45 protein-coding genes (2 of these 45 only partly in view) are annotated in these 57,671 nt (G+C 55.9%); 18 read left to right on the forward strand and 27 right to left on the reverse strand.

Annotated elements, in window-relative coordinates; translation table 11 throughout:
- Both apbE and OGX75_RS08170 read right to left on the reverse strand, forming a co-directional pair.
- A protein-coding gene (apbE, locus tag OGX75_RS08165) for an FAD:protein FMN transferase ApbE (RefSeq protein WP_071260256.1) crosses the window boundary here: on the reverse strand, positions 1-651 show its 5' portion. It extends 405 nt beyond the left edge of the window; the window shows 651 of its 1,056 coding nt (coding positions 1-651); the start codon lies at positions 649-651; the stop codon falls past the left edge of the window.
- A 113-nt stretch (positions 652-764) separates the two neighbouring features.
- Positions 765-1,892 (reverse strand): porin OmpC, encoded by a 1,128-nt coding sequence (locus OGX75_RS08170; RefSeq protein WP_012131537.1) that lies wholly within the window; start codon positions 1,890-1,892, stop codon positions 765-767.
- A gap of 740 nt (positions 1,893-2,632) precedes the next feature.
- On the opposite strand from OGX75_RS08170, the gene rcsD reads away from it, so the two are divergent.
- Positions 2,633-5,302: a phosphotransferase RcsD gene (gene rcsD / locus OGX75_RS08175; protein WP_286451197.1), complete on the forward strand. Its 2,670-nt coding sequence runs from the start codon at positions 2,633-2,635 to the stop codon at positions 5,300-5,302.
- A gap of 16 nt (positions 5,303-5,318) precedes the next feature.
- Complete coding sequence (rcsB, locus tag OGX75_RS08180) at positions 5,319-5,969, forward strand: response regulator transcription factor RcsB (protein ID WP_001061917.1); 651 nt, start codon at positions 5,319-5,321, stop codon at positions 5,967-5,969.
- Positions 5,970-6,062: 93 nt separating this feature from the next.
- Here the strand turns inward: rcsB and rcsC are convergent, their stop codons facing one another.
- The gene (gene rcsC, locus OGX75_RS08185; protein WP_200073644.1) at positions 6,063-8,909 is read right to left on the reverse strand and encodes a two-component system sensor histidine kinase RcsC; all 2,847 of its coding nucleotides are present in this window, start codon (positions 8,907-8,909) and stop codon (positions 6,063-6,065) included.
- Positions 8,910-9,077: 168 nt separating this feature from the next.
- Between rcsC and atoS the strand changes: the two genes are divergently transcribed.
- From atoS to OGX75_RS08215, 6 genes are all read left to right on the forward strand, one after another.
- On the forward strand, positions 9,078-10,904 hold the full coding sequence (gene atoS, locus OGX75_RS08190; protein ID WP_114848241.1) for a two-component system sensor histidine kinase AtoS: 1,827 nt from the start codon (positions 9,078-9,080) through the stop codon (positions 10,902-10,904).
- Entirely contained in the window at positions 10,901-12,286 is a 1,386-nt protein-coding gene (atoC, locus tag OGX75_RS08195) for an acetoacetate metabolism transcriptional regulator AtoC (protein WP_101744037.1), read from the forward strand. The genes atoS and atoC overlap by 4 nt, the downstream gene beginning before the upstream one ends.
- Positions 12,287-12,483: 197 nt before the next feature.
- A complete protein-coding gene (atoD, locus tag OGX75_RS08200) occupies positions 12,484-13,146 on the forward strand; it encodes an acetate CoA-transferase subunit alpha (RefSeq protein ID WP_104868419.1) in 663 nt (220 codons plus the stop codon).
- Positions 13,146-13,796 carry a 3-oxoacid CoA-transferase subunit B gene (locus tag OGX75_RS08205; RefSeq protein WP_286451196.1) on the forward strand — a complete coding sequence of 217 codons (651 nt, stop codon included), beginning with the start codon at positions 13,146-13,148 and terminating at the stop codon, positions 13,794-13,796. Before atoD ends, OGX75_RS08205 begins: the two co-directional genes overlap by 1 nt.
- Entirely contained in the window at positions 13,793-15,115 is a 1,323-nt protein-coding gene (locus tag OGX75_RS08210; RefSeq protein WP_058667735.1) for a TIGR00366 family protein, read from the forward strand. The genes OGX75_RS08205 and OGX75_RS08210 overlap by 4 nt, the downstream gene beginning before the upstream one ends.
- A 30-nt stretch (positions 15,116-15,145) precedes the next feature.
- A complete protein-coding gene (locus OGX75_RS08215) occupies positions 15,146-16,330 on the forward strand; it encodes an acetyl-CoA C-acetyltransferase (RefSeq protein ID WP_286451195.1) in 1,185 nt (394 codons plus the stop codon).
- Between the two features lie 108 nt (positions 16,331-16,438).
- On the opposite strand, the gene gyrA is transcribed toward OGX75_RS08215, so the two are convergent.
- Positions 16,439-19,075, reverse strand: coding sequence for a DNA topoisomerase (ATP-hydrolyzing) subunit A (gene gyrA / locus OGX75_RS08220; protein WP_047462381.1), 2,637 nt, complete (start codon positions 19,073-19,075; stop codon positions 16,439-16,441).
- Positions 19,076-19,234: 159 nt separating this feature from the next.
- On the opposite strand from gyrA, the gene ubiG reads away from it, so the two are divergent.
- The 4 genes from ubiG to yfaE all read left to right on the forward strand — a co-directional run bounded on the left by ubiG (position 19,235) and on the right by yfaE (position 24,176).
- A complete protein-coding gene (ubiG, locus tag OGX75_RS08225) occupies positions 19,235-19,963 on the forward strand; it encodes a bifunctional 2-polyprenyl-6-hydroxyphenol methylase/3-demethylubiquinol 3-O-methyltransferase UbiG (protein WP_012131523.1) in 729 nt (242 codons plus the stop codon).
- A 440-nt stretch (positions 19,964-20,403) separates the two neighbouring features.
- Positions 20,404-22,689: a class 1a ribonucleoside-diphosphate reductase subunit alpha gene (nrdA, locus tag OGX75_RS08230; RefSeq protein WP_012131522.1), complete on the forward strand. Its 2,286-nt coding sequence runs from the start codon at positions 20,404-20,406 to the stop codon at positions 22,687-22,689.
- A gap of 102 nt (positions 22,690-22,791) precedes the next feature.
- Entirely contained in the window at positions 22,792-23,922 is a 1,131-nt protein-coding gene (nrdB, locus tag OGX75_RS08235; protein ID WP_012131521.1) for a class Ia ribonucleoside-diphosphate reductase subunit beta, read from the forward strand.
- Complete coding sequence (gene yfaE / locus OGX75_RS08240) at positions 23,922-24,176, forward strand: class I ribonucleotide reductase maintenance protein YfaE (protein WP_012131520.1); 255 nt, start codon at positions 23,922-23,924, stop codon at positions 24,174-24,176. Before nrdB ends, yfaE begins: the two co-directional genes overlap by 1 nt.
- 72 nt (positions 24,177-24,248) lie before the next feature.
- Here yfaE and glpQ read toward each other — a convergent pair whose 3' ends face one another.
- Positions 24,249-25,319: a glycerophosphodiester phosphodiesterase gene (gene glpQ, locus OGX75_RS08245; protein ID WP_012131519.1), complete on the reverse strand. Its 1,071-nt coding sequence runs from the start codon at positions 25,317-25,319 to the stop codon at positions 24,249-24,251.
- Between the two features lie 4 nt (positions 25,320-25,323).
- Complete coding sequence (gene glpT / locus OGX75_RS08250) at positions 25,324-26,682, reverse strand: glycerol-3-phosphate transporter (RefSeq protein ID WP_047462375.1); 1,359 nt, start codon at positions 26,680-26,682, stop codon at positions 25,324-25,326.
- 273 nt (positions 26,683-26,955) lie between these two features.
- On the opposite strand from glpT, the gene glpA reads away from it, so the two are divergent.
- Genes glpA through glpC form a run of 3 tightly spaced genes read left to right on the forward strand, consistent with a single transcriptional unit; the run spans position 26,956 to position 31,020 of the window.
- Positions 26,956-28,584, forward strand: coding sequence for an anaerobic glycerol-3-phosphate dehydrogenase subunit A (gene glpA / locus OGX75_RS08255; protein ID WP_286451194.1), 1,629 nt, complete (start codon positions 26,956-26,958; stop codon positions 28,582-28,584).
- The gene (gene glpB / locus OGX75_RS08260; protein ID WP_130028623.1) at positions 28,574-29,833 is read left to right on the forward strand and encodes a glycerol-3-phosphate dehydrogenase subunit GlpB; all 1,260 of its coding nucleotides are present in this window, start codon (positions 28,574-28,576) and stop codon (positions 29,831-29,833) included. The genes glpA and glpB overlap by 11 nt, the downstream gene beginning before the upstream one ends.
- Positions 29,830-31,020 (forward strand): anaerobic glycerol-3-phosphate dehydrogenase subunit GlpC, encoded by a 1,191-nt coding sequence (gene glpC / locus OGX75_RS08265; protein ID WP_047462370.1) that lies wholly within the window; start codon positions 29,830-29,832, stop codon positions 31,018-31,020. Before glpB ends, glpC begins: the two co-directional genes overlap by 4 nt.
- Before the next feature lie 63 nt (positions 31,021-31,083).
- Here glpC and OGX75_RS08270 read toward each other — a convergent pair whose 3' ends face one another.
- Positions 31,084-32,280: a nicotinamide mononucleotide deamidase-related protein YfaY gene (locus OGX75_RS08270; protein WP_012131514.1), complete on the reverse strand. Its 1,197-nt coding sequence runs from the start codon at positions 32,278-32,280 to the stop codon at positions 31,084-31,086.
- Positions 32,281-32,416: 136 nt separating this feature from the next.
- Positions 32,417-32,959 (reverse strand): YfaZ family protein, encoded by a 543-nt coding sequence (locus OGX75_RS08275; RefSeq protein WP_012131513.1) that lies wholly within the window; start codon positions 32,957-32,959, stop codon positions 32,417-32,419.
- A 272-nt stretch (positions 32,960-33,231) separates the two neighbouring features.
- On the opposite strand from OGX75_RS08275, the gene OGX75_RS08280 reads away from it, so the two are divergent.
- Positions 33,232-34,680 carry a catalase gene (locus tag OGX75_RS08280; protein WP_047462365.1) on the forward strand — a complete coding sequence of 483 codons (1,449 nt, stop codon included), beginning with the start codon at positions 33,232-33,234 and terminating at the stop codon, positions 34,678-34,680.
- 38 nt (positions 34,681-34,718) lie between these two features.
- On the opposite strand, the gene menE is transcribed toward OGX75_RS08280, so the two are convergent.
- The 8 genes from menE to OGX75_RS08320 form a co-directional block, all read right to left on the reverse strand.
- Positions 34,719-36,134, reverse strand: coding sequence for an o-succinylbenzoate--CoA ligase (gene menE, locus OGX75_RS08285; protein WP_286451193.1), 1,416 nt, complete (start codon positions 36,132-36,134; stop codon positions 34,719-34,721).
- Positions 36,131-37,093 (reverse strand): o-succinylbenzoate synthase, encoded by a 963-nt coding sequence (menC, locus tag OGX75_RS08290; RefSeq protein WP_012131510.1) that lies wholly within the window; start codon positions 37,091-37,093, stop codon positions 36,131-36,133. The genes menE and menC overlap by 4 nt, the downstream gene beginning before the upstream one ends.
- On the reverse strand, positions 37,093-37,950 hold the full coding sequence (menB, locus tag OGX75_RS08295) for a 1,4-dihydroxy-2-naphthoyl-CoA synthase (RefSeq protein WP_012131509.1): 858 nt from the start codon (positions 37,948-37,950) through the stop codon (positions 37,093-37,095). The genes menC and menB overlap by 1 nt, the downstream gene beginning before the upstream one ends.
- Before the next feature lie 14 nt (positions 37,951-37,964).
- A complete protein-coding gene (gene menH / locus OGX75_RS08300; protein WP_286451192.1) occupies positions 37,965-38,723 on the reverse strand; it encodes a 2-succinyl-6-hydroxy-2,4-cyclohexadiene-1-carboxylate synthase in 759 nt (252 codons plus the stop codon).
- A complete protein-coding gene (gene menD, locus OGX75_RS08305) occupies positions 38,720-40,390 on the reverse strand; it encodes a 2-succinyl-5-enolpyruvyl-6-hydroxy-3-cyclohexene-1-carboxylic-acid synthase (protein WP_286451191.1) in 1,671 nt (556 codons plus the stop codon). Before menD ends, menH begins: the two co-directional genes overlap by 4 nt.
- Before the next feature lie 128 nt (positions 40,391-40,518).
- A complete protein-coding gene (gene menF, locus OGX75_RS08310) occupies positions 40,519-41,817 on the reverse strand; it encodes an isochorismate synthase MenF (protein ID WP_286451190.1) in 1,299 nt (432 codons plus the stop codon).
- A 95-nt stretch (positions 41,818-41,912) separates the two neighbouring features.
- Positions 41,913-42,218, reverse strand: a complete 306-nt coding sequence (gene elaB, locus OGX75_RS08315; protein ID WP_012131505.1) for a stress response protein ElaB — start codon at positions 42,216-42,218, stop codon at positions 41,913-41,915.
- 53 nt (positions 42,219-42,271) lie between these two features.
- Entirely contained in the window at positions 42,272-42,733 is a 462-nt protein-coding gene (locus OGX75_RS08320) for a GNAT family N-acetyltransferase (protein WP_047462350.1), read from the reverse strand.
- A gap of 65 nt (positions 42,734-42,798) precedes the next feature.
- Here OGX75_RS08320 and rbn point away from each other — a divergent pair, with 65 nt between their 5' ends.
- Positions 42,799-43,716, forward strand: a complete 918-nt coding sequence (gene rbn / locus OGX75_RS08325) for a ribonuclease BN (protein ID WP_286451189.1) — start codon at positions 42,799-42,801, stop codon at positions 43,714-43,716.
- Positions 43,717-43,780: 64 nt separating this feature from the next.
- Positions 43,781-44,785 (forward strand): chemotaxis protein, encoded by a 1,005-nt coding sequence (locus tag OGX75_RS08330; protein WP_012131502.1) that lies wholly within the window; start codon positions 43,781-43,783, stop codon positions 44,783-44,785.
- 62 nt (positions 44,786-44,847) lie between these two features.
- On the opposite strand, the gene nuoN is transcribed toward OGX75_RS08330, so the two are convergent.
- From nuoN to nuoC, 11 genes are all read right to left on the reverse strand, one after another.
- Entirely contained in the window at positions 44,848-46,305 is a 1,458-nt protein-coding gene (nuoN, locus tag OGX75_RS08335) for an NADH-quinone oxidoreductase subunit NuoN (RefSeq protein ID WP_286451188.1), read from the reverse strand.
- 6 nt (positions 46,306-46,311) lie between these two features.
- A complete protein-coding gene (gene nuoM, locus OGX75_RS08340) occupies positions 46,312-47,841 on the reverse strand; it encodes an NADH-quinone oxidoreductase subunit M (protein ID WP_012131500.1) in 1,530 nt (509 codons plus the stop codon).
- A 183-nt stretch (positions 47,842-48,024) separates the two neighbouring features.
- The gene (gene nuoL / locus OGX75_RS08345) at positions 48,025-49,866 is read right to left on the reverse strand and encodes an NADH-quinone oxidoreductase subunit L (protein WP_012131499.1); all 1,842 of its coding nucleotides are present in this window, start codon (positions 49,864-49,866) and stop codon (positions 48,025-48,027) included.
- On the reverse strand, positions 49,863-50,165 hold the full coding sequence (gene nuoK / locus OGX75_RS08350) for an NADH-quinone oxidoreductase subunit NuoK (protein WP_000612644.1): 303 nt from the start codon (positions 50,163-50,165) through the stop codon (positions 49,863-49,865). The genes nuoL and nuoK overlap by 4 nt, the downstream gene beginning before the upstream one ends.
- Positions 50,162-50,716: an NADH-quinone oxidoreductase subunit J gene (gene nuoJ, locus OGX75_RS08355; RefSeq protein WP_012131498.1), complete on the reverse strand. Its 555-nt coding sequence runs from the start codon at positions 50,714-50,716 to the stop codon at positions 50,162-50,164. The genes nuoK and nuoJ overlap by 4 nt, the downstream gene beginning before the upstream one ends.
- Before the next feature lie 11 nt (positions 50,717-50,727).
- Complete coding sequence (nuoI, locus tag OGX75_RS08360; RefSeq protein ID WP_012131497.1) at positions 50,728-51,270, reverse strand: NADH-quinone oxidoreductase subunit NuoI; 543 nt, start codon at positions 51,268-51,270, stop codon at positions 50,728-50,730.
- A gap of 14 nt (positions 51,271-51,284) precedes the next feature.
- Positions 51,285-52,262: an NADH-quinone oxidoreductase subunit NuoH gene (nuoH, locus tag OGX75_RS08365; protein WP_012131496.1), complete on the reverse strand. Its 978-nt coding sequence runs from the start codon at positions 52,260-52,262 to the stop codon at positions 51,285-51,287.
- On the reverse strand, positions 52,259-54,985 hold the full coding sequence (nuoG, locus tag OGX75_RS08370) for an NADH-quinone oxidoreductase subunit NuoG (protein ID WP_047463972.1): 2,727 nt from the start codon (positions 54,983-54,985) through the stop codon (positions 52,259-52,261). The genes nuoH and nuoG overlap by 4 nt, the downstream gene beginning before the upstream one ends.
- 81 nt (positions 54,986-55,066) lie before the next feature.
- Positions 55,067-56,404 (reverse strand): NADH-quinone oxidoreductase subunit NuoF, encoded by a 1,338-nt coding sequence (nuoF, locus tag OGX75_RS08375; protein ID WP_012131494.1) that lies wholly within the window; start codon positions 56,402-56,404, stop codon positions 55,067-55,069.
- On the reverse strand, positions 56,401-56,901 hold the full coding sequence (nuoE, locus tag OGX75_RS08380) for an NADH-quinone oxidoreductase subunit NuoE (RefSeq protein ID WP_012131493.1): 501 nt from the start codon (positions 56,899-56,901) through the stop codon (positions 56,401-56,403). Before nuoE ends, nuoF begins: the two co-directional genes overlap by 4 nt.
- A gap of 2 nt (positions 56,902-56,903) precedes the next feature.
- Positions 56,904-57,671: the final stretch of an NADH-quinone oxidoreductase subunit C/D gene (nuoC, locus tag OGX75_RS08385; RefSeq protein WP_012131492.1), read on the reverse strand. 1,035 nt of this gene lie beyond the right edge of the window; only the last 768 of its 1,803 coding nucleotides appear in the window; its start codon lies beyond the right edge, outside the window — the gene reads right to left on this strand; the stop codon is at positions 56,904-56,906.

Raw genomic sequence — 57,671 nt, forward strand, 5'->3', positions numbered from 1 at the left:
ACTGTTCAGGGCGCCGCCGACGGAGACCAGATAGCGGGCAATGCCTTCCTGTTCCATCAAGCGCGCCAGATGATCGGCCGCATACCCTTCCCCCACGGTTGAGAGATCGACGAACAGATCCGGCAGATCTTTTTGCAGATATTGCTGTCGCGCCTGATTGATGACCCGCAGATGTTGCAGCCCGGTCTTTGCTTTTGCGCTGTCAATCTGCGGCTGTGTGGGAACATGTAGCGGCTGTTGCTCCGGGCCGAACCCCCACAGATTCACCAGCGGCCCCACGGTGATATCCATCGCGCCGTCGGTTTTCGCGCCAATGCGCAGCGCCGAGGTAATGATATCGGCCATTGCTTCGCTAACCGGCCAGGGAGAAAGACTTTGCGAATGGTTGAAGCGCATCAGCGCCGAGTCATTTTTGTACGTGGACAACAGCTGATCATCGGCATCAAGCTGCGTCTGAATTCTGTTACGTAATTCCTCAGCACGGCTGGCGTCCACATCCACCACGCTGACTCGCCAGAAGGTGCCCATCGTTTTCCCTTCCAGTACGGTTGCAGCAGGTGACGCTGTATCAGCCGGTTTTGGGGCATCATCGCACCCCACAAAAAAGATCGTCGTGGCCAGCAGCGCTGCCCGACAAAAGGTCATTTCCATACGTGATTATCCTCATGCGAACGCGCGCAAGAGTACACCAAAAATCGCTATTTACGCCGTAAAAAACGCATTAAAAAAGGGCCCGCAGGCCCTTTAGTTGACATTGTCCGCAATCAGAACTGGTAAACCAGGCCCAGAGCAACGATGTCGTCAGTGCTGATACCCGCGTTACGGGTAAAGGTGTTGTCATCCAGCAGGTTGATTTTGTAATCAACGTAGGTAGACATGTTTTTGTTGAAGTAGTAGGTCGCGCCAACATCAACGTATTTCAGGATATCCTGATCGCCGTAGTTGGTGGTGCCGTTGGAGATGTCCTTACCTTTAGATTGCAGGTAAGCCACGGACGGACGCAGACCGAAGTCGAACTGGTACTGTGCAACCACTTCGAAGTTTTGTGCTTTATCAGCGAAGCCATAAGAGTCGCTACGGCTGTTCTGGGAAGAACCAAAGCGGGTTGCGTTGTAAGTCTGAGAGTACTGCGCTGCCAGGTAAACGTTGTTAGCGTCGTATTTCAGACCACCGGTATAAACGGTCGCACGATCGCCGCTGCCGTATACGCCAGCCGAATTCTGGTCGGCAGTACGTTTGGAAGAGGTGATTGCACCACCAACGCTGAAGCCTTCGCCGATATCATAGGTCAGAGATCCGCCGAAGCCGTCGCCGTTCTGTTTCAGCAGGCTACGACCATCCGCAACGTCGTTTTCACCGCTGGCGCTGCCGTTTTTACCCTGATACTGCAACGCAAAATTCAGACCTTCAACCAGACCGAAGAAGTCAGTATTACGGTAGGTTGCCAGGCCGTTAGCACGCTGCTGCATGAAGTTATCCGCGCCGTAGGTGTCGCCGCCGAATTCCGGCAGAACGTCGGTCCAGGCCGTTACATCGTAGATTACGCCGTAGTTACGACCGTAGTCGAAGGAACCTGCATCGCCAAATTTCACACCAGCAAACGCCACACGGGTCCAGGAGTTGTTAGTGGTTTCAGCGTCGTTGCCCTGAATCTGATATTCCCACTGACCGTAGCCGGTGATCTGATCGTTAACCTGGGTTTCGCCTTTGAAGCCGAGACGCATATAGGTCTGATCGCCGTCGTTGCCATCGTCATCAGAGAAATAGTGCAGACCGTCGACTTTACCGAACAGGTCCAATTTGTTGCCGTCTTTGTTATAAACTTCAGCCGCATTTGCTGCGCCTGCTACCAGCAGAGCCGGTACCAGGAGGGACAGTACTTTAACTTTCATGTTATTAACCCTCTGTTATATGCCTTTATTTGCTTTTTTATTGCCACTGCATACTGATTAACCCTCTTAACCAGTCGGCAATTTCATTCTCCGCAAAAATGCAGAATAATCCAACACGGATATGATACTAAAATCTTTAAAATGTTTCATTTATCGCCATAGGTGTTTCAAATTATTAATGGCATGGAACTTTTTTAAAAGCAAAAAATGGGACAAATAAGCACGAATCATCAAAACATATTTATTTTTCATTATAATTCAATGCATTATATTCATGAAAATCATAGCACTGAATGATAAAACAAAATCTTCACTCGCAACTAAAATAGTCAGCGCTATCATCATTAACTTTATTTATTACCGTCATTCATTTCTGAATGTCTGTTTACCCCTATTTCAACCGGATGCCTCGCATTCGGTTTTTTTTTACCCTTCTTTACACAACTTTTATCTTCTTGTGCTACCGAATTTAAATAATCACAACGGTTTACTACCCCCCTCGTGATAATCACCAGTCATGCCAACAAATAATTTCTTGTTATTTAGTGCTAAATTTTATTTCATTGTGTTTATATTTATACATCTGATCCAACGCTGTACACGTTTTGCTTAGGGAAACGCCTTCGCGGCGCGGGAGGAAAAATGCAGCGTGTCTGATGAGCGAGAGTATGGAAATTCACACAGTACCCTTTATACTGCCCTTTCCTCTTTAGCGTTGTTTTAACAGGTCATAAACACGAATGAGTCAGTCTGATACAACGGTTTCTACCCGATTCTCCCTTCTGCCGGGAAGCATTACCCGTTTCTTCTTATTACTGATCATTGTGTTACTTGTAACGATGGGCGTGATGGTGCAAAGCGCGGTCAACGCCTGGCTGAAAGACAAGAGCTATCAGATTGTCGATATCACCCATGCTATTCATAAGCGCGTAGACACCTGGCGCTACGTGACCTGGCAAATCTATGACAACATTGCCGCGACGGCTAACCCATCCACGAGCGAGGGTTTGCAGGAAACGCGTCTGAAACAAGACGTCTACTACCTTGAAAAACCGCGCCGTAAGACCGAAGCGCTTATTTTTGGCTCGCATGACAGTTCAACGCTGGAAATGACCCAGCGGATTTCCACCTATCTCGATACGCTGTGGGGCGCGGAGAACGTGCCCTGGTCGATGTATTATCTGAACGGGCAGGACAACAGCCTGATTCTCATCTCCACCCTGCCGCTCAAGGATCTCTCCTCCGGCTTTAAAGAGTCTGCGATTGGCAATATTGTCGATTCCCGTCGGGCGGAGATGCTGCAACAGGCGAATGCGCTGGATGAACGCGAAAGCTTCTCTTCGTTACGTCGTCTGGCGTGGCAAAACGGCCATTACTTTACGCTGCGCACCACTTTTAATCAGCCGGGGCATCTGGCAACGGTTGTGGCGTTCGATTTGCCGATCAACGACCTGATCCCGCCGGGAATGCCGCTGGACAGCTTCCGCCTGGAACCCGACTCCTCAACCACGACGGTACGTAATACGGAGAAAGAGTCTCCAGACAGCGTCAGCATCAGCTTCAACAGCGCCAAAATTGAGATTTCTTCCGCGCTGAACTCAACCGATATGCGGCTGGTCTGGCAGGTTCCTTTCGGCACGCTATTGCTTGATACGCTGCAAAATATCCTGCTGCCGTTACTGTTGAATATCGGCCTGCTTGCGCTGGCGCTGTTTGGCTACACCACCTTCCGCCACCAGCCTGGCCGTTCAACGGAAGTGGCGACAAGCAATACCGCAAATAATGAACTGCGTATTCTGCGCGCGATTAATGAAGAGATCGTCTCCCTGCTGCCGCTGGGGCTGCTGGTGCATGACCAGGAGGCCAATCGCACCGTCATCAGCAATAAAATCGCCGACCATTTGCTGCCGCATTTAAATCTGCAAAACATCACCAGCATGGCGGAGCAGCATCAGGGCATCATTCAGGCGACGATCAATAACGAGCTGTATGAAATTCGCCTGTTCCGCAGCCAGGTCGCCCCTCGCACGCAGATCTTTATTATTCGCGATCAGGACCGGGAAGTGCTGGTGAACAAGAAGCTCAGGCAGGCGCAGCGTCTGTATGAGAAAAACCAGCAGGGCCGCGCCGCGTTTATGCAAAATATTGGCAATGCCCTGAAAGAACCCGTGCGGATACTGGCGATCAACGCCGCTGCCGCAGACACGCCGGAAAGCCAGAAGCTGGCGAACCAGGCGGATGTTCTGGTGCGTATGATAGATGAAATTCAGTTGGCGAATATTCTGGAGAATGATACCTGGAAAAGTGAGCCGACGCTGTTCTCCATTCAGGATCTGATTGACGAAGTGGTGCCGGACGTTCTGCCTGCGATTAAGCGCAAGGGTCTGCAACTGCTGATCAAAAACCACCTTAGCGCCAACGATGAACGCCGTGGCGACCGTGACGCCCTGCGCCGCATTCTGCTGTTGCTGATCCAGTACGCGGTCACGACCACGCAGATTGGAAAAATTACGCTGGAAGTCGATCAGGATGAGTCTGCTGAAGAACGCCTGACCTTCCGCATTCTGGATACCGGTGAAGGCGTGACGCTCAATGAGATCGACAATCTCCATTTCCCGTATATCAATGAAACGCAAAGCGACCGCTACGGGAAAGCGAATCCGTTAACCTTCCGGTTGTGCGATCAACTGGCGCGTAAGCTCGGCGGGCATCTGAATATTAAAGCACGCGATGCGCTGGGGACGCGCTATACCGTACATGTTAAAATGACCCCGCATGACCAGCATGTAAATGATGAAGAGCGCTTGCTGGATGACGTTTGCGTAATGGTTGACGTCACCTCTAATGACGTGCGCAATATTGTGTTGCGTCAGCTGGAAAACTGGGGAGCCACCTGCATCACGCCGGATGATCGGCAAATAAGTCAAGAATATGATCTCTTTTTAACTGATAATCCGTCTAATCTTACTGCCTCCGGCTTGCTTTTAAGCGATGATGAGTCAGGCGTGCGGAAAATGGGTCCTGGCCAACTGCGCGTCAACTTTAATATGAGCAACGCTATGCAGGAAGCTGTACTACAACTGATAGAAGAGCAACTGGCGCAGGAAGAGATTCCAGAGTCGCCCCTCGGCGGAGATGAAAACGCCGAACTTCATGCCAGCGGTTATTACGCACTCTTTGTAGACACAGTACCGGATGATGTTAAGAGGTTGTATACTGAGGCAGCGACCAGTGACTTCGCTGCGCTGGCGCAGACAGCCCACCGCCTGAAAGGCGTGTTTGCTATGCTTAATCTGGTACCCGGCAAGCAGTTATGTGAAACGCTGGAACATCTTATTCGTGAGAAAGATGCTCCAGGTATAGAAAAATACATCAGCGACATTGACAGCTACGTCAAGAGCTTGCTGTAGCAAGGTAGCCCAATACATGAACAATATGAACGTAATTATTGCCGATGACCATCCGATTGTACTGTTCGGTATTCGCAAATCACTTGAACAAATCGAGTGGGTGAATGTTGTCGGCGAGTTTGAAGATTCCACAGCACTGATCAACAACCTGCCTAAATTAGATGCGCATGTGTTGATTACTGACCTCTCCATGCCGGGAGATAAATACGGTGACGGGATTACCCTCATCAAATACATTAAACGTCATTTCCCGAGCCTGTCGATCATCGTTCTGACGATGAACAACAACCCGGCAATTCTGAGCGCGGTGCTGGATCTCGACATTGAGGGGATTGTGCTGAAACAAGGTGCGCCGACTGACTTGCCTAAAGCGCTGGCCGCGCTGCAAAAGGGCAAGAAGTTTACCCCGGAAAGCGTCTCCCGCCTGCTGGAAAAAATCAGCGCGGGCGGTTATGGCGACAAACGTCTGTCCCCGAAAGAGAGTGAAGTCCTGCGTCTGTTCGCAGAAGGTTTCCTGGTAACGGAAATCGCCAAGAAACTGAACCGCAGCATTAAGACCATCAGTAGCCAGAAAAAATCGGCGATGATGAAGCTGGGCGTCGAAAACGATATCGCGCTGCTGAATTACCTCTCTTCCGTCACGCTGAGCCCGGCGGACAAAGACTGATCAAACGTCAGGTGCCTGATGGCGTTGCGCTTATCAGGCCGACGTTGATGACCGCAGTAGGCCGGAGAAGGCGAAACCGCCATCCGGCCTTTTTTATGCCCGCGTCTTTCTCACCCGCTCCGCATACACCGCCAGCGTCTGCTTAAGCACATCTAACGTCACCGGCTTGGACAGGCAGCTATCCATACCGGACTCCAGACAACGCTGTTTCTCTTCCGCCAGCGCGTTAGCCGTGACGCCAACCACCGGCAACGTCAACCCTAGCTGGCGAATGCGCTGCGTCAGGCGGTAGCCGTCCATATTCGGCATGTTGACGTCGCTCAGCACGATATCAATATGGTTTTTACTCAGCACGTTCAACGCATCGACGCCGTCATTCGCGGTCTTGCATTGATACCCCAGCGATCCCAACTGATCGGCCAGCAAACGACGGTTGATCGGATGATCGTCCACCACGAGGATCATCATGTCGTCATTCGTCGCGTCGGTTTTATCCGGCGCAGGCAGCGCCGTTGCAAGCGCGTCGTTATCAAGCTCAATACTGTAAATCCGCGCCAGCAGCGCAGGCAATTCATGCGGCGACGCCACGCTGTGTACCCACTCGCCCGGCGCTCTTTCCTGCGGAATACCAATATGGCGGCGGCTGAAAACAACCGCCGCACGCCCCTGCCATGCCAGCTCCAGCACATCATCCGTAATCAGAATATCCTCCGGCGCCGGTTTTTGCCCTTCGTAACGAAGCACATCGACACCGCTTCGCGCCAGGCTGGACTCAATAAAATGACACAGCGACGCGTTGCGTACCGCCAGCCAGCAACGCGTTTGAGCCAGCCCTTCGACGCCTTTTTTCTGCGGGTACTGCGCGCCATAAAGTGGAATGCGTAACGTAAACTGGCTGCCCATCCCGGGTTCTGAATCGACGGAGATATCCCCATCCATCATGCTGATCAGTTTTTCACAAATCGCCAGCCCCAGGCCGGTTCCCTGGAAATTACGCTGCACGCCGGTTCCCACCTGGAAGAAAGGATCGAACAAACGCACAACCTCTTTCGCCGGAATCCCCACGCCGGTATCGCGTACCTGAATACTGAGATAATCGCCATCACACTGCACATGCAGCACAATACAACCGGTATCGGTAAATTTGATGGCGTTACTCAGCAGGTTAGAAATCACCTGTTGCAGACGCATCGGGTCGCCGTTCAGCGCAACCGGTACATCCGGTTCAATAAAGCAGTACAGGCCAAGCTGTTTTCTCACCACCAGCGGTAAATAGTTTGCCGTAATGTGGTTCATCACCTCACGCGGCGAGAACTCACGCGGTTCAATCTTCAACTGCTCGGATTCGATTTTTGAGAAGTCGAGAATATCGCTGATGATTTTCAGCAGCAGGCTGGAGGAGTTGTTCATCGCCGTAACCAGCCTGTCGACCCCCTTCGGCAGCGCTTTGGTTTGCAGCAGATCGAGGTTACCGATAATCCCGTACAGCGGCGTGCGCAGCTCGTGGCTCACGGTCGCAAGGAACATTGATTTGGACTGGCTCGCCTGCTCCGCCGCCTGCGCCATCTCCTGCAACGACTCTTCCATTTTGACGCGCGCGCTCACATCCACCAGCACGCAAATCGCCACGTTTTCATTACGATAGCGCGAATGGACAAAGCTGATTTGCAGATTGGTATTGTTGCTGGTCAACACATCGACGAAGTTAACCTGCTGACCACAGATAATTTGCGTCAGCCTTTGCCGGTCCTCATGGGTGAGCATATTGAGGTAGGTATGCGCCAGTTCATTACTGAGAATATTGACCCCGTCAATGGTACGCAGGATGCAAATCCCCACCGGCGCGGAAGCGACGATTTTCCGGTTAAACTGCTCATGCTCTTCCAGCCGCTGAGCATCGCTTTCCGCCGGAATAAAGATACGCCGTTCATACATGCGCGCCAGCGTGAACAAGGCGGCGCCCACCAGCACATTCAGCAGAATAGCATTCAGAATCAGCATTCGAATATGCTCCAGCACCAGATCGACCGGTACGGAGTAGACAATGCTGAGCGACGATGGCGGCAGGCTTTTCTTCAGAACCAGATCACGGAACCCTGGCGTGTAGCCAAACCAGGAGCGCTCCTGCATCCAGCGGGGTTCCGGCCTGATGTTGCTTTCCGGCCCGGTTAGCGAAATCAGCGGATGACCATTTTCATCGAGGATCGTCACCCCCATAGGCAAACTTCCCGGCGTGAAAAAGTTCTCCATCCGAATGGACTGCTCGACGCCCAGCAGCGCCTGCAAGCGGTTGGCCAGATAAACCGGCGTCAGGGCATAAAAATAGCCGATGCCGGGGCGCGGCCCCTGGCTAATCCAGAAAAGGTTATTCCCGCTCTCTTCCTGCGGGGCATTGCGGTACTTAACAATGCGCTCATGCAGCGTTTTCAGCGCATTATCACGTTCGACCGGCATATCGCGCAGGCCGAAATTCGCCATACAGAGATTGTCGCTGCCAATCAGGAAAACACGATTCAGATCGTAGGCCGCAGAAAAATTGTCGCGCCAGTAGCGCATAAACCAGGCCAGCGACTCCAGCGACCCGCGCCAGGCATTCCCCATCGCCGCACAGTCGGAGTCGGCAAACAGCGGCTCAAAATTGGGCACCACGGTTTTATCGTCGCGCGCCCGGCTGGACATCACGCCGTTTTCCGCCGTTAAGCGATTCTCGGCAATGTATTTGAGTTCTTTCATTACGTCAGACGTGCGCTGAATATAGCGCTGCGCCTGGTCGGAACTGAGATTGAATTCCTGACGGATTTCAGACTCTCTCTGATGCAGCGCATTGACGATGTAAAACACCGAAGCAAAAGCGATCAGCAGCCAGATCAGTAACGCCAACGCTCTGAACAGGTAGCGCGAAACTTTCAGGGTTGTACGAAAGGAAGCAAGGTATTTCAAAGGGGCGAAGCTCCGCCTCAGGCGATAAATAGAGTGTGGTTAAGGTAGCGGTAAATGCCCGGCGTCGCAATGCCCTCTCTTTGCGGGAATATGATATACCGCTGAGAAACCTGCGCCTCAACCCCCGATAATCGGCGTTTGCCTGATAAAGACCACACGGATGTCAGCATGCGCTACCTGAGACGGCTTTACCCGCGACGCTTACGCAATCAAATGATACTGATGGCTATCCTGATGGTCATCGTGCCGACGCTCTCTATTGGTTATATCGTAGAAACCGAAGGCCGATCAGCGGTCTTATCTGAAAAAGAGAAAAAATTATCGGCTGTCGTGCATCTGCTCGATGAAGCGCTGGGCGACAGCTTCAACCAGCATGAAAATCTGCCGCGCGATGAGCGTATCCGCGCGCTGAATGCGCAGTTATCACCGGTCACTGAGCGTATCACCCGCGCGTTTCCGGGAATTGGCGCGGGCTATTACAATAAGGCGCTGGACGCCATTATCACCTACGCCCCTTCGGCACTGTATCAGAACAACGTCGGGGTCACTATCGCTCCCGACCATCCTGGCCGGGAGGTCATGAGTACCAACGCCCCGGTGGTATTTTCAGGCCGGCAGGTGCGCGGCGATATCCTCAACTCAATGATTCCGATAGCGCGGCATGGCGAGGTCATTGGTTATATCTGGGCGAATGAGTTGACCGAAGATATTCGCCGACAGGCCTGGAAAATGGATGTTCGTATTATTGCCGTTCTGGCGGCGGGGCTTATCAGCAGCCTGTTACTGATCATTCTCTTCTCACGCCGCCTGAGCGCCAATATCGATATCATCACTGAAGGCTTGCCTACTCTTGCGCAGAAAACGCCGGCCCAGTTACCCGATCTCCCCGGTGAACTGGGGCAAATCAGCCGCAGCGTCAACGCTCTGGCGCAGACACTGCGGGAAACCAAGACGCTGAACGATCTGATTATTGAGAACGCCGCCGATGGGGTTATCGCGATCGACAGACAAGGTAATGTCACCACGATGAATCCTGCCGCAGAGACCATTACGGGTTATACGCTGCATGAACTGGCCGGACGCCCCTACTCAACGCTGTTCGCCGATCCTCATTTCTCCAGCCCTGTGCTTGACACTCTGGAGAACGGCACCGAACATCTGGCCCAGGAAGTCAGCTTCCCCGCGCGTGACCGGACAATTGAACTCAGCGTCACCACCAGTCGTATTCATAACGCTGACGGTGAGTTGATTGGCGCGCTGGTGATGTTTTCCGATTTAACCGCCCGTAAAGAGGCGCAGCGCCGTCTGGCGCAAACGGAGAGACTCGCCACGCTGGGTGAACTGATGGCAGGCGTGGCGCATGAAGTGCGCAACCCGCTCACCGCCATCCGGGGTTATGTGCAGATTATTCGCCAGCAAATCAATCTGCCTGTCCATCAGGAGTACCTGTCCGTCGTACTGAAAGAAATTGATTCTATTAATAAAGTCATCCAGCAACTGCTGGACTTCTCCCGACCGCGACAAAGTCAGTGGCAGCAGGTATCCATTAATACGCTGATCGAGGAGGCGTTGATCCTGGTGCAGACTTCCGGGGTGCAGGCGCGAATCAACTTCAATACGGAATTCAACGCCGCATTGCCCACGATCGTCGCCGATCGCGAACTGCTCAAACAGGTGCTCCTGAACATGCTTATCAACGCGGTGCAGGCGATAGGCGCGCGCGGCGAAATTCGTATCCGAACCTGGCGCTACACGACCACGCATCTGGCGATCGCCATTGAAGATAATGGCTGCGGTATTGACGTCGCTTTGCAGAAAAAAATCTTTGATCCGTTCTTCACCACCAAAGCGTCAGGAACCGGCCTCGGGCTGGCGTTAAGTCAGCGCATCATCAATGCGCATCAGGGCGACATATACGTTACCAGTATGCCCGGATGCGGCGCGACCTTTACCCTTATTTTACCGATTAACCCGCAGGAAACCTCGTCAGAATGAAAACTCGCTACCGTATTCTCATCGTTGATGACGAAGATAATGTTCGCCGTATGCTCGCCACCGCGTTTTCGCTGCAAGGGCATGAAACCCAGTGCGCCAGTAACGGTCAGACAGCGCTGCAACATTTTGCCGACACGCCGCCCGACGTGGTGCTGATGGACATCCGCATGCCAGAGATGAACGGCATTGAAGCGCTGAAAGTGATGCGCGCACAGCATCCACGGGTCCCCATTATTCTGATGACAGCCTACGCTGAAGTGGAAACCGCCGTAGAAGCACTGCGCAGCGGCGCATTTGATTATGTGATTAAACCGTTCGACCTCGATGAACTGAACTTATTGATTCAGCGGGCCTTGCAGCTCCAGGCCATGAAACAGGAGATCCGCAGCCTGCATCAGGCGCTGAGCACCAGCTGGCAATGGGGACATATCCTGACCAACAGTCCGGGGATGATGGATATCTGCAAAGATACCGCGAAAATCGCGCTTTCCCAGGCCAACGTGCTCATTAGCGGCGAAAGCGGCACAGGAAAAGAGTTGATCGCCCGCGCCATTCACTATAACTCACGCCGGGCAAACGGCCCCTTCATCAAGATTAACTGTGCGGCGCTGCCGGAATCACTGCTGGAAAGCGAACTGTTCGGCCACGAAAAAGGGGCGTTTACCGGCGCACAAACGCGACGTCAGGGGCTGTTTGAGCGCGCTCATCAGGGAACGCTGCTGCTGGACGAAATAGGCGAAATGCCACTGGTGTTACAGGCTAAGCTGCTGCGAATCCTCCAGGAGAGGGAGTTTGAACGCATTGGCGGGCATCAAACCATTCAGGTTGATATCCGCATTGTCGCCGCCACCAACCGGAATTTGCAGGAAATGGTGAAAGAAGGCACCTTCCGTGAAGATCTGTTTTATCGGCTAAATGTGATTCATCTGACACTTCCTCCTTTGCGTGAGCGGCGGGAAGATATCCCCCTGTTGGCCAACCACTTTTTGCAGAAATTCAGCTCAGAAAACCAGCGGGATATTATTGAAATCGACCCTTCCGCTATGTCACTTCTCACCGCCTGGCCGTGGCCTGGTAATATTCGCGAATTATCCAATGTGATTGAGCGCGCGGTGGTGATGAACACCGGGGCGGTGATTTTTGCCGAAGACCTCCCTACCCAGTTCCGCCAGTCGGTGAGTCACGCCAGCGGAATAAAGCCAGCCCAACCCGGTGAACGGAACCTGAAAGAAGAGATTAAACGTGAAGAACGCCGAATCATTATGGAGGTTCTGGAGCAGCAGGAGGGGAACCGCACGCGCACCGCGTTAATGCTGGGCATCAGCCGACGCGCGTTGATGTACAAATTGCAGGAGTACGGCATCGATCCGGCAGGCCTCTGATACCAGAAGTTGCTATGCAGAATTTTGCACAGTGCGCAAAATTCTGCATAGCGCCTCACGCCCTCTCGTCCCCTCACAGTAAAAATTAATTTTTATATTCATCAGGTTAACCCTTCTCTTTTCGGTTTATTAATCCTGGCATCCCGCTTGCTATTCCCTTTGCGTACCCAAAATGGAGTATGCAAAAGGGAAACATAATGAAAACAAAACTGATTACCTTACAGAACGCCTCAGGCTTCTTTCGTGACGGCATGACCATCATGGTCGGCGGTTTTATGGGGGTAGGCACCCCGCCCCGCCTTGTTGAAGCCTTACTTGAATCCGGTGTCAGGGACCTGACGTTGATCGCCAACGATACCGCATTTGTCGATACCGGCATCGGCCCGCTCATCGTGAATGGCCGGGTGCGCAAGGTCATCGCCTCCCATATCGGCACCAACCCGGAAACGGGTCGGCGGATGATTGCCAAAGAGATGGAGGTTCAGCTGGTTCCGCAAGGCACCCTGATTGAACAAATCCGCTGCGGCGGCGCCGGGCTGGGCGGTTTTCTGACCCCGACTGGCGTCGGCACCGTGGTTGAAGAGGGAAAGCAAACGCTTCAGCTCGATGGCAAAACCTGGCTGCTGGAGCGTCCACTGCGTGCAGATCTGGCGCTTATTCGCGCCCACTGCGCCGACCCGCTCGGCAACCTGACCTACCAGCTCAGTGCCCGTAATTTTAACCCCCTCATTGCTCTCGCCGCAGACATCACCCTGGTTGAGCCTGACGAACTGGTTGAAACAGGCGATCTACTGCCTGACCAGATTGTCACCCCTGGCGCCGTTATCGACCACATCGTTATTCCACAGGAGAGCAAATAATGGATGCTAAACAACGTATTGCGCGCCGCGTGGCGCAAGAGCTGCATGATGGCGACGTGGTTAACCTGGGAATTGGTTTGCCGACGATGGTCGCAAACTACCTGCAGGATGACATTCACATCACCCTGCAATCTGAGAACGGCTTTCTGGGACTGGGGCCGGTCACGACGGCCCACCCGGATCTGGTGAACGCTGGCGGTCAACCCTGCGGCATTTTGCCCGGCGCGGCAATGTTCGACAGCGCCATGTCGTTCGCATTGATTCGCGGGGGCCATGTTGACGCCTGCGTACTCGGCGGGCTACAGGTGGATGAGCAGGCAAACCTCGCCAACTGGGTGGTTCCCGGCAAAATGGTCCCCGGCATGGGGGGCGCAATGGATCTGGTCACCGGCGCGCGCAAAGTGATCATTGCAATGGAACATTGCGCGAAAGACGGCTCGGCGAAAATTCTGCGCCAGTGCACCATGCCGCTCACCGCCCAGCACGCGGTGCATATGCTGGTTACCGAACTGGCTGTATTTCGCTTTATCGACGGCAAGATGTGGCTGACAGAAATCGCCGAAGGGTGTGATTTGGAAACCCTGCGGGCAAAAACTGAAGCGCACTTTGAGGTTGCGGCCGATCTGGTCATTCAGAGAGGTGACGCATGATTGGGCGTATTTCACGCTTTATGACGCGGGTCGTCAGCCGCTGGCTTCCTGATCCGCTGATCTTCGCAATGCTGTTAACCCTGCTGACGTTCGGGATCGCTCTCTGGCTGACGCCGCAAACGCCGGTCAGTATGGTGAGGTTCTGGGGTGACGGCTTCTGGAACCTGCTGGCTTTCGGTATGCAAATGGCGCTGATTATCGTGACGGGCCACGCCCTGGCCAGTTCCGGTCCGGTTAAAAGCCTGCTGCGTACCGCCGCTTCAGCCGCTAAGACGCCCGCCCAGGGCGTCATGCTGGTGACCTTCTTTGGCTCGGTCGCCTGCGTGATCAACTGGGGCTTTGGTCTGGTGGTCGGCGCAATGTTTGCCCGTGAAGTGGCCCGTCGCGTGCCGGGTTCCGATTATCCGCTGCTTATCGCCTGCGCCTATATCGGTTTTCTCACCTGGGGCGGCGGCTTCTCTGGCTCTATGCCCCTGCTGGCCGCAACGCCAGGCAACCCGGTAGAACACATCGCGGGGTTGATTCCGGTTAGCGACACCCTGTTCACCGGGTTCAATATTTTCATCACGCTCGGCCTCATCGTGGTGATGCCGTTTATTACCCGAATGATGACGCCAAAACCCTCCGACGTGGTCAGCATCGATCCGAAGCTGCTGCTGGAAGAAGCCGATTTTCAGAAGAAATTGCCGGCTGACGCGCCACCGTCGGAAAAACTGGAAGAGAGCCGCATTCTCGCGCTGATCATTGGCGCATTAGGGATTGCCTATCTGGGGCTCTACTTCGCCGAGAAGGGATTCAACATCACCATCAATACCGTCAATCTGATGTTTATGATCGCCGGTCTGCTGCTGCACAAAACGCCAATGGCCTACATGCGCGCCATCAGCGCCGCAGCGCGCAGTACCGCCGGTATTCTGGTGCAGTTCCCCTTCTACGCCGGGATCCAACTGATGATGGAACACTCCGGCCTCGGTGGCCTTATCACTGAATTCTTCATCAACGTCGCCAACAAAGACACCTTCCCGGTAATGACCTTTTTCAGCTCTGCGCTGATTAACTTTGCCGTGCCATCAGGCGGCGGCCACTGGGTTATCCAGGGACCATTCGTCATGCCTGCGGCTCAGGCGCTGGGGGCAGACCTCGGCAAGTCAGTCATGGCAATCGCCTACGGTGAGCAGTGGATGAATATGGCGCAGCCATTCTGGGCGCTGCCCGCCCTGGCAATCGCCGGACTCGGGGTACGCGACATTATGGGCTACTGCATCACCGCCCTGCTCTTCTCCGGGATCATTTTTGTCATCGGTTTGACCTTTTTCTGACGGCAACCACGCACTTTTAAGGAACAGAAGATGAAAAACTGTGTCATCGTCAGCGCGGCGCGTACCGCAATCGGCAGTTTTAACGGCGCACTGGCAACCACCAGCGCCATCGACCTTGGCGCCACCGTAATTAAGGCGGCGCTTGAACGCGCGCAGCTCGACCCGCAACGGGTGGATGAAGTGATTATGGGCAATGTGCTACAGGCTGGTCTTGGGCAAAACCCGGCGCGTCAGGCACTGCTCAAAAGCGGCCTCGCAGAGACGGTCTGCGGCTTTACCGTTAACAAAGTATGCGGCTCCGGCCTCAAAAGCGTGGCGCTTGCCGCGCAGGCGATTCAGGCCGGACAGGCACAGGCGATTATCGCAGGCGGTATGGAAAATATGAGCCAGGCGCCGTATCTGCTGGATGCCAAAGCCCGCTGGGGCTATCGCCTTGGCGACGGACAGCTCTCCGATGTGATCCTGCGCGACGGTCTGATCTGCGCCACTCACGGCTACCATATGGGGATCACGGCAGAAAACGTCGCCCGGGAATACGGCATCAGCCGGGAGATGCAGGATGAGCTGGCGCTGCTCTCACAGCGCAAAGCCGTTGCCGCTATTGATTCCGGCGCATTCCAGGCCGAAATTGTGCCGGTTAGCGTCACATCCCGTAAGAAAACCGTGGTGTTTGAGCGCGACGAGTTTCCGAAAGCCGATTCAACGGCGGAAGGTCTTGCTGCATTACGCCCGGCCTTCGACAAGGCGGGTACGGTAACGGCAGGAAACGCCTCTGGGATCAATGACGGCGCGGCAGCGCTGGTAGTGATGGAAGAATCCGCAGCGCTGGCGGCGGGCCTGACCCCACTGGCTCGTATCAAAGCCTACGCCAGCGGCGGCGTCGCCCCGGCGTTAATGGGAATGGGGCCGGTTCCCGCCACGCAGAAGGCGCTGCAACTGAGCGGTTTAACACTTTCGGATATCGATCTGATCGAAGCCAACGAGGCGTTTGCCGCACAGTTCCTTGCCGTGGGTAAGACGCTCGGTTTTGATCCGCAGAAGGTGAACGTCAACGGTGGGGCTATCGCCCTGGGACATCCCATCGGCGCCAGCGGCGCGCGTATTCTGGTGACGCTGCTGCACGCCCTCTCTGCGCACGATAAAACGCTCGGGCTGGCCACGCTCTGCATCGGCGGCGGTCAGGGTATTGCGATGATAGTGGAAAGGATGAATTAAGGACTTGCGCCTTTGCCGGGTGGCGGCCTGATAAGGCGTTTACGCCGCCATCCGGCAAAAAAAAGGAGGCGCAATGGCCTCCTTTCACACACAATTCACAACGCCGAATTACTCGTCAGCGTCATCCGCTGCGTCGTCATCGATTTCCGCTTCCGGGGCGATATCCTCGTCCCCTTCCGCTACGCTGCCGTCGATGGAGTCGAGTTCCTCGTCATCCACCGGCTCAGCAACACGTTGCAGACCCACCACGTTTTCATCTTCCGCCGTGCGGATGAGGATTACGCCCTGGGTGTTACGGCCAACGACGCTGATTTCCGATACGCGGGTACGAACCAGCGTACCGGCATCGGTGATCATCATGATCTGGTCGGCATCATCCACCTGTACCGCGCCAACAACGGAACCGTTGCGCTCGGTGACTTTAATGGAGATAACGCCCTGCGTGCCACGAGACTTGGTTGGGTATTCGCCTTCCGCCGTACGTTTACCGTAACCATTCTGCGTCACGGTCAGGATAGCGCCTTCACCACGCGGAATAATCAGGGAAACGACGCTGTCTTCGCCCGCCAGTTTGATGCCACGTACGCCGGTCGCGGTACGACCCATCGCACGAACGGCATCTTCTTTGAAGCGCACCACTTTACCGGCAGCGGAGAACAGCATGACTTCGTCGGAACCGGAGGTCAGATCCACGCCGATCAGCTCGTCGCCTTCGTTCAGGTTCACCGCGATGATACCGGCGGAACGCGGACGGCTGAACTCGGTCAGCGCCGTTTTCTTCACCGTACCGCTGGCGGTTGCCATAAAGACGTTAACGCCCTCTTCGTACTCGCGTACCGGCAGAATGGCGGTGATACGTTCATCGGCTTCCAGCGGCAGCAGGTTGACGATCGGACGGCCACGCGCGCCACGGCTCGCTTCCGGCAGCTGATAGACCTTCATCCAGTACAGACGGCCACGGCTGGAGAAGCAGAGAATCGTGTCGTGGGTGTTAGCCACCAGCAGACGGTCGATAAAGTCTTCTTCTTTTATACGCGCGGCAGATTTACCTTTCCCGCCACGACGTTGCGCTTCGTAATCGGTCAGCGGCTGATATTTGACGTAACCCTGGTGAGACAGCGTTACAACCACATCTTCCTGGCTGATCAGATCTTCGATATTAATATCGGCGCTGTTAGCGGTGATTTCAGTGCGACGCTCATCGCCAAACTGATCGCGGATCAGTTCCATCTCTTCGCGAATCACTTCCATCAGACGATCGGCGCTGCCCAGAATGTGCAGCAGTTCTGCGATCTGTTCCAGCAGCTCTTTGTACTCGTCGAGCAGTTTTTCATGCTCAAGGCCGGTCAGTTTCTGCAAGCGCAGATCCAGAATCGCCTGTGCCTGTTGTTCAGTCAGGTAATACTGACCATCACGCACGCCAAATTCCGGCTCCAGCCACTCAGGACGGGCAGCATCATCACCGGCGCGTTCCAGCATAGACGCCACGTTGCCCAGATCCCATGAACGGGAGATTAACGCCGCTTTTGCCTCTGCCGGCGTTGGCGCACGGCGGATCATCTCGATGATCGGATCGATGTTCGCCAGCGCAATCGCCAGCGCTTCAAGGATATGCGCGCGATCGCGGGCTTTACGCAGTTCGAAAATAGTACGGCGTGTCACCACTTCGCGACGGTGACGCACGAACGCGGAAATGATCTCTTTCAGGTTCATGATCTTCGGCTGGCCGTGGTGCAGCGCAACCATGTTGATACCGAAAGAAACCTGCAACTGGGTCTGGGAATAAAGGTTGTTAAGCACCACTTCCCCGACGGCATCGCGTTTCACTTCAATCACGATGCGCATCCCGTCTTTATCAGACTCGTCGCGCAGCGCGCTGATGCCTTCAACGCGTTTGTCTTTCACCAGTTCAGCGATTTTCTCGATCAGGCGCGCTTTGTTCACCTGGTACGGAATTTCATGAACGATGATGGTTTCGCGGCCGGTTTTCGCGTCAGCTTCCACTTCCGCGCGAGCGCGAATGTACACTTTTCCGCGACCGGTACGATAGGCTTCTTCAATACCGCGACGACCGTTGATGATCGCGGCGGTCGGGAAGTCCGGGCCAGGAATGTGTTCCATCAGCCCTTCAATGCTGATGTCTTCATCATCGATATATGCCAGGCAACCGTTGATCACTTCCTTCAGGTTGTGCGGCGGGATGTTGGTGGCCATACCTACCGCGATACCGGACGAGCCGTTTACCAGCAGGTTAGGAATTTTGGTCGGCATGACGTCAGGAATTTTTTCCGTGCCGTCATAGTTGTCAACGAAATCCACCGTCTCTTTTTCGAGATCGGCCATCAGTTCATGGGCAATCTTCGCCAGACGGATTTCCGTATAACGCATTGCCGCGGCAGAGTCGCCGTCGATAGAACCAAAGTTGCCCTGACCATCCACCAGCATGTAACGCAGCGAGAAAGGCTGCGCCATACGGACGATAGTGTCGTACACCGCGGAATCACCATGAGGATGGTATTTACCGATTACGTCACCAACAACACGGGCAGATTTTTTATAGGCTTTATTCCAGTCATTGCCCAATACGTTCATGGCGTATAGTACGCGACGGTGTACCGGCTTCAGGCCATCTCGGACATCCGGCAGCGCACGGCCAACAATGACCGACATCGCATAATCCAGATAAGAACTCTTCAGCTCTTCCTCAATGTTGACCGGTGTAATTTCTCTCGCAAGGTCGCTCATCTAACCGCTATCCCTCTACTGTATCCCGGATTCAAAGGTCGCAAATTATAACACAATCGCAATGAGACAGGTAAATGGAATGGTCTTCTACGGAGGCTTTATTCATCCCGTCGTGCTGATATACTCAGGCGACTTGCCAAATAAGGAGTAAAAGCGCCAATGAATGCCGAAAAACCCCCGGTGACGCATAACGTTGATCACGAAGAAATCGCCAAATTTGAAGCTGTCGCGTCACGCTGGTGGGATCTTGAGGGTGAATTTAAGCCTCTGCACCGCATTAACCCGCTACGCCTGGGCTACATTGCCGAGCGTTCCGGCGGTCTGTTCGGCAAAAAGGTGCTCGACGTTGGCTGCGGCGGCGGCATTCTGGCTGAGAGCATGGCGCGTGAAGGTGCGACGGTAACGGGCCTGGATATGGGCTTTGAGCCTTTGCAGGTCGCGAAACTGCACGCGCTGGAAAGCGGTATTCAGGTTGATTATGTGCAGGAGACGGTTGAAGAGCACGCGGCGAAACATGCGCACCAGTACGACGTCGTGACCTGTATGGAGATGCTGGAGCACGTACCGGACCCGCAATCGGTCGTCAGGGCCTGTGCGCAATTAGTTAAACCGGGCGGTGAAGTCTTTTTCTCGACTCTTAATCGCAACGGCAAGTCGTGGCTGATGGCGGTGGTAGGAGCGGAGTATATTTTACGCATGGTGCCGAAAGGCACGCACGATGTGAAAAAATTTATTAAGCCTGCGGAGTTGCTGAACTGGGTCGATCAGACCGTGTTGAAAGAGCGTCACATGACCGGGCTGCACTACAATCCGATTACCAACACCTTCAAGCTCGGGCCGGGCGTTGATGTTAACTATATGGTTCACACTACCGCACAAGTTGACTAACTGCGTCTGTAGGCCGGATAAGGCGTTTATGCCGCCATCCGGCAATTTTGCCCGGGGCGCTGCGCTTGCCGGGCCTACGCATCGCCTACCAATCCTGAGTAGGATCGTCAGGGCAATTTTTGCGCCAGATCATAGGAACTTTTCCTGCCTTAGATGAAGAAATCAGCACTCGATCAAATTTTCATTTTTTTTTATGAATTATTGACATGCCCTCCAGGCCTTATAAGACGCGCACTTAGCGATTATCACCCTTTTGCAACCTCAATTTAACCTCAAAATCAACTCTTGTACTGAAAAGAATCCCTACTAGAATACTCACCATATAGCGTTTCATTTATCAGTTACCCCCTATATATAGTATTTATCCACAGACTTAGTCACAACGTGGCATTGTGGATAAACGGGGGATATTTTTTCTTTCACGGACAGGTAAAACCCACATGAATCAGAGTCTGCTGGTGACAAAGCGTGATGGTCGTACTGAACGCATCAATCTCGACAAAATCCATCGAGTTCTGGATTGGGCGGCAGAAGGACTGAATAACGTATCCATCTCCCAGGTTGAACTGCGTTCTCATATCCAGTTCTACGACGGCATCAAGACGTCCGATATCCATGAGACCATCATTAAGGCCGCTGCCGACCTGATCTCCCGCGATGCGCCGGATTATCAGTACCTGGCCGCGCGCCTGGCGATTTTCCACCTGCGTAAAAAGGCTTACGGCGAGTTCGAACCGCCAGCGCTTTACGATCATGTGGTGAAAATGGTTGAGCTGGGTAAATACGACAATCATCTGCTGGAAGACTACACGGAAGAAGAGTTCAAGCAGATGGATTCGTTCATCGTACACGACCGTGATATGACCTTCTCCTACGCTGCCGTTAAGCAACTGGAAGGTAAATACCTGGTACAGAACCGTGTAACCGGCGAGATTTATGAAAGCGCGCAGTTCCTTTATATTCTGGTTGCCGCTTGCCTGTTCTCTAACTATCCGCGTGAAACCCGTCTCGACTACGTGAAACGTTTCTACGATGCGGTTTCTACATTCAAAATTTCTCTGCCGACGCCAATCATGTCCGGCGTGCGCACCCCGACTCGTCAGTTCAGCTCCTGCGTGCTGATCGAGTGCGGCGACAGCCTGGACTCCATTAACGCCACCTCCAGCGCGATCGTGAAATATGTTTCTCAGCGTGCCGGTATCGGCATCAACGCCGGTCGTATTCGCGCGCTGGGTAGCCCGATTCGCGGCGGCGAAGCGTTCCACACCGGCTGTATTCCGTTCTACAAACACTTCCAGACGGCGGTGAAATCCTGCTCTCAGGGCGGCGTGCGCGGCGGTGCGGCGACGCTGTTCTACCCGATGTGGCATCTGGAAGTGGAAAGCCTGCTGGTACTGAAGAACAACCGCGGCGTGGAAGGCAACCGCGTGCGTCACATGGACTACGGCGTACAGATCAACAAGCTGATGTACACCCGCCTGCTGAAAGGTGAAGACATCACCCTGTTCAGCCCGTCCGACGTTCCGGGTCTGTACGACGCTTTCTTCGCCGATCAGGACGAGTTCGAGCGTCTGTACACCAAATACGAAAAAGACGACAGCATTCGTAAGCAGCGCGTGAAAGCCGTGGATCTGTTCTCGCTGATGATGCAGGAACGCGCATCAACTGGCCGTATCTACATTCAGAACGTGGATCACTGCAACACCCACAGCCCGTTTGATGCGCAGGTTGCGCCGGTACGCCAGTCCAACCTGTGCCTGGAAATCGCCCTGCCGACCAAACCGCTGATGGACGTTAACGACGAAAACGGTGAAATCGCACTGTGTACGCTTTCCGCCTTCAACCTGGGCGCAATTAACAGCCTGGATGAGCTGGAAGAGCTGGCGGTGCTGGCGGTACGCGCGCTGGATGCGCTGCTGGATTACCAGGATTACCCTATTCCGGCGGCTAAACGCGGCGCAATGGGCCGCCGTACGCTGGGTATCGGCGTGATTAACTACGCTTACTATCTGGCGAAACACGGCGTGCGTTACTCTGACGGCAGCGCGAACAACCTGACGCACAAAACGTTTGAAGCCATTCAGTACTATCTGCTGAAGGCCTCTAACGAGCTGGCGAAAGAGCAAGGCGCATGCCCGTGGTTTAATGAAACCACTTACGCTCAGGGAATTCTGCCGATCGACACCTACAAAAAAGATCTGGATGCGATCGCCAACGAAGCGCTGCACTACAACTGGGAAGCGCTTCGTGAGTCCATCAAAACGCACGGTCTGCGTAACTCCACGCTTTCCGCCCTGATGCCGTCTGAGACCTCTTCGCAGATCTCCAACGCCACTAACGGTATTGAACCGCCGCGCGGCCATGTCAGCATCAAAGCGTCGAAAGATGGCGTACTGCGCCAGGTGGTGCCGGATTACGAAGGGCTGAAAGACCGCTATGAGCTGCTGTGGGAAATGCCGAGCAACGACGGCTACCTGCAACTGGTCGGTATCATGCAGAAATTCATCGACCAGGCGATTTCAGCCAACACCAACTACGATCCGACGCGCTTCCCGTCTGGTAAAGTACCGATGCAGCAATTGCTGAAAGATCTGCTCACCGCCTATAAATTTGGCGTGAAAACCCTGTACTATCACAACACCCGTGACGGTGCGGAAGATGCGCAGGACGATCTGGTGCCGTCTATTCAGGACGATGGCTGCGAAAGCGGCGCATGTAAGATCTAAGTTATTTTTGCCGGGTAGCGCTACGCTTACCCGGCCTACGGTTTTGTAGGCCCGGCAAACGAAGTACCGCCGGGCGATACAATCTCAACAGGACTCACTTCAATGGCATACACCACTTTTTCACAGACGAAAAACGACCAACTCAAAGAGCCGATGTTCTTTGGCCAGCCGGTCAACGTGGCACGCTACGACCAGCAAAAATATGACATCTTCGAAAAACTGATCGAAAAACAACTCTCCTTCTTCTGGCGCCCGGAAGAAGTTGACGTTTCACGCGATCGTATCGATTTCCAGTCATTGCCGGAACACGAAAAACATATTTTCATCAGCAACCTGAAGTACCAGACGCTACTGGACTCCATTCAGGGGCGTAGCCCGAACGTGGCATTACTGCCGCTGATCTCCATCCCGGAGCTGGAAACCTGGGTAGAAACCTGGGCGTTTTCTGAGACGATCCACTCGCGCTCGTATACCCATATCATCCGCAACATCGTTAACGATCCGGCGGTGGTATTTGACGACATCGTCACCAACGAACAAATTCAGAAGCGCGCGGAAGGCATTTCTCACTACTACGATGAGCTGATTGAAATGACCAGCTACTGGCATCTGCTGGGGGAAGGTACGCACAACGTGAACGGCAAAACCGTCACCGTGAACCTGCGTGCGCTGAAAAAACAGCTCTACCTGTGCCTGATGAGCGTTAACGCGCTGGAAGCGATTCGTTTCTACGTCAGCTTCGCCTGCTCCTTCGCTTTCGCGGAACGTAAGCTGATGGAAGGTAACGCCAAAATCATCCGCCTGATTGCCCGCGACGAAGCGCTGCACCTGACCGGCACTCAGCATATGCTGAACCTGCTGCGTAGCGGCATAGACGATCCAGAAATGGCGGAAATCGCCGAAGAGAGCAAGCAGGCGTGCTATGACCTGTTTGTACAGGCCGCGCAGCAAGAAAAAGAGTGGGCGGATTACCTGTTCCGCGACGGTTCCATGATCGGCCTGAACAAAGATATCCTGTGCCAGTACGTCGAGTACATCACCAATATCCGTATGCAGGCGGTCGGCCTGGAGCTGCCGTTCCAGACGCGCTCCAACCCGATCCCGTGGATCAACACCTGGCTGGTTTCCGATAACGTCCAGGTGGCGCCGCAGGAAGTGGAAGTCAGTTCTTACCTGGTCGGCCAGATTGACTCGGAAGTTGATACCGACGATCTGAGTAACTTCCAGCTCTGATGGGACGCGTGACGCTACGTCTTTCCGGCACCGAAGTGCTGTGTCGGGAAGAACACCCTTCTCTGCTGGTGGCGCTTGAGGCGCATCAGGTTGAAGTGGAGTACCAGTGTCGTGCGGGCTATTGCGGCTCCTGCCGCTGCCGTCTGGTCGCAGGCCAGGTTGACTGGCTGACCGAACCGCTGGCTTTTATCAGCGAAGGGGAAATTTTGCCCTGCTGTTGCAGGGCAAAAGGCGATATTGAGATAGAGATGTAGCCTTGTCGGGTGGCGCTTACGCTTACCCGACCAGTTCACAGGCCGGGTAAGGCGAAGACGCCACCCGGCTTTTTAGTGCTTATCCTTCAAAAACACCACCGCTTTATCCGGGAAATCGGTGAACAATCCATCCACACCCGCCTTGTTATACAGGATGTCATAAAGCTGATTAACATCCGTGGCGTAGTCAGGAAGCTGATCGGCGCGTACGGTGTAAGGGTGTACCACCATCTTGTTCTGCTGCGCCTCTTTCACCATGCCGGTCAGCGTGATATGCCCGACCTTCGATTTTTCATCAATCAGCATATGGTAGTCCGGGCCGATCCCGTCAGCATAGCTGGCGATTTCTTTCATCGCGCCAGGCTTGAACATCCAGTCGTAGTTATAGTTAACCCAACTGCCGTCCGGCTGTTTTTGCTGAGTTTCATTCCAGTCAGTATACGCAATCAACTGCACCAGATTGAGATCCATCCCCCTCTTCGGTTCCAGCTCATTCTTAATGCGCTTCAGCTCCGCGGCATCGAAACACTGCAAATAAACGTTATCTTTTTTACCGGTATAACCATACTTTTTCAGCACATCCAGCGTCTTAGCCGCAATATCCTTCCCTTCCTGATGATGGAACCACGGCGCTTTGATTTCTGGATAAATACCGATATTTTTTCCGGTTGAATGATTCAGCCCCTGAACAAACTCAATCTCTTCCTCAAAGGTATGCACGCGGAAATCTGATTTTCCCATCGGGAAACGGCCAGGGTAAGTCTGTACTTTCTTGCCGTTCTCAATATCAAAACCTTCGGTGAACTTCAGGGATTTAATTTCATCCAGTGTGAAATCAATGGCGTAGTAACGCCCGTCCTTGCGGGCGCGATTCGGAAAACGTTCGGCAACGTCGGTAACCCGGTCAAGGTAGTGGTCATGCAGGACGACCAGATGGTCGTCCTTCGTCATCACCAAATCCTGCTCCAGATAATCGGCGCCCTGCGCATACGCCATCGCTTTCGCTGGCAGTGTGTGCTCCGGCAGATAGCCGCTGGCGCCACGGTGCGCAATCACGATTTTATCCGCAGCGATTGCCGCGCTGCTCACGACCATACCCGCCAGCATCAATGCCACGCTGAGATTTTTCAGTGTCGTCTTCATTCACTTAAGCTCCGTTGCGTTTCAACATCAGCTCTTCATGGTGGCGTTTTTCGCCAATCATCACGATAATCAGCAGGATAACCGCCAGAACGCTGCCGCCGATCATCACCATGAAGCCGCCGTCCCAGCCGAAGAAGTCAACGGTATAGCCAACAATAGCACTCGCCGCGACGGAACCGCCGAGATAACCAAACAGGCCGGTGAAGCCCGCCGCCGTACCTGCCGCTTTTTTCGGCGCCAGTTCCAGCGCGTGCAGACCAATCAGCATGACCGGGCCATAAATCAGGAAGCCGATAACGATCATACAAGCCATATCTACGGTCGGATTTCCTGGAGGGTTCAGCCAGTAAACAACTGTGGCAATGGTCACCAGCGTCATAAAGAACACGCCCGTTGCGCCACGGTTGCCACGGAACACTTTATCCGACATCCAGCCGCACAGCAGCGTACCCGGGATACCGGCATATTCGTACAAGAAATACGCCCAGGACGATTTATCCAGCGCAAAGTGTTTCACTTCTCTCAGGTAAGTCGGCGACCAGTCGAGGATGCCGTAACGCAGCAGGTAAACGAACACGTTAGCAATCGCGATGTACCACAACAGTTTGTTCGGCAGCACGTACTGCATAAAGATCTGTTTTGCAGTCAGCTCTTCTTCCGCTTTTTCGTTGTAATCATCCGGGTAGTCGTTTTTGTACTCTTCAATCGGCGGCAGACCGCAGGACTGCGGCGTATCGCGCATCAGCGCGAAAGCGAAAATCGCCACCAGGATCGCACCAAACGCCGGCATGTAGAGCGCGGCTTTCCAGTCATTAAACCAGGCCATCCCCAGCAGGAACAGCAGCGGAGGAATACCGCCGCCAACGTTATGCGCGCAGTTCCAGACGGAGACGATACCGCCACGTTCTTTCTGTGACCACCAGTGCACCATTGTACGACCGCACGGCGGCCACCCCATTCCCTGGAACCAGCCGCAGAGGAACAGCAGCACGAACATCACGGCAATGCTGGACGTGGCCCACGGCACAAAGCCCATAAACAACATCACGGCCGCCGCCAGAATCAACCCTGCGGGCAGGAAAACGCGCGGATTCGAGCGGTCGGAGACCGACCCCATGATAAATTTCGAAAAACCATAGGCGATGGAGATCCCGGACAGCGCAAAACCCAGATCGCCGCGCGAGAATCCCTGCTCTACCAGGTAAGGCATCGCCAGCGCAAAGTTCTTACGCACCAGATAGTAAGCGGCATAACCAAAGAAAATCCCCAGGAAAATCTGCCAGCGCAGCCGACGATATGTCGGATCAATCTCCGCTGCTGGCAAGCGCGTTTTATGTTGCGCAGGTTTAAAAATACTTAACATATGTAGCCTCCGTGGCCGTGTCTTATTAGAGGTAAACACCGCAGTTCGTTTAACTAACCAACCTCGCTGCTCCCAGTGTGGGCGCGATGTTAAGTAAAGATACCTGTCGTTAATGTGAATTACAGCACAGATTGTTACACATTTATGACAAATGTTCAGAAAGGCGCACGAAATCACGTTTCATTTTCGAATCATGAGCGATTATGCGCGAAATCAAACAAACCATGCTTTTTATGTGGCTAAATGATAAAAAACGAACTGTGAGGGATAACCATGAAAACTCGCGACTCGCAAACAAGTGACGTGATTATCATTGGTGGGGGAGCCACAGGCGCAGGGATCGCCCGAGACTGTGCGCTACGCGGATTGCGCGTTATCTTAGTTGAGCGCCACGATATCGCGACCGGCGCAACCGGCCGTAACCACGGCCTGCTGCATAGCGGCGCCCGCTATGCCGTTACCGACGCGGAGTCTGCCCGCGAATGCATCAGCGAAAACCAGATTCTGAAACGGATCGCCCGCCACTGCGTTGAGCCAACGGACGGTCTGTTCATTACCTTGCCGGAAGACGAATTATCCTTCCAGGCCACCTTTGTTCGCGCCTGCGAAGAGGCGGGCATTCGCGCCGAAGCGATTGATCCGCAACAGGCGCGGCTGATCGAACCGGCCGTCAATCCGCAGCTGATTGGTGCGGTGAAAGTGCCTGACGGCACTGTCGATCCCTTCCGGCTGACCGCCGCGAATATGCTGGATGCCAGAGAACATGGCGCAATCATTTTAACGGCGCATGAAGTCACCGGACTTATTCGCGAAGGCGCGACCATTTGCGGTGTGAACGTGCATAACCATCTCACAGGGGAAAGCCAATCGCTGCATGCGCCGGTCGTGGTGAATGCCGCAGGCATCTGGGGTCAGCGCATTGCGGAATACGCCGATCTGAGCATCCGCATGTTCCCGGCGAAAGGGTCGCTGCTGATTATGGATCATCGCATTAACCAGCATGTGATTAACCGCTGCCGCAAGCCGTCCGACGCCGATATTCTGGTGCCCGGCGATACCATCTCGCTCATCGGTACTACGTCGACCCACATTGATTACAACGAGATCGACAGCAACCGCGTCACTGCGGAAGAGGTTGATATTCTGCTGCGTGAAGGGGAAAAACTGGCGCCGGTGATGGCGAAAACGCGCATTTTGCGCGCCTACTCGGGCGTGCGTCCGCTGGTCGCCAGCGATGACGATCCGAGCGGTCGTAATGTCAGCCGTGGCATTGTGCTGTTTGACCATGCTGCACGCGACGGGCTGGACGGGTTTATCACCATTACGGGCGGTAAGCTGATGACCTACCGCCTGATGGCGGAATGGGCAACCGACGCGGTATGCCGAAAACTAGGCAACACTCGCCCCTGCGTCACCGCGCAAACCGCCCTTCCCGGCTCGCAGGAACCCACGGAAAACACGCTTAAACGCGTGATCTCGCTGCCCGCCCCGCTACGCGGTTCTGCCGTCTATCGTCACGGCGATCGTACTCCTGCCTGGCTCAGCGAAGGTCGCCAGCACCGCAGCCTGGTCTGTGAATGCGAAGCGGTCACCGCAGGCGAAGTGCAGTACGCCGTCGAAAATTTAACCGTCAACAGCCTGCTGGATCTGCGCCGCCGTACCCGCGTAGGCATGGGCACATGTCAGGGAGAACTGTGCGCCTGCCGCGCCGCCGGGCTGCTGCAACGTTTTAATGTCACTACCGCCGCCCAGTCCATCACTCAGCTTTCTGCGTTCCTCAATGAACGCTGGAAAGGCGTACAGCCTGTCGCCTGGGGAGACGCGCTGCGCGAAAGCGAGTTCACGCGCTGGGTTTATCAGGGATTGTGCGGTCTGGAGAAGGAGCACCAGGATGAAATTTGATACGGTCATTATGGGTGGCGGTCTCGCCGGATTACTGTGTGGCCTGGAACTGCAAAAACACGGTTTGCGCTGTGCGATCGTCACTCGCGGCCAAAGCGCGCTGCACTTCTCCTCCGGCTCGCTGGATCTACTCAGCACCCTGCCGGACGGTCAGCCCGTCACAAATATCACTGAAGGTCTGAATGCGTTACGCGAACAAGCGCCGACGCACCCTTACACCACAATTGGCGCGTCAACCGTTCTGGAACTGGCGCAGCAGGCGCAAGCGTTGCTGGAAGCGTCTGGCGCGCATTTACAGGGCGATGTACAACAGTCGCATCTGCGCGTCACGCCGTTGGGAACATTGCGCGCCACCTGGCTAAGCTCGCCAGAAGTGCCCGTCTGGCCGCTGGCCGCGCAACGCATTTGCGTCGTCGGCATCAGCGGTTTACTGGACTTTCAGGCGCACCTCGCGGCGGCGTCGCTGCGTCAGCACCATCTCACGGTAGAGACGGCAGAGATCGACCTGCCTGAGCTGGACGTATTACGCGATAACCCGACGGAGTTTCGTGCGGTGAATATTGCGCGTTTGCTCGATAACGAAGAAAAATGGCCGTTGCTCCACGACGCGCTCTTACCGATAGCAAAAACCTGCGACATGATCATCATGCCCGCCTGTTTCGGCCTGGCGGATGACAGCCTCTGGCGCTGGCTCAATGAACGCCTGCCCTGCTCGCTGAATTTGCTGCCGACGCTGCCGCCTTCCGTGCCGGGCATTCGCCTGCACAATCGCTTGCAGCGCCAGTTTGTTCGTCAGGGCGGGATCTGGATGCCGGGCGACGAAGTGAAAAAAGTGACCTGCCGTAACGGCGTCGTGAGCGAAGTCTGGACCCGCAACCATGCCGACATTCCTCTGCGCCCGCGCTTTGCGGTACTCGCCAGCGGCAGCTTCTTCAGCAGCGGCCTGGTCGCCGAACGTGACGGCATTCGCGAACCCATTATGGGACTGGACGTTCAGCAAACGGCCACCCGCGCCGAATGGTATCAGCGTGATTTCTTTGATGCGCAACCCTGGCAGCAGTTTGGCGTCACGACCGATGATGCGCTGCGCCCCTCACTGGCGGGGCAGACCGTAGAAAATCTGTTTGCCATCGGCTCGGTGCTCGGCGGATTCGATCCGATAGCCCAGGGATGCGGAGGCGGCGTATGCGCAGTCAGCGCCTTACACGCCGCACGTCACATTGCAAAACGTGCAGGAGGTCAGCAATGAACGATACGAGTTTCGAGAGTTGTATCAAATGCACCGTGTGCACCACAGCCTGCCCGGTCAGCCGGGTGAATCCTGGCTATCCGGGCCCCAAACAGGCAGGGCCGGACGGCGAGCGCCTGCGCCTGAAAGACGGCGCGCTGTACGACGATGCGCTGAAATACTGCATTAACTGCAAACGCTGCGAAGTGGCCTGCCCGTCAGACGTTAAAATTGGCGATATCATCCAGCGTGCGCGCGCCAGGTATGACACTTCGCGCCCGTCGCTGCGCAACTTTATCTTAAGCCACACCGATTTAATGGGCAGCGTCTCTACGCCGTTCGCCCCGGTCGTCAATACCGCGACGTCGCTGAAACCGGTTCGTCAGTTGCTCGACTATGCGTTGAAGATCGACCATCGCCGTACGCTGCCAAAATACTCCTTCGGCACCTTCCGCCGCTGGTATCGCAGCGTTGCGGCACAGCAGGCGCAGTACAAAGATCAGGTCGCCTTCTTCCACGGCTGCTTCGTCAATTACAACCATCCGCAGCTTGGTAAGGATTTAATTAACGTCCTGAACGCAATGGGCACCGGCGTGCAATTGTTAAGTAAAGAGAAGTGTTGTGGCGTGCCGCTGATCGCCAACGGTTTTACCGATAAAGCGCGCAAGCAGGCGGTGAGCAATGTGGCGTCGCTCAGAGAAGCGATTGGCGTAAAAGGCATTCCGGTTATCGCAACCTCATCAACCTGCACCTTTGCCCTGCGTGATGAATACCCGGAAGTGCTGGACGTGGATAACAGCGGGCTGCGTGAGCATATCGAACTCGCGACCCGCTGGCTGTGGCGTAAGATCGATGCAGGCCAGACGCTGCCGCTGAAAAAATTACCGCTGAAGGTGGTTTACCATACGCCGTGCCATATGGAGAAGATGGGCTGGACGCTCTATACGCTGGAGTTGCTGCGCCAGATCCCAGGTCTGGAACTGACCGTGCTGGACTCCCAGTGCTGTGGGATTGCCGGAACCTACGGTTTTAAAAAGGAAAACTACCCCACCTCGCAATCCATCGGCGCCCCGCTGTTCCGCCAGATTGAAGAGAGCGGCGCGGATATTGTGGTGACCGACTGTGAAACCTGTAAGTGGCAAATTGAGATGTCGACAAGCAAACGCTGCGAACATCCGATTACCCTGCTTGCCCAGGCATTAGGTTAAGCGCGTTAACGTCTTATCGGGCCTGCAAACCACGGCAGGCCCGATAAGCGCAGCGCCATCAGGCTACAGGGTTAACGACTCCACCACCTCAATCCAGCCATGTTCACTGGCAATATCCTGACCGTTTAACCACCGACGCACCATATTCAGCGCCATCATGGCGCAAACTTCCTGCCGCACCGCCAGACTGTAGCGACTGGCGCTGAAATGCACGCGCAGGGCAAATGTCCCATCCGGCGTCGCCAGCGCGAAATTAAGGTGATCGTTTTCCAGCCCGGATACCGCCAGCGCCAGTCCGGCGTAATGGTTGCTCCGTCGCTCTGTCGTCCAGTGCGCGGTCTGAGCCAGCGTCTCTTCCTGGGAAGGCACCACTTCGCTGGCAAGAATCGGCGCATTCGCACGGGAAAGCTGCAAAGCCAGCAGCCCGCTGGTGAACTGTTCGCTGAGCGTCAGGCTGAGCTGGCGCGTCTGCAAACAACGGGCGATTTGCGCAGGCAGTCCTTCCGTCCCTTCAAAAATCAGGTTCTGCCCTGCCACCCGCTTTACCTCCGGCCATAGCGCCAGCATCGCGTCCCGCTGCGCATCCGGGCCGGTGAGTTTCAGTTCAATAATCGGCATTGAAGAGCGATATCCCATCGTCACGCCCGCCGGTAGCGGCAGCGAATCGAGGCTCTGCGCCAGATCGCTTTCCGAACGTCCAAACGTAGTGAGTCGCAGACAAACCGGAGGTTCAGGAAGCGCAAAACGCGCACGCAGACGCGGCATAATTTCATGCTCGACCATCACCTTAAATTCAGACGGGACGCCAGGGGTAAAGAACATCAGGCAGCGATTTAGCTTCACCGCAAACCCACAGGCGGTGCCAACCGGGTTATTAATAAACTCGGCGCTGGCGGGCAGTTCTGCCTGCTTGCGGTTACTCGGCGCCATAACCCGCCCGCGCTCATGGAAAAAACGCTCCATCTCAGCCAGCCACGCGTCATGAAGCACCAGACCTTCACCTTTCGCCGTGGCGGCGGCCAGCGCGCTTAAATCATCGCTGGTCGGCCCCAGGCCGCCATTCACAATCAGCACATCAGCATGTTCGCTACGTTCGCGTAAAATGGCGACCAGCGCATCCAGATTATCTCCCACCGTATTTCGGCGTGATAACGGCAACCCCTGATTAAAGAAAAAATCGGCCAGCCAGGCGGCATTCGTGTCGACGATTTGCCCGTGCAACACTTCATCCCCGGTGGATAACATCTCCACGTTTAACATCGTGTTCTCCTGCTTCTATGATGAAAACACTATAACGCAAAGCCCGCTGGGGCGGAGTAAGAAACTCAGAGGAAACAAACCGGGAAAGAAGGCGATAGCATACAGGAAACGGCGCGACGGATGCCGCGCCCGAAAATCAGAAGCTGGCGTTAACGCCGACGTACGGGCCATCGGCAATCGCGTTGTCACGGTTGCCGTCTTTACCCGCCAGGTTCAGATAGCGATAGCCCGCTTCAATGCTCAGCGGACGCATAATGGTAAAGCGCGCTCCGGCATTGGCTTCTTCATAGCTGTCGATGCCGCTGGACAGTGAATCTGGAGAGTAGTAATACTCGCCAAACAGACGGAAGCTGTCGCCGATTTTCCACTGTAACCCGCCGCCTACCGCCGCCGCATAGCCTTCATCGCCGTCGTTCGGATTGGTATAAACGCCTTTCCCACCAACCGTTGCCAGCAGCGGCCCAAGCGGAATATTCAGGCCGAGCCCCACGCCGGCAGCGTCGCCGTCGTCGTCGTTATGCATCCAGTTGCCGCTCAACGCCAGTCCGGTGGATTCAGTACCGAAACCTACGCCAACGTTGGTGTAATCTTTACCCGCCTGGCCGCTAATGCTCATCGCATTCGCCGATGCAGAAGCGAACAACAGTCCGGCAACGCCTAATAAAATGCTTTTTTTCATTTTTACCCTTTCCAGCAAAGAAATAAACAAAAGACCCCAAAACCGCAGGATTGTACTGCCAGGCGCAACAGAATCAATGAGCTAAAAAAGCGATCTAATAACATATTGTAACTAAACACTACCTTTCAGGTTTATTAAACGTTACAAGAAGAGGCGTTTAGCGCAGCAGTCATTGCCCGAGATCAATATTTCATTCACAAATATTTTCTACATTAGTTTCCGAAATTAAACGGAAATTAAACATTTTTTCTAACGATCGTCGGGAGATAAAGATGAGCAAAAAAGGACTCACCACCGCAGCAGGCGTGCCTGTCGCCCATAATAACAACGTTGCAACCGCTGGCCCACGCGGCCCCATGCTGCTACAGGACATCTGGTTCCTGGAAAAACTGGCCCACTTCGATCGTGAAGTGATCCCTGAGCGCCGTATGCATGCCAAAGGCTCAGGCGCGTACGGCACCTTCACCGTCACGCACGATATTTCACGTTACACTCGCGCAAAAATCTTTTCGGAGCCCGGTAAAAAAACGGATCTGTTCCTGCGTTTTTCCACCGTGGCGGGAGAGCGCGGCGCGGCGGATGCCGAGCGCGATATTCGCGGGTTTGCGATCAAGTTTTACACTGAAGAGGGCAACTGGGATCTGGTGGGTAACAACACGCCCGTTTTCTATCTGCGCGATCCGCTGAAATTCCCGGATCTGAACCATGTCGTGAAGCGCGACCCACGCACCAACCTGCGCAATCCGACCTACAAATGGGACTTTTTCTCCCATCTGCCGGAATCGCTGCACCAGTTGACTATCGACTTTAGCGACCGGGGTTTGCCTTTCTCTTACCGTACGATGCACGGTTTCGGTAGCCACACATTCAGCTTTATCAACAGCGACAACGAACGTTTCTGGGTGAAATTCCACCTGAAATCGCAGCAGGGCATCGCCAACCTGATGGATGACGAAGCGAAACGCCTGGTGGCGGACGATCGCGAAAGCTCTCAGCGCGACCTGTACAACGCCATCGAACAGGGCAACTTCCCCCGCTGGAAATTCTACGTGCAGATCATGCCGGAAGCCGAAGCCTCACAGGTGCCGTACAACCCGTTTGATCTGACCAAAGTATGGCCACACGGCGATTACCCGCTGATTGAAGTCGGCGTGCTGGAACTGAACCGCAACCCGGAAAACTATTTCTCCGAAGTGGAACAGGTGGCGATGAACCCGGCGAACGTCGTGCCGGGGATTAGCTTCTCCCCTGACCGTATGTTGCAGGGGCGTCTCTTCTCCTATGGCGATGCGCACCGCTATCGTCTGGGCGTTAACCATCAGCAGATCCCGGTCAACGCCCCGCGCTGCCCGTTCCATAACTACCATCGTGACGGCGCGATGCGGGTGGACGGCAACAGCGGCAACGGCCCAACCTATGAGCCAAACAGCTTTGGCGTCTTCCAGGAACAGCCTGATTTCAGCGAACCGCCGCTCTCTGTCGAAGGCGCTGCCGCGCACTGGGATCATCGGGAAGATACGGACTACTTCAGCCAGCCGCGTAAGCTGTATGAGTTGCTGAGTGATGAAGAACATCAGCGTATGTTCGCGCGCATCGCCGGCGACATGAAAGATGTGCCGGAATTTATTCAGCAGCGTCAGATTGGCTTGTTTAGCGAAGTTCATCCTGACTATGGCGCGGGCGTCGCCGCTGCCCTGCGGGCGTTAAAAGAAGCGAAATAACCGTTTCCACGGGAGCTGCGGCTCCCGTGTTGCTTACATTACGGACGGTTAGCGCGCACCCACTCCTGCAATGCCCGGCGCGAAACTTTGATCCCGCCGTTTTTCAGCGCTGATGGCAACGTCAACCAGCATACCGGCTGCTGAAAACGCGCCAGCTTGTCTTTCACCCATTCCGCGAGATCGACATCTCCGGCCTGCGCGTCATATTCCACCACCGCCACCGGACGATGGCCGAACTCCCTGTCCTCTACCGGCACCACGAACGCCTGTAGAACATGTGGATGCGCCGAGATAACGCGTTCCACCTCTTCCGGCTGAATGCCTTCTCCGCCGCTAAAGAACAGATTATCCAGCCGACCGGCAATCGTCAGCTTACCGTCGTTCAGTTCGCCGCGATCGCGGGTGGCGAACCAGCCTTCGCCGTTCACCAGCGGGATCAGCTTACCGTCGCGCCAGTAGCCTTCCGCCATGCTGGCGGCGCGCAGCCAGACTTCGCCATTCACGATTCGGACTTCCCGCCCCGGTAACGCCGCGCCGACATCGCCCAGGCCGTCGGCCTCTTTCGCGCACACCGTCGAGGCAAATTCCGTCAGGCCATAACCGCACCAGCAGCGAATACCCTGCGCGCGAGCCTGCTCCGTCAGTTCAACCGGGATAGCTGCGCCGCCCAGCAGTACCGCTTTCAACGTTACCGATGCCGGATTCTCCAGCAGCCGCCACAGCTGAGTGGGAACCAGGGACGCATGCGTACACCCTTGCAGCATTGCTTCCAGCGGCTGCTTCTCACGCACGGTCATTCGGGCGCCCGCAAACAACCAGCGCCACATAATGCCCTGGCCGGAAACATGAAACAGCGGCAGCGATAACAGCCAGTCATCCCCATCGGCAAACGGCATCAGGGACAGCACCCCTTCCGCGCTGGCCAGATGCGCCTGGCAGGTATGCACTGCGGCTTTGGGTAATCCGGTTGAGCCAGAGGTCAGCGTCATTGAACTCAGCCGCGTTGGCTGCCAGTCTGCGGCGTGTTCGCCTGACTCTTGCTGCATTTGCAGCGGTTGCAACGCCGGGAAGGTGTTCTCCCCCTCCAGCAGCAAAGCAAACCGGAGCGTTAAGTCCGGCAGCAGCGCGTCGAGCAGCGGTTGCGGAAGCTGCGGGTTAACCGGCAGGACTCTTGCCCCGCATTGCAGTAAAGCCAGCCAGGCCAGCAGCGTTTGCGGGTGATTCCAGGCGCGCAGCATCACGCCGCAGCCTTCAGAGACACCCTGAGCGGCAAAACCGCTCGCCAGCGCGTCAATACGGGTACAGAGTGTGCGCCAGCTTAGCACTTCATCATTAAGGCGTAAGGCAGGCGCATCTCCCCGCACCTGCCGCCAGTGACGCCACGGCCAGTCATTAAAAGATGACGGCTGGAGGCCCGATACGCTTGCGCTATCGGGCATTTCCCGGAGGCTCATAGCAGCCGTTCCAGCGCATCGTCGCTAACACACGGCAAAGCGCTGCCCGGCCAGCGGCGCACCTGCTGGGTTTGCATCAGGCTTAGCGTATCCAGACCCGGAATGGTCTGCGGCGTCAGCCACGCGGCAATACGCGCCAGCTGCGTTAAACCGAGGCTCGACTCGATGGAAGAGCTGATCACCGCCGTCAGTCCCAGCGTATGCGCGGCCTGTACCTGCTCGCGAACCTTTTCCAGGCTTCCGGTGAGCGTCGGTTTGATGACCACCGCGCTGACGCCCGCTTCCGCCGCAAAGACAAAATCGTCTTCACGCAGACTTTCATCCCAGGCAATCGCAATCCCGGTTTCACGCGCAAAAGCGCGGGAGTCGTCGCGGGTTTTACACGGTTCTTCGAGGAAGGCGATGCGGGCACGGTAGTCCGGGTTGACGTATTTCGCGAACTGCTGCGCTTTCAGCGGCGTCCAGGCGCGATTGGCATCCAGACGCAGATGCAGATCGGGAACCGCCTCCAGCAGCAGGTTGACCACCATTCCGTCGCGTACCGCTTCGTACAGACCGACTTTGATCTTGGCGACTTTCTCGCCAGGCATATCAGCCAGTTGCAGAACCAGATCGTCTGGATCGCCCGTACATAGCGGCGCGGCGCGGTAATCCGCCGCCTCTGGCAACGTCCCCGCCGCCTCCGCCAGCGCGCAGCTAACGCCAAACGCCACGGAGGGCACTTCAGGCAACGTTGACTGGCCTTGCAGCCAGCCGTTAACCCAGTCCAGCAGCGCGGCCTGCGCCTCCTCCAGGGTTTCCTGGCTGAAACCCGGAAGCGGGGAGATCTCCCCCCACCCTTCGCGCTCGCCGTCGCACAGACGGACATACAGCCCGTCGCGAGTTTTTAACCGCCTGTCGCGCAGAACCACCCCCGCGTCCATGGGGATCTGCCAGCGGTACACCTGCGCGCTACGCATTACGGATTCCGTTTAAATTTGCTGAAATCAGGCTGACGTTTCTGGTTGAAAGCGTTACGGCCTTCCTGACCTTCTTCCGTCATGTAGAACAGCATCGTGGCGTTGCCCGCCAGCTCCTGTAGACCCGCCTGACCGTCGCAGTCGGCGTTCAGCGCCGCTTTCAGGCAGCGCAGCGCCATCGGGCTGTTCTGCAACATTTCGCGGCACCAGCGCACGGTCTCTTTTTCGAGGGAGTCCAGCGGTACGACGGTGTTGACCAGCCCCATATCCAACGCCTGTTTAGCGTCGTACTGACGGCACAGGAACCAGATTTCACGCGCTTTTTTCTGCCCGACGATACGCGCCATATAGGAAGCGCCCCAGCCGCCGTCGAAGGAGCCGACTTTCGGGCCCGTCTGGCCGAAGATGGCGTTTTCCGCCGCGATGGTCAGGTCACACATCATGTGCAGTACGTGACCGCCGCCGATAGAGTACCCTGCGACCATCGCCACGACCGGTTTCGGGCAGGTACGGATCTGGCGCTGGAAATCCAGTACGTTCAGGTGATGCACGCCGGAATCATCCTGGTATCCGCCGTAGTCGCCGCGTACCTTCTGGTCGCCGCCCGCACAGAAGGCTTTCTCGCCTTCGCCGGTCAGAATGATGACGCCCACGTTGTCGTCATACCGGGCATCCGCCAGCGCCTGGATCATCTCTTTGACGGTCAAAGGACGGAATGCGTTGCGCACCTGTGGACGGTTAATGGTGATTTTTGCAATACCATCGGTGGATTTTTCATAACGAATGTCCGTGTAACCTTCGGAGCAGTCGTGCCATTCAACCGGTGCGTAAAGCATTGTTTCATCAGGATAGATCATAGTGTGTCCTTTAGTCAGAGACGCAGAATCTGAGCCAGACTGTCCACCACGCCTGCGGGGTTTTCCCGATGCGCGTTGTGTCCGGCGTTACGAATCATATGGCAAGGCACAGACAACTCCGCCGCCAGCGCGCGGAATTTGCTGTCGCGTTCACCACATAAATAATAAAACGGAAATGTGCGCGCATTTAGCCACGCACGTAAATCAGGCTGTACGGCAAGCGAGGTTGCCTCCAGCATCGCCGCCAGCGTTTCGCCATTGTTCTGGCTGCGCAGCGCGACTAACGCTTCTCTTTGCGAAGCATCCAGCGAAGCGAAAACCGGCTGCTGATACCAGTCAGTAAACACGTCGCGCAGCGGTTCACGGCGAAAGCGCGCTGCCCAACGACCGTCAGACCGTCGGCGCGCGTCACGCTCAGCCTCGCGTTGCAGTCCCGGGTGGCCGCCTTCAACCACCAGCCCGCAAAGACCCGGCAGAGTCTGGCACGCCGCCATCATCGCCACTCTGCCGCCGAGCGAGTAGCCGACCAGCCAGTATTTAAGTATGTTGTAACTAAATAATGTGTTACGCAATAAGTCGCACACATCAGCAAAGCCGCTGACACGAATATCGGCAGAATCGCCGTGACCAGGCAAGTCGATATACAGGCGCGAAAAGTCGGGAAACTGCTCACCGATCTGCTGCCATTCCCGGCAATCACCGGAAAATCCATGCAGGAAAACCAGCCAGGGAGACCCCGGCTGACCACCGTTCGCCTGCGCGCGCAGGATCATAGATGGCTCACCTGCGCCAGCAGCTGTTGCAGGGTTTGCGCCCCGTCCGTATCGTTCACGACCAGCTCAATCACCGTGGTTGTCGGCGTTCGCCAGGCGCCAGCCAGCGCCGCATCCAGCTCATCCCAGCTTTGCGGGCGGTGATATTTGAGGTTAAACATGGCCGCCGCATGTTCAAAGTGGACGTTTTGCGGCATCAGGTAAAACCGCTCGCGCTCGCTTTGCGGCGTCGGCAGCAGAGAGAAAATTTGCCCGCCGTTGTTATTCACCACAATCAGCACAAACGGCGCGGACACCTGGCGCAATAGCGCCAGCGCATTGAGATCGTAGAGCGCAGACAGATCGCCGACGATAGCCAGCGTCGATTTCGCGCTGGCGCGCTGAACGCCCGCCGCCGTCGAGATCAAACCATCAATACCGCTGGCTCCCCGGTTGCTGTACACCGGGTAGCCCGCCGGTAGCTGCGACAGCGCGTCAATCAGGCGCACCACCAGGCTGTTGCCGACAAACAGTTGCCCTTGTTCCGGCAGATAGTCGCGAATGCGGTGCGCCAGTTGTGCTTCGCCGAACATATCGCGACGCGCGACAACCGCCTGCCACGCCTGCTCTGCCAGGCGCGGGATATCGACGCACCAGGGATGGCGTTTCTCCGCCGGATGCAGCTCCAGCCAGTCGGCGATTTTCGCCACCAGCCTGCGTCCGCGATGATGCGCCGGGTCCAGACGACCTTCGATATTATCAATAATCCAGTACTCTTCCGGCTCGCAGGCGGCCTGCCATTGCAGCAGGCGCTTTCCGGTCAGGCTGCTGCCGAGTTGCACCACAATTTGCGCCTGCTGAAGCTCAGTGACGGCCTTCGCATTGCCCAGCCAGAGATCGGCGCACGGCAGCGGCTGCCCGGTTTGCGACAGCACGTCACCAATCAGCGGCCAGCCCAGCGTCTGCGCCCAAAGCGCGACTTTCTTGCCCTCTTCCGCGCTCATGCGCCCGGCCACCACTACGCCGCGTTTTTGCCGCCAGAAGAACCAGTCGCGCTGTTTGTCGCTTTCCAGCCGACGCGCTTCGCGCAGCCAGGGTTTGTCATCCTGCCACCAGTCGCCAAGGCTCTGCTGCCAGGCAAGCCCCGTGTCGTCCATATCGCCATACAGCGGTTCCGCAAACGGACAGTTGATGTGTACCGCGCCGGCATGCAGCGTCGCCAGGACGTTATCAAGGGTGGAGACCAGCCAGCGCGCGGAAATATCCTGCATCGGGCGCGGCAAAGAGAGCGTTTGAGAAGGATGAGAAGCGAACATCCCGGCCTGACGAATCGCCTGATTCGCGCCGCAGTCAATCAGTTCCGGCGGACGGTCCGCAGTCAATAAAATCAGTTTTTCACCGGTAAGCCCCGCTTCAATCAGCGCCGGATAGAGATTTGCCACCGCCGTACCGGAAGTAACGATAACGGCAACGGGCTGCTTACTGACTTTCGCCAGCCCTAACGCCAGATGACCAAGACCACGCTCATCAAAGTGCGTGTGATGAATAAAGGCTGAATTTTCCGCTGCCGCCAGGGTTAAAGGCGTGGAGCGGGAGCCAGGGGCAATGCAAACATGCCTGACGCCGTGGCGAGTGAGTGCTTCCAGAATGACCGCCGCCCAGCGTCGGTTAAATGCGCTTACTGACATGAGATTGTCCGGTATCAATATTGCGACTCAGTATAAGGATCAGAAAAAATGGATTATTGATATGAGTCGGGAATATACACAAAATCATTCAGCAGACCGCCTGAAGGATGAGGTGTATGTGCGACTCATTAGCTTTCCATCTGTAATAACGTGCGTAGCCCGGCTGCTTTGTTGTCGATCTCTTGCCATTCCTGTTCCGGGTCAGACCCGCGCACAATGCCTGCCCCGGCATACAGACGAACAACGTTCGCCGCAACTTTCGCCGAGCGCAGCGTCACGCAGAATTCGCTTTGCTGTAAAGACAGATAACCCGCCGACCCGGCATACCACTCACGTTCAAACGGTTCATGTTGCTGAATAAACGCGCGCGCCCGTTCACGCGGGATCCCCGCGACGGCTGCCGTGGGCTGTAGCTGTAGCAAACAGAGCGTGTCGTCAGCCTGATTGAGCGCCGTCCAGATACAGCGGCGCAGATGCTGTACTTTGCGTAATCTGAGCACCTGCGGCGGCAAAACATCGAGCGAGTGGGTGCAGCTTTGCAGGCGTTGACAAATATCTTCCACCACCAGCATGTTTTCACGCTGGTTTTTATCATCCTTCATCAACCATTCGCCCAGTTGCCAGGCCTGATGGTCGTCGGGATGATTCGCCACCGTGCCGGCCAGCGCCTCGGTGCGCAATGCCGTTTCGCGTCGCCGCCAAAGGCGTTCCGGCGACGAGCCAAGAAAGGCGCTTCCGGCGGAGAACGCCATAAAAAAATGGTAGCAGTTAAGGTTTAAACGGCGACTGGACGCCATCACGGCGGCGGCATTCACCGGATGGGAAAACTGCAAATCCGTCGCCCGCGCCAGCACCACTTTGTCGAGATCGTCTTCGGCGATAGTCTGCGTGGCAAGCTGAATCAGGCTGGTCCAGCCCGCTTTATCCGGCCAGTGCTGCTCGCCCGTCAGGTGCAGGCGCAGCGCCGGGATCGGCTTTACGCCCCTTAATGAAGAGAGAAACGCGATCGCCCGCCCGGCGTCTTCACGCAGTGAAACCGGGCTGTAGAGATACAGCCGCAGCGTTGCCACTGCGCCAGCGCGTCGCCATTCAAGACGCGGCAGCAGCAAATGCCCCTGCTGCGGTTCAAACGCATTCAATCCCCAGATACGCAAATCGGATTGTGATTCATGCTGGCGGAGAAAGTGTTGCGCCTGTTCGAGAGAAGGGAACGTTTCAACGGCGCCGAGCACCGCGGCTTCTTCATCGCCGTTACGCTGTTGCCAGTAAAATTGCGGCCAGATGGCCTGACTGGCCAACCAGCTTAATGCGTCAAACGCATCATTCAGAGGGAAAGGCACATCAACAATACGCATTCCTGGCACCGCCGGTATCTCCTGCGATAACTGGCGCCGCAGATTTTCCAGCGCAGTAATGATTGAATGCACGCGGACCTCTCCCTGTTAAAAACCTCACATTATACGGGGTACAGCGGAGAAAAAGCAGTACCCCCGTTTAGGGAGGAAATGCGATCCCGGTTACATTACCGCCGCGCCAGCAGTAATCCCAGCACCAGGCCGACCGCCGCGCCTGCGCCAATCCCTTGCCAGGGTTTTTCATGCACGTAATCATCCGCTTTATAAACCGCCTGTTTTGCGCGGTAATAGTAGCTGTCAGACGCATGGCTGACGCGATTTTTTACCTCTTCAAGCGCCCGTTCTGCGCGTGCTTTTAACTCAACATATTTTTGATCGGCAGGATCGCCGGAGGAACGCAGTACCTCTTCCAGCGTTTCGCTCAGGAGTTCCAGGTCGTCATCAATACGTGAACCATAAGAATGAAAAGACATTATATTCTCCCTTTCGATTAACGTTCCCACTAACTATAGACAAAACCGGAACATCACACCTGGCTAACCTCACGCGCCATACCCATGTGCGGGATACCGTCTTCGTCATAAACGTCCGTCACCGGAACAAAACCGAATCGCGCATAGAAGGATTGCAGATGCGCCTGTGCGCCGAGATAAAGCGCCTTCTCCGGCCAGTGTTGCTCGCAGGATGCCAGGGTCTGCGCCATAAGCTGTTGCCCCAGTTTTTCGCCGCGCAGCGCTTCGCTGACGATCACGCGCCCAATCACCACCGGCTCCAGTTCGTCGTCGCTTTTCAGAATCCTCGCATACGCTACCAGCTCATCGTTATGCCAGCCCAGGATATGACGGTTCTCCCCCACCAGGTCATCGCCGTCCACATCCAGATACGGACACTGTTGTTCAACCACAAATACCGCGCAGCGCAATTTCAGTAACGCATAGAGTTGCGGGACGGATAATTCAGAATGATGCAGGTCTTGCCAGTGAATCATGGTGCGCTCCTTTTACGTATTCGCTTTATACTAGCCAGAATATTTTTTAAACGTGTAATGAAATAATGGAATTAATTTTTTTAGGTACTTCTGCCGGCGTTCCTACCCGCACGCGTAATGTCACGGCAATATTACTGAATTTACAGCACCCGACGCAGGCTGGGCTATGGTTATTCGACTGCGGTGAAGGCACCCAGCACCAGATGCTCAACACCGCGTTCAACCCAGGTAAGCTCGATCGCATTTTCATCAGCCATCTGCATGGCGATCACCTTTTCGGTTTGCCCGGTCTGCTGTGCAGCCGTTCGATGGCGGGAAACGCACAGCCGCTGACGATTTACGGCCCCAAAGGCATTCGCGAGTTCACCGAAACCGCATTGCGCCTTAGCGGCTCCTGGACTGATTATCCGCTGGAGATCATTGAAATTACCGCAGGCGAAATTCTGGACGACGGCCTGCGCAAAGTGACCGCCTTTGCGCTTGAGCATCCGCTTGAATGCTATGGCTATCGGATTGAAGAGCATGACAAGCCCGGCGCGCTGGATGCCAGTGCGCTAAAAGCGGCAGGCGTGAAGCCCGGCCCGCTGTTTCAGGATCTGAAAGCGGGTAAAACCGTCACCCTGAACGATGGTCGCGTCATTAACGGCGCCGATTTTCTCGCGCCAGCTACGCCCGGGAAATCGGTGGCGATATTTGGCGACACCGCGCCATGCGCGTCGGCCATCACGCTGGCAAAAGGCGTGGACGTAATGGTGCACGAAGCAACGCTGGATACCTCAATGGAAGAAAAAGCCAACAGCCGTGGACACAGCTCCACCAGGCAGGCCGCGCAGCTGGCGCACAATGCCGAGGTAGGCCAGCTCATCATTACTCACGTCAGCTCGCGTTACGACGACAGAGGCTATCAACGCCTGCTGGCAGAATGTCAGGCGATCTTCCCCGCAACTGCGCTGGCTCACGATTTCGCCGTTTTCACGGTTTAACGCTCCATTTTTCTTCCTCAGTGCCGATAACAGAGAAAAGGCTGGCTTTCATATTGAGGATGCGATGGATAATTTCCAGAAAGATATTGATGACAGGGCTAACTTAACCCTGTCTAACCGCTTTGAACTGCTGTTATTCCGTCTCGGCACATCGCTGCATGAGCAGAAATCGGAGCTATTTGGCATCAACGTATTCAAACTGCGCGAAATTGTGCCAATGCCCACATTTACGCGCCCTGCCGGAATGAAAGCCCCGCTTTTAGGTATGGTCAACATCCGCGATCAGGTGATCCCGGTCATCGACCTGCCCGCCGTGGCCGGGTGTAAACCGGAAAACGGGCTTAACATCCTGCTGATCACCGAATATGCGCGCAGCGTACAGGCATTTGCGGTGGAGTCCGTCGAGAATATTATGCGTCTGGACTGGCAGCAGGTGCATACCGCCGAGAAAGCGGTTAACGGCCGCTATATCACCAGCATTGCCTGTCTGGATGAAGACAAAGAGACCAACAACCTGGCGCTGGTGCTCGACGTAGAGCAAATTCTCTATGATATCGTGCCGTCAAATCACGACTTGCGCGCCACCAATTTGAAGACCAGCAAGTTCAACATCACGCCGGGTGCGGTGGCGATTGTGGCGGAAGATTCTAAAGTTGCCCGCGCCATGCTGGAGAAAGGGCTGAATGCGATGGAGATCCCGCATCAGATGCACGTCACCGGTCAGGATGCCTGGGAGAAAATCCAGCAACTGGCGAAAGAAGCGGAGGCGGAAGGCAAACCAATTAGCGAGAAAATCGCTCTGGTGCTGACCGACCTCGAAATGCCGGAGATGGACGGTTTCACCCTGACGCGTAAGATCAAAACCGACGAGCGTCTGAAGAAAATTCCGGTGGTGATCCACTCTTCCCTTTCCGGCAGCGCCAACGAAGATCATGTGCGTAAAGTCAAAGCGGATGGTTATGTCGCGAAGTTTGAAGTCAACGAACTGTCGTCGGTGATTCAGGAAGTAATGGAACGCGCCGCGCAAAACGTCAGCGGGCCGCTGGTCAGCCGTCAGTTGCTGAGTTAACGTCCTGACGTTCAGGGCATAAAAAAACCCGCCACGGCGGGTTTTTTCGTTTCTGCTTTCGCTTACATCAGCGGCGTAGCTAACTGCACGATGCTAATCAGCGGTTGCGGGTAGATACCCAGCACCAGAACCAGCAGCGCGGAGATCAGAACCACAATACCGCCCGCACTGTACTGCCAGTTAGACGGCGCATCGCGGTTAAGCTGCTGCGGCGCGCTCAGATAGAGGCTTACCGCAACACGCAGGTAGTAGTAGAGACCAATCGCGGAACCAACCACCACTGCGGCAACCAGCCACCACAGGCTGGCCTGCACACCGACCGCCAGGACGTAGAATTTACCGATAAAGCCCAGCGTCATCGGGATACCCGCCAGAGAGAGCATCATCACGGTCATCACCGCCGCGAGGATCGGACGATGCCAGAACAGACCACGGTAGGAGAACAGTGAATCGGCATCCGGGCCACGGAACGGGCTGGACATCAGGCTGACCACGCCGAACGCGCCGAGGCTGCTGAACAGATAACCGGCCAGATAAACGCCAACGGCTTCCATCGACATCTCGCCGCTTTGCAGGGCGATCAACGCCACCAGCAGATAGCCGAGGTGAGAAATAGAGGAGTAACCGAGCAGACGCTTAATGTTGGTCTGGCTCAGCGCCATCAGGTTACCGAAGATGATGGAGGCAAAGGCAATCACGCCCAGCACGATACGTACCGCTTCGCTGTCGCCAACCGGTGCGTACAGGAACAGACGCATCACCACGCCGAAGATAGCGATTTTGCTCGCCGTCGCCAGGAAGGTGGAAACCGGCGCAGGCGCGCCCTGGTATACGTCTGGCGTCCACAGGTGGAACGGCACCAGCGAGAGTTTAAAGCCGAGACCAACAATCATCAGACCGAAGCCCGCCAGCAGCAGCGGTTCATGCAGCATGCCGTCGCCGAGGCTCTTACCGAGCGCGACAAACGACAGGTTGCCAGACTGCGCGTACACCAGCGCCATACCGAACAGCAGGAAGGAAGACGCTGCGGCAGACAGAATAGTGTATTTGATACTGGCTTCCAGCGAGCGTTTCTGACGGAAGGCGTAACCAATCAGGCCAAACAGCGGCAGAGAGATCAGCTCAATACCGAGGAACAGCGCCGCCAGGTGGTTGGCGTTAGCCAGCAGAATACCGCCCAATGCGGCAATCAGCACCAGCAGGTAGAACTCTTCCTGGTTGTCGTTATAGCCTTCAAGCCACGGATAGGCAAAGGTACAGGTGGCAAGACTCGCCAGCAGAACCAGCCCGGTGTAAAGCATGGCGAAACCGTCAACGCGCATCAGCGGGGTGACGTCCATCGCGCCCGCCAGGCCAACAAACCAGAGCGAAACCAGCGCGGCGTTAAGCCCAATGACCGACAGCGTGGCATTGAGGAAGTGATTGCGTCGCCACGCAATGGAGAGCATCACAACCACCACCGTCAAGCCGACGATCAGCAGCGGTAGCAGCGCAATCAGGTGTTGTGGAGTTATTGTCATGGCGATTTACGGCCTTGTAGTAGTAACGGAATTAACAAACCACTGCTGGATGTTGCTCATCGCAGAATGCGAGGTATCCAGAATCGGCTGCGGATAGAAGCCAAGCAGTACCAGAAGCACGACCAGCAACAGGATGATAAACAGCTCTCGCAGCGACATCCCTGGCATGTCCTGGCTGGCAATCTGGCTCTTCGCTTTACCGAAGTAAGCGCGATGCAGCATCGCCAGCGAGTAAACGGAAGCAAACACTAGACCAAAGGTTGAGATCACGGTAATGACCGGAACCACCTGGTAGCTACCGAACAGAATCATAAATTCGCCAACGAAGTTACCGGTGCCCGGCATACCGAGCGTCGCCACCGCGAAGAACATCGACAGCGCAGGCAACCATTTAATTTTGCTCCACAGACCGCCCATCATACGCATATCACGCGTATGCAGACGTTCGTACAGCTGACCACACAGGATGAACAGACCCGCTGCCGACAGACCGTGCGCAATCATCTGGATTACAGCGCCCTGGTACGCCAACTGGCTGCCGGTGTAGATAGCAATCAGTACGAAGCCCATGTGCGAAACGGAAGTGTACGCAATCAGACGTTTAATGTCGTACTGGGTGAAAGCCATCCACGCACCGTAGAAGATGCCAATCACACCCAGCCACATCGCAATCGGCGCAAACTCGGCAGAGGCGTTCGGGAACAGCGGCAGCGAGAAGCGCAGCAGACCGTAAGCCGCCGTTTTCAGCAAAATACCGGCGAGGTCAACGGAACCTGCGGTCGGCGCCTGGGAGTGCGCGTCCGGCAGCCAGCCGTGCAGCGGAACCACCGGCATTTTCACCGCAAACGCGATGAAGAAGCCCAGCATCAGCAGGTATTCCACCCCGTGCGACATCGGCGTTTTCAGCAGGTCTTCGTAGTTGAAGGTCCAGACGCCGGTCGCATTGTGGTGTACAAACACCAGCGCCAGGATGGCAATCAACATCACCAGACCGCTCGCCTGGGTATAGATGAAGAACTTGGTAGCCGCCGTGATACGCGTTTTACCGTCAGAGGCTTTGTGCCCCCACAGCGCGATCAGGAAGTACATCGGCACCAGCATCATTTCCCAGAAGAAGAAGAACAGGAACATGTCGATGGCAAGGAACACGCCGATAACGCCGCCCAGAATCCACATCAGGTTCAGGTGGAAGAAGCCCTGATATTTTTCGATTTCATTCCAGGAGCAGAGTACCGCCAGAACGCCCAGCAGACCGGTCAGCACCACCATCAGCAGCGACAAACCGTCGATAGCCAGATGGATAGAGATGCCGAAGCGCGGGATCCACGGCAGAATGAACTCAGACTGCCACTGCGGAATGCCAGCGGCTTGCGTCAGTGAATAGCCGCCCTGCAACCACAGTTGCAGGCCAAGCGCCAGCGTCAGTCCCATGGTGATCAGCGCAATCCAGCGCGGCACCTTCACGCCGAAGCGTTCGGTCTGCCAGCACAGAAAGCCACCGATAAAGGGAATTAATATTAGCCAGGGTAGTAACATGGCGATCTTTATTCCTTGTTAAAGTCCCATCAGGACCTGATTTTCAACGAATTCTCACAACAGAAAATTCACTTCGGATTGCGGCCTTTTTTGCCCGGTGGCGCTAACGCTTACCGGGCCTACAGATTCCCGTAGGTCGGATAAGCGCCAGCGCCATCCGACATCAACCCACAATCCTCAAACTCAACGCAGTACCATCAACAGCGCCAGCACAACGACCGCACCGATGCTCATGGATGCCACATACCAGCGCAGATATCCGTTCTCGCTGAGCAGCAGGCCTTTACCTGCAAAGCGGGAAAGGATAGCCGGAACGTTCATCAGCGCATTGAGCGGGTCGCGTTTCAGCAGCCAGGCGACGCCGAGGAATGGTTTCACGAACACTTTGTCGTACAGCCAGTCGAAGCCCCAGGCGTTATACCACCAGGTGCCCAGCAGACGGCCCGGCGCACTGTTGGCGACAGAAGTCACCAGAGTACGTTTACCCAGCCACAGCCATGCGGCAATCAGGATGCCGACAATCGCAACCACGCCGGAGGCAATTTCCAGGGTCATCACGCGGCTATGCTCAAGCTCGGTCGTCTGCGGCAGCACACCCTGCAACGGCGGCACAATCAGCGCGCCAACAAAGGTGGACAGTACCATCAGCACAATCAGCGGCAGGTGATGCGTAATCCCCTTCCCTGCATGAGCGTGAATTTGTTCTTTACCGTGGAACACGATGAAAATCATACGGAAGGTGTACAAGGAGGTCATGAACGCACCGACCAGACCTGCAACCATCAGATTGATATGACCATTCGCCATCGCGCCAGCCAGAATCTCATCCTTACTGAAGAAGCCGGCGGTAATCAGCGGCAGAGCTGACAGCGCCGCGCCACCCACCAGGAAGCAGAGATAAACCAGCGGAATAGACTTACGCAGGCCGCCCATCTTGAAGATGTTCTGTTCGTGGTGGCAGGCCAGAATCACCGAGCCGGACGCCAGGAACAGCAGCGCTTTAAAGAAGGCGTGCGTCATCAGGTGGAAAATCGCCGCATCCCACGCCTGGACGCCCAGCGCCAGGAACATGTAGCCAATCTGGCTCATAGTGGAGTAAGCGAGAACACGTTTGATGTCGGTCTGCACCAGCGCGGCGAAACCGGCCAGCACCAGCGTAATCGCCCCAACGATCCCCACCAGATGCAGCACTTCCGGCGTCATCAGGAACAGGCCGTGGGTACGGGCAATCAGGTAAACACCGGCGGTAACCATCGTCGCGGCGTGGATCAGCGCGGAGACAGGCGTCGGGCCCGCCATCGCGTCTGCAAGCCAGGTCTGCAACGGCAGCTGCGCAGATTTACCTACCGCACCGCCCAGCAGCATCAGCGTCGCCCACATCAGCATGTTGTTGCCGTCGGCGAAGTGCGCTGGCGCCAGTTCCACCATTTCGCGGAAGTTCAGGGTGCCCAGTTCGTTGTACAGAATGAACAGCGCAAACGCGAGGAACACGTCGCCCACACGGGTCACAACAAACGCTTTCATTGCCGCAGCGCCATTCTTCGGATCGGTGTAGTAGAAACCGATCAGCAGATAGGAGCACAGACCCACGCCTTCCCAGCCGAGGTACATCAACAGCAGGTTATCGGACAGCACCAGAATAACCATGCTGGCGATAAACAGGTTGGTGTAGGCGAAGAAGCGGGAGTATCCCTCTTCACCGCGCATATACCAGGAGGCGAACATGTGGATCAGGAAACCCACGCCGGTCACTACCGAGAGCATGGTCAGCGACAGGCCGTCCAGCACCAGGTTGAAACCGATGTTGAAATCACCCACCGACATCCACGTCCACAGCGGCTGGCTGAACGCCTGCTTGCCGTTAGCGAAGAAGTCAACGCCGACAAACGCCGTCACCAGCGCCGCCAGGCCAATGGAGCCGACGCCCACAGTCGCGGAGAGGTTTTCCGACCAGCGACCGCGAGAGAACGCCAGTAATACAAAGCCAATCAATGGCAGAATAATGGTTAAGGCAAGCATGTTCATCCACGCATCTCACTTACTGAATCGATGTTCAGGTTCTGGCGACGGCGATGAAGTTGCAGTAACAGCGCCAGGCCAATACTCGCCTCCGCAGCCGCAAGGCTGATGGCGAGAATGTACATCACCTGACCATCCGTCTGGCCCCAGTAGCTCCCGGCGACCACGAAGGCCAGCGCGGAGGCGTTAATCATGATTTCCAGCCCAATCAGCATAAACAGCAGATTGCGGCGGATAACCAGACCGGTTAAGCCCAGCACGAATAAAATCGCCGCGAGGATCAGTCCATGTTGTAAGGGGATCATGCGTGCTCCTCCGTTTTTCTTTTCGCGCTGTCACCAGGACGGTTGCTCAGCACTTCGCCCACACGCTCTTCGCGACCGACGTGGAAGGCGACAACCAGACCGGCCAGCAGCAGCATAGAGGCCAGTTCGACCGCCAGAACGTAAGGCCCAAACAGCGAGATACCGACCGCTTTGGCGCTAATTGGCGTACCGTCGATACCCTGGTCGTTGACGCCCAGAATGGCGTACACGATCACCACCAGCATGATGGCCGACAAAATCGCCGGGCCAATCCACACCTGCGGTTTCAGCCACTGGCGTTCCTGTTCGATTTCCGAACCGCCGAGGTTGAGCATCATGACCACGAACACGAACAGCACCATGATGGCGCCCGCATAAACGATAATTTCCAGCGCACCGGCAAAGTAAGCGCCCAGCGAGAAAAACACCCCGGAAATCGCCAGCAGCGAAATAATCAGATACAGCAGCGCGTGTACCGGATTGGTATGGGTGATGACTCGCAAGGTTGCGAGAATGGCGATCAGGCCACAGATATAAAAAGCGAACTCCATTGCCCCTCTCCTTACGGTAACAGGCTCTTGACGTCGATAGGCTTGGCTTCGTTCTCTGCTTCGCCCTTATCTTTGCCGTCGATTGCCATACCTGCCATCCGGTAGAAGTTATATTCCGGGTATTTGCCCGGACCGGAGATCAGCAGATCCTCTTTCTCATAAACCAGGTCCTGGCGCTTGTACTCACCCATTTCAAAATCGGGGGTGAGCTGAATGGCCGTCGTCGGACAGGCTTCTTCGCACAGGCCGCAGAAAATGCAGCGTGAGAAGTTGATACGGAAAAACTCAGGATACCAGCGACCATCTTTCATCTCTGCTTTTTGCAGCGAGATACAGCCTACCGGGCAGGCTACCGCACACAGGTTACAGGCAACGCAACGCTCCTCGCCGTCCGGGTCGCGCGTCAGCACGATACGGCCACGGTAACGAGGCGGTAGATAGACCGGCTCTTCCGGGTACATCTGCGTTTCGCGTTTCGCGAACGCATGCAGGCCGATCATCCAGATACTGCGTACCTGGGTGCCGAAGCCTACTAACAATTCTTTTAAGGTCATGGTCTTTGTGCCCCTTATTGCGCCTGCCAGAGAATGACAGCCGCCGTTACCAGCAAGTTGATGAGCGTCAACGGCAGGCAGACTTTCCAGCCGAAGGACATTACCTGGTCATAACGAGGACGCGGTAACGACGCACGAATCAAAATGAACATCATCATAAAGAACGCGGTTTTCAGCGCGAACCAGATGAATGGCGGTAAGAACGGGCCATGCCAGCCACCGAAGAACAGCGTCACCATCAGCGCGGAGATAGTAACGATACCGATGTATTCCCCCACGAAGAACAGACCGAATTTCATACCGGAATATTCAATGTGATAACCATCGGCCAGTTCCTGCTCGGCTTCCGGCTGGTCAAACGGATGACGGTGACACACCGCCACGCCCGCGATGGCAAAGGTGACAAAACCAAAGAACTGCGGAATAACGTTCCAGATATCAGCCTGGTTGTTGACGATGTCGGTCATATTAAATGAACCGGCCTGCGCCACCACGCCCATCAGGGAAAGCCCGAGGAACACTTCGTAGCTGAGCGTCTGTGCTGATGCACGCATCGCCCCCAGCAGCGAGTATTTGTTGTTGCTCGACCAACCGGCGAACAGCACCGCATACACCGCCAGGCCCGCCATCATCAGGAAGAACAGAATCCCGATGTTCAGGTCAGCGACAACCCAGGTCGGGCTAACCGGAACGATAGCGAACGCCAGCAGCAGCGAGGTAAAAGCGATCATCGGCGCCAGGGTAAAGATGACGCGATCCGAGAATTTCGGGATCCAGTCCTCTTTAAAGAACATTTTGATCATGTCCGCGACCAGCTGGAGCGAACCGCCCCAGCCAACGCGGTTTGGCCCATAACGGTTCTGGAACAGACCCAGCAGACGACGTTCGCCAAAGCTCATGAATGCCCCGCAGGTGACCACCACCAGCAGGATCACCACCGCTTTGAGAATGCTCAGCAGGATCTCGATCAGATCCGGTGTAATCCAACTCATTGTTGCGCCTCCTGCAGATTCTCAAGACGACCGCCCGCCAGAACCGGCGCGATGCCAGGCATACCCATCGGCAATCCGACCTGCCCTGCCGTTAAGCCTTCAGCGATTTCAACCGGCAGCGTTACCGTATTGCCGTCGTAGCTGAAGGAAACGCGCGTTCCCGCATTCACGCCCAACTTCGCGGCATCAGCCGGGTTGAGTTTGATGTACGGTTGCGGCATACGGCTCTGGAAGACCGGAGAGCGCTGCGACATTTCGTCACTGCCAAACAGGTGATAGTACGGCGCGATACGCCACTGACCATCCTGCGCCTGGAAGCTGGCCGGTACGGTAGTGAAGTAATCAAGACCGTTTTCAGATGCTTCAATCAAACGCACGCCCGGATCGCCATGACGCAGTTTGCCGCCCACTTCATCCTGGAACTTGTTCCACGCCTGTGGGGAGTTCCAGCCTGGCGCCCAGGCAAACGGAATCTGCGAACGCGGCGCGCCCGGCTGGTTGTTCCCTTCCATTGAGAAGGCGAACATGGTGTCTTTATCCTGCGGCTGACGCGGCTCGTGAACGCTGATATTAGCGCGCATCGCGGTACGACCGCTGTAACGGTGCGGCTCACGCGCCAGTTTCTGCCCGCGAATGCGGAAGGTCGCGTCCGGCGCGGCATCTTTAATGCCCGCCAGTTGCGGCATTGCGGCGATCGCGGCGTCAATAACGTGGTCCAGTTGCGTCCAGTCCACCTCGCGGTTCTGCACGGTGCTGTGCAGCGAGTGCAGCCAGCGCCAGCTTTCCAGCATCACGGTGTTGCTGTCGTAATAGGCCGGGTCATAAACCTGGAAGAAACGCTGCGCGCGGCCTTCGTTGTTGATGACCGTACCGTCGCTTTCCGCAAAACTTGCGGCGGAGAGCACCAGATGCGCATTCTCCATAATCGCCGTGCGTTGATGGTCAACCACCATCACCAGCGGCGCTTTTGCCAGCGCGGCATTTACGCGAACGGCGCTTGCATGACGGTGCAGATCGTTTTCCAGCACCACGACAGCGTCGGCACGACCGGTTTCCAGTTCGGTCAACGCGTCATCCAGCGAACCGCCGCCCATCATGCCCAGCCCCATGCTGTTGACCGAGCGGGCAATCATGGTGATGCCGACATCCGAACCACGGCCTTTCAGCGCTTTCGCCACGTTGGCGGCCGCCTGAATCACTTCCGCGCTACCGGCGTTGGTGCCGGAGATAATCAGTGGTTTCTTCGCACCTGCCAGCGCCTGAACGATGACGTCGATTTTGTTCTGCAAATCGCTGCTGATGCCGTCGACCACCGGTGCGCTGTCGTCCAGCGCATGAGCGATGGCAAAGCCTAAACGCGCCTGATCTTCCACCGGCGCACGGTAAGTCCATGCCGCGATGTCGTCCAGACGGGTGTTGTCAACGTTGGTCACAAACAGCGGATGCTTAGCGCGCTGGCCGATATTGAGGATGGCCGCAATCTGCCAGTCGGCCACTTTCTGGGCCGCCGCCATTTCACGTGCTTTGCCTTTCACCGCCTGACGAACCGCCAGCGCAACGCGCGCGCCGGTCTGGGTAATATCTTCGCCCAGCACCAGTACCGCATCGTAAGATTCGATGTCACGCAGCGCCGGAGTATGAATGCCGCCTTCGCGCAGCACTTTCAGCGCCAGTTGCAGACGTTCCTGCTCGCCCTGAGCGATACCGGTATAGAAGTTATCCGCGCCCACCAGTTCACGCAGCGCGAAGTTGCTCTCAACGCTGGCGCGCGGAGAACCGATGCCGATCACTTTCTTCGACTGACGCAGAATATCCGCCGCGCCCTGCATCGCCTGTTCGGCGTTGAGGGTGATCAGGTCATCGCCACGACGCTGAATCGGCTGACGAGGCCTGTCTTTCAGGTTCACATAACCATAACCGAAACGACCACGGTCGCAGAGGAAGTAGTGGTTAACGGTCCCGTTGTAACGGTTCTCGATACGACGCAGTTCGCCGTAGCGCTCGCCCGGGCTGGTGTTACAACCGATGGAGCACTGCTGGCAGATGCTTGGCGCAAACTGCATGTCCCACTTACGGTTATAGCGCTCGGAGTGCGTTTTGTCGGTGAATACGCCGGTCGGGCAGATTTCCACCAGGTTGCCGGAGAATTCGCTTTCAAGCGTACCGTCTTCAGGACGACCGAAGTAGACATTGTCATGCGCGCCATATACGCCCAGATCCGCGCCGTCTGCGTAGTCTTTGTAGTAACGCACACAGCGGTAGCAGGCGATGCAGCGGTTCATTTCGTGAGAGATGAACGGCCCCAAATCCTGGTTGCGGTGAGTACGCTTAGTGAAACGGTAACGACGGAAGTTGTGGCCCGTCATCACGGTCATATCCTGAAGGTGGCAGTTACCGCCCTCTTCACAGACCGGACAATCGTGCGGGTGGTTGGTCATTAACCATTCCACCACGCTTTCGCGGAACTGTTTCGCTTCTTCGTCATCAATAGAAATAAAGGTGCCGTCGGTGGCAGGCGTCATACAAGACATCACCAGGCGACCACGCGTATCTTCCGCGTTTTGATATTGCTTCACCGCACACTGGCGGCAAGCACCGACGCTACCCAGCGCCGGGTGCCAGCAAAAGTACGGAATATCAAGGCCGAGGGACAGACATGCCTGTAGCAGGTTGTCTGCGCCGTTGACCTCATATTCTTTGCCGTCTACATGAATCGTAGCCATAGTCAGCATGCTTCCAGTTGGCTTAGTCAGGGACTAAGCGTTAATCGAATGACTTATCGCGATGCAGGGGTAAGCCCGCAATTACCAGCGCTCTTTCAGCAGGTTCGGCTGTATACCACCAATCACATGGGTATTGCTGAACGGCTGCTTGATGCCAGCTTCGAATTCTTCGCGGAAATATTTAATGGCGCTCTGCAACGGTTCGACCGCGCCTGGCGCATGCGCACAGAAGGTTTTACCCGGCCCGAGGAAACGACACAGTTGCTCAAGTGTCTCGATATCCCCTGGCTGGCCTTCGCCACGTTCCAGCGCACGCAGAATTTTTACACTCCACGGCAGGCCGTCGCGGCACGGCGTACACCAGCCGCACGATTCGCGCGCAAAAAACTCTTCCAGGTTACGCACCAGCGACACCATGCCGATTTCGTGGTCAACGGCCATCGCCAGCGCCGTACCCAGACGGCTGCCCGCTTTACCGATGCTTTCAAATTCCATCGGCAGGTCGAGGTGCGCTTCGGTCAGGAAGTCGGTTCCCGCGCCGCCTGGCTGCCAGGCTTTGAATTTCAGGCCATCGCGCATGCCACCGGCGTAATCTTCGAGGATCTCACGCGCGGTAGTGCCGAACGGCAGTTCCCACAGTCCCGGATTTTTCACGCGACCGGAGAAGCCCATCAGCTTGGTGCCCGCATCTTTGCTCTTCGAAATGTTCTGATACCACTCCACGCCGTTCGCGAGGATCGCCGGGACGTTACACAGCGTTTCCACGTTGTTGACGCAGGTCGGCTTGCCCCATACGCCGGAGCTTGCCGGGAACGGCGGCTTAGAGCGCGGGTTGGCGCGACGACCTTCGAGGGAGTTAATCAGCGCGGTTTCTTCACCGCAGATGTAACGCCCTGCCCCGGTGTGAACAAACAGTTCGAAGTCGAAACCGGTGCCCATGATGTTTTTGCCGAGCAGACCGGCTTCGGTCGCTTCCGCGATTGCGCGGCGCAGATGCACAGCCGCTTCGATGTATTCGCCACGCAGGAAGATGTAGCCACGGTACGCTTTCAGGGCAAAGGCGGAGATCAACATACCTTCCACCAGCAGGTGCGGCAGTTGCTCCATCAGCAGACGGTCTTTATAGGTGCCCGGCTCCATTTCATCGGCGTTACACAGCAGGTAACGGATGTTCATGGATTCATCTTTCGGCATCAGGCTCCACTTCAGACCGGTAGAGAAGCCCGCGCCGCCGCGCCCTTTCAGGCCAGCGTCTTTCACCTGATTGACGATCTCGTCAGGAGACAGCCCGGTCAGCGCTTTACGCGCGCCTTCGTAGCCGTTTTTACTACGGTATTCGTCCAGCCATACCGGCTGCTTGTCATCGCGCAGACGCCAGGTCAGCGGATGCGTTTCGGGAGTACGGATAACGTTTTTCATTTATACCGCTCCAGTAGTTCGGGAATGGCTTCAGGGGTCAGATGGCTGTGAGTATCCTCATCAATCATCATGTTCGGCCCTTTGTCGCAGTTCCCCAGGCAACAGGTCGGCAGCAGCGTAAAGCGACCGTCAAAGGTCGTCTGCCCCGGCTTGATATTGAGTTTTTTCTCCAGCGCGGCCTGGATCCCCTGATAACCGGTGATATGGCACACCACGCTGTCACAGTAACGGATCACATGGCGACCGACCGGCTGGCGGAAGATCTGGCTGTAGAATGTGGCGACGCCTTCGACATCGCTCGCCGGAATACCCAGCACGTCGGCGATCGCGTAGATCGCGCCATCCGGCACCCAGCCACGCTGCTTCTGTACGATTTTCAGCGCTTCAATGGACGCCGCACGCGGGTCTTCGTAGTGGTGCTTCTCGTGCTCAATGGCTTCACGCTCTGCCGCACTCAGCTCAAAAGCCTCGGTTTGTGGTTGTTGATTCTCGTGCATAATTAGCGGTCCACATCTGACATAACAAAATCGATACTACCTAAATGAACGATCAGGTCAGACACCAGGCTGCCGCGTACCGCCACCGGAATCTGCTGCAAATGCGCATAGCTCGGGGTACGGATACGAGTACGGTAACTCATGGTGCTGCCATCGCTGGTCAGGTAGTAACTGTTAATACCCTTGGTCGCCTCTACCATCTGGAAGGATTCATTCGCAGGCATGACCGGGCCCCACGACACTTGCAGGAAGTGGGTGATCAGGGTTTCGATATGTTGCAGCGTGCGCTCTTTCGGCGGCGGCGTCGTCAGCGGGTGATCCGCTTTGAACGGGCCTTCCGGCATGTTATTGAGGCACTGCTCAAGGATGCGCAAACTCTGACGCAGCTCTTCGACTTTCAGCATCACGCGGGTATAGCAGTCGGACACGCCGCCGCCAACCGGGATTTCAAAGTCAAAGTTCTCGTAGCCAGAGTACGGACGTGATTTACGCACGTCGAAATCAATACCGGTTGCACGCAGCGCGGCGCCTGTACAGCCCCAGTCCAGCGCTTCTTTCTTGCCGTAAGCGGCAACGCCCTGGGAACGCCCTTTCAGGATGGTGTTGCGCAGCGCCGCTTTCTCGTAGGAGTCCAGACGCTTCGGCATCCAGTCCAGGAAATCGCGCAGCAGGCGATCCCAGCCGCGCGGCAGGTCGTGCGCGACGCCGCCGATACGGAACCAGGCCGGGTGCATACGGAAACCGGTGATCGCTTCCACTACATCATAAAT

The organism is Citrobacter sp. CK199, from assembly GCF_030333285.1.
GTDB classification, from domain to species: domain Bacteria; phylum Pseudomonadota; class Gammaproteobacteria; order Enterobacterales; family Enterobacteriaceae; genus Citrobacter_B; species Citrobacter_B koseri.

Bases quoted from the DNA above. Each gene is read 5' to 3' on its own strand.
- OGX75_RS08170 (WP_012131537.1), bottom strand. From the start codon at position 1,892: ATGAAAGTTAAAGTACTGTCCCTCCTGGTACCGGCTCTGCTGGTAGCA.
- rcsD (WP_286451197.1), top strand. From the start codon at position 2,633: ATGAGTCAGTCTGATACAACGGTTTCTACCCGATTCTCCCTTCTGCCG.
- rcsB (WP_001061917.1), top strand. From the start codon at position 5,319: ATGAACAATATGAACGTAATTATTGCCGATGACCATCCGATTGTACTG.
- atoS (WP_114848241.1), top strand. From the start codon at position 9,078: ATGCGCTACCTGAGACGGCTTTACCCGCGACGCTTACGCAATCAAATG.
- atoC (WP_101744037.1), top strand. From the start codon at position 10,901: ATGAAAACTCGCTACCGTATTCTCATCGTTGATGACGAAGATAATGTT.
- atoD (WP_104868419.1), top strand. From the start codon at position 12,484: ATGAAAACAAAACTGATTACCTTACAGAACGCCTCAGGCTTCTTTCGT.
- OGX75_RS08205 (WP_286451196.1), top strand. From the start codon at position 13,146: ATGGATGCTAAACAACGTATTGCGCGCCGCGTGGCGCAAGAGCTGCAT.
- OGX75_RS08210 (WP_058667735.1), top strand. From the start codon at position 13,793: ATGATTGGGCGTATTTCACGCTTTATGACGCGGGTCGTCAGCCGCTGG.
- OGX75_RS08215 (WP_286451195.1), top strand. From the start codon at position 15,146: ATGAAAAACTGTGTCATCGTCAGCGCGGCGCGTACCGCAATCGGCAGT.
- gyrA (WP_047462381.1), bottom strand. From the start codon at position 19,075: ATGAGCGACCTTGCGAGAGAAATTACACCGGTCAACATTGAGGAAGAG.
- ubiG (WP_012131523.1), top strand. From the start codon at position 19,235: ATGAATGCCGAAAAACCCCCGGTGACGCATAACGTTGATCACGAAGAA.
- nrdA (WP_012131522.1), top strand. From the start codon at position 20,404: ATGAATCAGAGTCTGCTGGTGACAAAGCGTGATGGTCGTACTGAACGC.
- nrdB (WP_012131521.1), top strand. From the start codon at position 22,792: ATGGCATACACCACTTTTTCACAGACGAAAAACGACCAACTCAAAGAG.
- yfaE (WP_012131520.1), top strand. From the start codon at position 23,922: ATGGGACGCGTGACGCTACGTCTTTCCGGCACCGAAGTGCTGTGTCGG.
- glpQ (WP_012131519.1), bottom strand. From the start codon at position 25,319: ATGAAGACGACACTGAAAAATCTCAGCGTGGCATTGATGCTGGCGGGT.
- glpT (WP_047462375.1), bottom strand. From the start codon at position 26,682: ATGTTAAGTATTTTTAAACCTGCGCAACATAAAACGCGCTTGCCAGCA.
- glpA (WP_286451194.1), top strand. From the start codon at position 26,956: ATGAAAACTCGCGACTCGCAAACAAGTGACGTGATTATCATTGGTGGG.
- glpB (WP_130028623.1), top strand. From the start codon at position 28,574: ATGAAATTTGATACGGTCATTATGGGTGGCGGTCTCGCCGGATTACTG.
- glpC (WP_047462370.1), top strand. From the start codon at position 29,830: ATGAACGATACGAGTTTCGAGAGTTGTATCAAATGCACCGTGTGCACC.
- OGX75_RS08270 (WP_012131514.1), bottom strand. From the start codon at position 32,280: ATGTTAAACGTGGAGATGTTATCCACCGGGGATGAAGTGTTGCACGGG.
- OGX75_RS08275 (WP_012131513.1), bottom strand. From the start codon at position 32,959: ATGAAAAAAAGCATTTTATTAGGCGTTGCCGGACTGTTGTTCGCTTCT.
- OGX75_RS08280 (WP_047462365.1), top strand. From the start codon at position 33,232: ATGAGCAAAAAAGGACTCACCACCGCAGCAGGCGTGCCTGTCGCCCAT.
- menE (WP_286451193.1), bottom strand. From the start codon at position 36,134: ATGAGCCTCCGGGAAATGCCCGATAGCGCAAGCGTATCGGGCCTCCAG.
- menC (WP_012131510.1), bottom strand. From the start codon at position 37,093: ATGCGTAGCGCGCAGGTGTACCGCTGGCAGATCCCCATGGACGCGGGG.
- menB (WP_012131509.1), bottom strand. From the start codon at position 37,950: ATGATCTATCCTGATGAAACAATGCTTTACGCACCGGTTGAATGGCAC.
- menH (WP_286451192.1), bottom strand. From the start codon at position 38,723: ATGATCCTGCGCGCGCAGGCGAACGGTGGTCAGCCGGGGTCTCCCTGG.
- menD (WP_286451191.1), bottom strand. From the start codon at position 40,390: ATGTCAGTAAGCGCATTTAACCGACGCTGGGCGGCGGTCATTCTGGAA.
- elaB (WP_012131505.1), bottom strand. From the start codon at position 42,218: ATGTCTTTTCATTCTTATGGTTCACGTATTGATGACGACCTGGAACTC.
- OGX75_RS08320 (WP_047462350.1), bottom strand. From the start codon at position 42,733: ATGATTCACTGGCAAGACCTGCATCATTCTGAATTATCCGTCCCGCAA.
- rbn (WP_286451189.1), top strand. From the start codon at position 42,799: ATGGAATTAATTTTTTTAGGTACTTCTGCCGGCGTTCCTACCCGCACG.
- OGX75_RS08330 (WP_012131502.1), top strand. From the start codon at position 43,781: ATGGATAATTTCCAGAAAGATATTGATGACAGGGCTAACTTAACCCTG.
- nuoN (WP_286451188.1), bottom strand. From the start codon at position 46,305: ATGACAATAACTCCACAACACCTGATTGCGCTGCTACCGCTGCTGATC.
- nuoM (WP_012131500.1), bottom strand. From the start codon at position 47,841: ATGTTACTACCCTGGCTAATATTAATTCCCTTTATCGGTGGCTTTCTG.
- nuoL (WP_012131499.1), bottom strand. From the start codon at position 49,866: ATGAACATGCTTGCCTTAACCATTATTCTGCCATTGATTGGCTTTGTA.
- nuoK (WP_000612644.1), bottom strand. From the start codon at position 50,165: ATGATCCCCTTACAACATGGACTGATCCTCGCGGCGATTTTATTCGTG.
- nuoJ (WP_012131498.1), bottom strand. From the start codon at position 50,716: ATGGAGTTCGCTTTTTATATCTGTGGCCTGATCGCCATTCTCGCAACC.
- nuoI (WP_012131497.1), bottom strand. From the start codon at position 51,270: ATGACCTTAAAAGAATTGTTAGTAGGCTTCGGCACCCAGGTACGCAGT.
- nuoH (WP_012131496.1), bottom strand. From the start codon at position 52,262: ATGAGTTGGATTACACCGGATCTGATCGAGATCCTGCTGAGCATTCTC.
- nuoG (WP_047463972.1), bottom strand. From the start codon at position 54,985: ATGGCTACGATTCATGTAGACGGCAAAGAATATGAGGTCAACGGCGCA.
- nuoF (WP_012131494.1), bottom strand. From the start codon at position 56,404: ATGAAAAACGTTATCCGTACTCCCGAAACGCATCCGCTGACCTGGCGT.
- nuoE (WP_012131493.1), bottom strand. From the start codon at position 56,901: ATGCACGAGAATCAACAACCACAAACCGAGGCTTTTGAGCTGAGTGCG.